The sequence below is a fragment of the Ferdinandcohnia sp. SAFN-114 genome, from assembly GCF_059415045.1.
Window position 1 is genome coordinate 110 of record NZ_JBPFDQ010000022.1, and the last position, 48,321, is coordinate 48,430.

Sequence of the window (48,321 nt, forward strand, 5' to 3'; positions counted from 1 at the left end):
CTCTGTCCGAAGTCGGGGTTACTTCAGACACGGTAAGGTAAAATCAGTACGGCTCTGTCCGAAGTTCGGGGATCTTCGGACAAGCAAAGGATAAATCGGCATGGCTCTGTCCGAAGTTCGGGGGACTTCGGACAAGCAAAGGCAAAACCAGCGTGGCTCTGTCCGAAGTTCGAGGATCTTCGGACAAGCAAAGCCAAAATCAGCGCAACTCTGTCCGAAGTCGGGGTTACTTCAGACACGGTAAGGTAAAATCAGTACGGCTCTGTCCGAAGTTCGGGGATCTTCAGACAAGCAAAGGCAAATTCAGCCCCGCTCTGTCCAAAGTCCAGGGATCTTCGGACAATCAAAGGCAAAACCAGCGCAACTCTGTCCGAAGTTTGAGTATCTTCTGACAAGCCAAGGCAAATTCAGCGTAACTCTGTCCGAAGTCGAGGGATCTCACTGATTTCCAGATAAATAAAATGAACCAATCATTAATAGCGGTTCTTCCCTTGGTTCCCTTCTCTTCCATAATTTATTTTTGTGAGATTAACTGTATTCATGTATAGTAAAAGTATTCGCAAACGAAGTTGAGAGGTGAGAATCCTTTGTTGGTTGATTTACTTTTACTAGATCCGGAATTATATACTCATATGGCATTTAACATTAGTATTGGTATAGGGCTAATGTTACTGCTGCTTACTACACAAAGGGTTAATATTGGTTTTGGTTCACCGTTTTCCAATTTTACAAATAAGCAGATTTGTGAAGAGAAGTGCTTTGATGGTAACAGGAGTCTATTAATTCAGTACTTTATTTCGAGGAGAATTACAAAATCAATCCGTAATAAAATGGCTACAAGTGATGATTCAGATTGTTTCGTTTCCTATTATCTTAACAGTTTTATTTAACTTTTAAGGAGGAAACATGAAAATGAATCGCACTTTCACTAAACTTATTGTCCTATTATCTGTCCTTACAGCATTCCTTTCTGGATGTGGAATTCAGTCAAGTGAGGATAATGAAGGTTTTTTCCACAATTTTTTAGTAGAACCTATAACAAAACTCATAAATTTTATTGCAAATACGTTTGATGGCAGTTACGGAGTGGCTATTATTATTGTCACTATTTTAATTCGCTTGATAATGATGCCATCCATGTTAAAACAGTATAAAAATCAATCAGTGATGAAAGAAAAGATGGGGTTACTTAAACCCGAAATGGAAAAGATTCAGGAAAAGATCACTGCTGAAACAGATCCGAAAAAGAAGCAAGAGTTGCAAAGAGAATTGATGGGGCTTTATCGAAAACATGGAATTAACCCGCTTAATATGGGTTGTCTGCCCCTTCTCATTCAAATGCCTATTTTGACGGGACTATATTATGCCATTCGTGGGTCAGCAGAAATCACTCACCACACTTTTTTATGGTTTAGTCTAGGACAACCTGATTTAGTGTTAACCATTATTGCAGGGGTTATTTATTACATTCAATTTAGAATTTCACAGTTAAATATGGCTCAAAGTCAACAACAACAAATGAAGTTTATGGGATTATTATCACCCATCATGATCGTTGTAATTTCATTTAATGCTCCGGCTGCACTACCGCTTTATTGGACAGTAGGAGGTATTTTTCTGACAATCCAATCATTTATTGGTTATCGGCTTTACCGAAACCAAAAGCTTAAGCCGGTCGTAGAAAATAAACAAATGTAATCAAATAAAAAATAGGGCCTGCCCCCAGCGTTAACACTACTTTCCGCCGAGGCCAGGCCCTATCATATTCTATTAGTAAGTTATTAAGGTCTTATGGTTGATTAACTGCTGCGACTTCTGCATTATTATTTACCACCAAACTATGAATTTTAACATTAGATGGTACCAAGGGATGATGACGAATAATTTCAACACTCTTGTTGATATCTTCCCTGACATTTCTGCTTCCATCTAACCAATCACTTATACTATCCTCAATGAAATCTGGTTTCACATTTTTAAAAAGATAATCAACTGTTTTTAGTTTATCATTCATATTGACTTTAAGTTGGCTTTGAGCATCCTCAAAAACGTTCCGCTTGTTCGTCGAACCAACTACAAATATCTCCTCAACCTTCTCCTGATAAATGGCAAGGATGATTGATCTCATTATTTCTCCAAAAGGGTGAGAAATGATTGGGCCATAGCTTTGTATCATTAACATATTTTCAGGTTGGACGTTCGTCTCTTGTTGCAGAATAGGCTCCAATCCAGATTCCATGTCCGTTATAAATAATGTTTTTTTTGTTGTTTTATCCATACAGCACACCCTTTCATCTAGATAAATTGGTTTAAAGACTTTTAATAGTTTTCCCATTCATAATGGGGGGTTACACACGCAAGCCTAACCCAGCCATTTTGTACCTTTTGTTTAAACACATCATCATTTTCTAATAATCTTTTCACGAACTCTCTTGGTGCCTGAATAACGATTTGCAGACGAAGAGGAGCATGATAAGCCTCTTCATCTGATTTCATCACAGACTGCCAGGGAAGGCCTGTCAATAAATCACTTGCAACACCTTGCATGACACCAAGTCCTGAGGTTATAGTTTGTGTTCCTTTATTCCCACTCCCATAGAAATGTGGTGCAACGGTGGATGCATAATACTGTAAGTTAATCCATTGGGCTACGGTTCCTGGCCCAGCAATAATGTTAGCTAGAATTTCTCCATTGTGGTCTTGCTCCCAATCGTAATTATGCAGAAAAACTCTTCCTTCTAGATCACAATGATGAGTCAGTTCTCTCTTCCCTATAATAAAAGCTGCATTACGAGCCAATCCCCATTCAGGTCGTATTTCACTCCAATCTTCTGCGATACGATGTGCCTCAGCCTTTGGATTTTTACAATAAGTGCCGATCGTGGGTAATTGTGATAAACATTCTGCATTTGCTTGATGACTTACGTTAGGTAAAACTTCCTCAATGTGATCAAACGATTCCTGTGCTAACCTTGATAATTTGGGGACATAAATCCACTTAAGTTCATTCACAGTTGTATTATGTTCAGCTGCAACGAATACTGTTTCAGCTGGAATTTCAATACCATCCATTAAAAGTGCGTTTCTTACCTCTGGTAAGTTGCACAAATTTGCAAGAACCCTAGCATTGAATGCTCCTGACGCACCACCGCAAGCACCGCAATCAAGCGAGGCTGCATATGGGTTGTTTGTACTTTGACTTCCGTGTCCACAAATCACAATTAATGGTGCAAAGTTTGTTGTCAGCCCCATCATCTTAAGTGTTTGACGGACATAATTGACTTGTTCTTCCTCAGAAAAACCTAATGAAATTTCAGATATATTGTTCCGAGCAGAATGAAGCGTGAGATTTGTTTCTGGTTTCCTTAACCATGAATCTCGAAAATTACGTATGAAATGGCCCGCTTTTCTGGGTAGAAAACTACGGCCTAGCGTTTGTATCATAAGCCAAGGTCCGCTTACCTCAGGTAAAAGCAAACTTGGAACTGTATTCTGTTTCATCTTTTTAAACGTATACGCTACAGATTCTAACGCTCGTTTACGTTGTTGGTATTGCTTTAGTTCATTTGTATCCACTCTTTCTTCTATTCTATGTCTTGCCTTTTGCATCACGGGCAATGAGGAATGAGTATGTTTACAATCAAGCTCCCGAATTTCAATTGGTAATCCGAAGAAACCAGCGACACCAATTGTTTCAAAAGGCCCCGCTTTCTCTAAATAACGTCTAAAGGTTTCAGAACGGACATCTATACAAAATGCAAATTGGGCTAATGCACGATTTGTTACATTGTTCACTTGTTGTTTAGCTAAGATTCTCTGTTTCAATTGATCTGTGTAAGTTTGTTCCCAAGCCTCAAGCCACAATTTTTTTTGAATCTTTTCATTAAACGTGTAGGCAAATGACAAGTATTCTTTTTGTTGTTCAGTAGACATCCCCAACCATTTCTCGATTGTGAGCCCTCCATACTGTACCCAGGCTTTTATAAGTGAATCAAATTGAACTTTTTTCTCAAAGCTATTGTGCAAAGGCAGGTAAGGATTCACCAAAACCCATTCCATAGAAACTCGAACAGCTAAATATTCCATTAAAAGTGATTGTTCTTGTTGAGATTGTTGAGAACGCCAAAGCATCATGCCTGCCCAGCCAGGCAAAGATAGCAAATGACTCTCAAGGTAATCTTGTATCTCTGAACGAGGAATTTTAAAAGCAGATAAAACGACTTCCAACGCCGTCTCTGCATCTTGTGGCCAGTTTCTAAACATTTTGCGTTGGTTTTTACGCAATGAAGGGTCATGCTGTATAAGGCTTTGCCAAGTTCGATAAAATCCATCTTCATGTTTCGGTATTGACCACCCCGCTTGGGAGTCATCCAGATATAACTTACACCATTTAATAACATGATGATCTAGCACTTCCGTTAAATTTCTACCATCCTTGGGCTCTATCTTCATGCTTAAGGGCTGTCTCGGAATACTCTCGTAAAGTTCTATATTTCGTTTTTTTGAATCCTCTATAAAGTTTTTTACCTCTAGTGATGATAAGGGATTTGCAGACATCGCATCCAAATTTAGAGAAAACCGGCAATAACGTTCAGCCTCTTCCCGAGGTATTTTAAGAGAATGTGAGTTTAGCCAGTGCTGCAAACCTATTTCTAAAAAACCTTCATCGATTTCCCCGCGATTTTTAGCCGATAGGATCATAGATGTACTAGGGTATATTTCTACATTTCGGATGTTCTTTAACCAGTTAGCAACATCTTCAAATTTTAAATCTTCCAGTCCCACCCATGGGTGACGAGCTGCAAACGTTGAAATAGGTCCAAGTGGTGCTATTACTCTACTTGCTGAAGAAACTAACGATTTAATATCAATCTCTGTATCAATTTCTTTTAGCTGTTGTATGTTTATTTCTTTTTGTAATGTAGAGGATAACATCACACCAACAACCTCCTTGTGAAAGTGATTATTTTAGATAGCTTGGATGGCTTTCGGTAGACTTCATCTCTCCTTCTCCAAATTTTATAAACCAAAGAAAAAGTACTGCGGAAAAGGAGGATGTAGGATAACGGGAAGCGATCGCGCCCATTACACTACCAAATATTAATAGACAAACGACAATGAACACAATCGGCATAGGCAGTTGAAGACTTTGAAAAACAGGTGTATATAACCATTCTTTAAAAAAACTATGTAAAAGTAAGTAGACAGTTGCTGATCCTCCCAAAAGGAAAAGACCAGCCACTCTATCAATTCTTCCTTTACAATAAACAATTAACTGCATCCAAGAAAATGATAAGGACCATCCTACTATCAAAGCAGTCACAATGTCATAATGTCCACTAGAGGACATCCTCCAATAAGCAATCCCAGTAAGTAAACCTAATCCATAACCAGCGAAAATCCACAAAATAGACGATCTTTTAGTATGATTAGAAGAGACTTCAATCCGGCGTATTGCCGAACCAGCCTGTAAAAAAAGAGTAGCCTTAAAAATACCATGTAATATGAGGTGGAGAATGGCTGCCGAATAAGCACCTAAAGCACATTGAATAAGCATAAAACCCATTTGCGCAATTGTAGAACCCACCAATTGACGTTTATAATCAACCTGTACCAAACTTATGCCACTACCGATTAAGACAGAAATACTTGAGAGAACAAGTAATAAAATCTGAGCTTTATCCCCATTAAACAACGGTGAGAAACGTGTTAGTATAATTCCGCCTGCATTTACAATCCCAGCATGCATAATTGCAGAAACGGGTGTAGGAGCCACAACAGACTCAATTAACCATTTATGGAATGGCCATTGGGCTGCTGGAATGATTACAGCCAAAACCAATAATAGATTTATTCCTGTTTTTTCCCATGTACCGATATGTGTCAGACTATCATTGGCCAAGATTAGAGTTAGCTTCCAGCTGCCCGTGATTTGAGACAACCAAATGATAGCAAATAGAAGAGCCAGCCAACTACCTGCAAATACCTGAGCAGAGAGTCTTGTTGCTACTCTCGTTACCTTCCACTCCCTCTTTATACTTATAAGAATCGTTAACCCAATAAGAGTAATCCCCCAACAACCGGCCAACAATCGAAGGTCATTACTTAACCAGGAAACAGAAGCCGTACCTGTTATAAGTGTGAAGAATGCAAAGTATTTTCGGTAAGAACGGTCTCCTAGTAAATACCTTACAGAAAAACGTTGGATGACAATCCCTATCGTCAGAACAAAACATGCCATAAGCCAAGCTAATGAATCCAAGTGCAAGGGGCCAACATTGTGATTCATATTGTTCATTAATAGAATCAATAATGACACCAAAGCAGGCAATGAAATGATCCCGATGTGGACCCGCACAAAACCTAGGGGCACCCGTTTAGATAGGAATACGAATCCACTTACCACAGATAAAAAAAGTGCGATAAAAAATAAGGTAAGTAGTATGGATATGCTATTCGAAATCATAAAACTTCCCTCCGTCAAAATGGACCGAACTTAAATAGTAATTAAATAAAAAAACCGAGAACTAGTACCAGTCGTAGTAACCACTGATACTTGTTCTCGGTCTATTTTTAACTGACTAATAAAGTCTTTTAAAAATCTCCCTAAACTAATTTTTTCTCTAAATCATTAAATAACTTAAACACGATAACTCGTTCTCCAGTACGAGTACTTAAATCAGTATGAAAACTTTTTACTTCTTCCCCAGTGATGGTTAAAATAATTTCTTTTAATCCATCCAAACCAGATTCAACTAACCCTGACCGAGTATGTTTGATTGATAGCATGCCATCCTTTGTTTGACAAACAGCATATTCCGCAGGAGTTAATATACCTTGTAAATAAACGATTATCATATCACGGAGAATATCTGTTTTAACGGAAACAGATCCACGCCCCAAAAAATCCTTTTCCCAATGAGTAATCGCTTTGCTAATTTCTGATTCGATGGACCCTTTTGTTTTCTTCAAGTAAATTCCCCCCAAACAAAAAAAACGGTATATTTCCAGACTATTCCCTCTAAGTCTAAAAATATACCGATTTGTCTTATTCTGTACTTCTAAATACAAAAAGATTGCTTCTTCATTCTACCAATTCTACATTAATAAAATGCTAAAGCTCTTTATTATTATTCAGAAGGTAAATAATATCACTCGGTTATTAATCTAAGTAATAATTTAATTGAAAATGATCAACTTGTCAATATTAAATTGACAGAGGATTGATTCTATTTATTTTTAGCTGCTTATACGATTGTACGTTTTAAGAATTCTCTAGTACGAGCTTGTGTCGGATTATTGAAGATGTGCTCTGGACTTCCTTCTTCAGCAATAACACCCTTATCCATAAATACAACTCGATCTGATACTTCTTTTGCAAATTCCATTTCGTGCGTTACGATTAACATCGTAAGACCAGACTCAGCGAGTTCCTTCATGACTTTTAGGACTTCTCCTACCATTTCTGGATCAAGTGCTGATGTTGGCTCATCAAATAACATCACATCTGGTTCCATCGAAAGTGCTCTTGCAATCGCTACACGTTGCTTTTGCCCACCGGATAACTGCTTTGGCTTAGCGTTAATGTATTTATCCATACCAACAACTTTTAAGTATTTCATCGCTACTCTTTCCGCTTCTTCCTTCGTGCGTTTCAATACTTTTATTTGCCCTACTACACAATTGCTTAGGACATTATGATTATTGAAAAGATTAAATTGTTGGAAGACCATTCCTAAATGTCTTCGGTAGGTAGCGACATCATGCTTGTTATCCAAAATATTTTCACCTTGATAGATAATTTGCCCACCGCTAGGTCTTTCTAATAGATTAATACAACGAAGAAGAGTTGATTTACCGGATCCGGAGGAACCGATGATGGAGACAACTTCTCCTTTATTCACCGAGAAATCAATATCCCTTAATACTTCATGAGTGCCAAAGGATTTGCTTAAATGTTGAATATCAATAACCTTTTCCATGTTCTCTCCTCCTTCTTCCTATTGTTGTTGATTAACTTGTATCGGTCGATCGTTCCCAATCATCGTATAATTATCAGAGCCATCTAATTTTCTTTCAAAGTATAATAGAATTCTTGTAACAATGAAGGTCATCACAAAATAAATCATACATGCTACGAAAAACGATTCAAAATATCTAAAGTTATTGCCTGATATCGATTTTGTCACGAAATATAATTCTGTCACTGAAATCACGTTCAGAACGGAGGTATCTTTAATATTAATCACAAATTGATTACCTGTTGCAGGTAGAATATTACGTATAACCTGTGGTAAGACAACGTTCCACATCGTTTGGAAATGATTCATTCCAATTGCATGTGCTGCTTCAAACTGTCCTTTATCAATCGAAACAATCCCACCACGAACATACTCAGCCATATATGCCCCTGTATTGATTGAGACAACAATGATCGCTGCAACAAAAACATTCATATCTATCCCAAATGCTAACGCAGAACCATAATAGATAACCATTGCTTGTACAATCATCGGTGTTCCACGGAAGAATTCAATATAGATGGAGAGGATGGCATTAATGACTTTTAAAAATATTTTGTTCACACCACGTTCGGGCATTGGAATTGTACGGATAACTCCTGCTAGCAATCCAATCATTGCCCCAAAGACCGTCCCGATAAGAGCGATCAAGAGTGTTAAACCCGCACCACGAAGGAACATTGGCCAGTTTTCGATAATTATTTTAATGACCCACTCAAAACTCATTTCTTCTCCTCCTTAGCCCTATATAACCGACTGTATGTTGATATACAGTCGGTTCCCTGTATTTATTATTCTGCTGCTGGTTGATTTTGAATAGCCGAATCCATAATGCTTGTACGTTCTTCTTCTGAGATACCTGATAAAATCTCATTGATTTTTTCTGTTAATTCGCTGCCCTTTTGAAGTCCGACAGCAATTGCTGTATCATCTTCTGAAGTTTCAAATCCATCTTCAAATTCCACCATTACAAAATTTTCATTAGCAGATGAAGCACTAATACCCTCTGGACGTTCTGACACGTAACCATCAATCATTCCTGATTCAAGTGCTACTCTCATTGCTGGGAAGTTGTCCATCGCCGTTTTCTTTTCGACACCTTCAATTTGGTCGATTACTGTATAGTGGAATGTATTTAATTGAGCAGTAATTTTTGCTCCTTTAAAATCTTGGATAGAAGTAGCACCTTCATAAGTGCTGCCTTTTTTCACAACCATAACTAAATTTGAAGTATAGTAATTATCCGAAAAATCGATTGTTTCTTTTCGTTCTGCTGTTGGTGACATACCAGCTATGATTGCATCAATTTTGCCTGATGTTAAAGCTGGTACAAGACCATCCCACTCTGTTTTTACAATCACTAATTCTTTACCTAAACCTTCAGCTACTTTTTTTGCAATTTCCACATCATATCCGCCTGCATACTCTGCAGAACCGTCTATTTTTACTGCACCATTGGAATCATCATTTTGAGTCCAGTTAAACGGTGCATATCCAGCTTCAAGACCTACCTTAAATGTATTATCTTCTGATGAACCAGAATCCGAACTATTACTTGTTCCACACCCTGCTAATAATAGAATGGTAGAAATGATTAAAACGAAAAATATTGTTAATTTGCTTCTCATGCTGTTTCTCCTCCGTATTCTTATAAATTTCGACAAAAAAACGACCTGAGATATACTCAGGTCGCAGTAAATTTGCCCTAAGGTCCTCTCTTTTATCTCAATTGAGATAGCACAACTCAATAAACTGGGGGTTTATTGAGACAGTCCTGCAGCTATTAACTGCAGACCCAGCATGTAATATTGAGGGTATTACAAACTTCGGCGACATTTCCTTCTCCCTAGCATCACTGTTTCCTCAAACTCCACTAAAGACTGTTAAATATCGCGCCTCTACCTCACTAGTAAAAGTGAGGCCTTATTTAATTGTGTTTTTATACTACAATAGTAACTACTAATCAGTCAACTACTAATTATTAGAAAATCCAGTAACTACTGTTTTAACATGGGATATATAAAAAAATAAGCCATCTATATCGTGTTCTTGTTATAAGAAATGGACAAAATATACATTGTAATCACATATAAAAGAGGTTACTATACCGAGAGTATGTACATAATGTTAAAAATACACCAGGAGGTTACATATGCAATATGCTCTTTCAGTTTTAGGTATTTTTGTTGTTTTGTTTTTGGCTTGGTTGGCAAGTTCCAACCGAAAAGAGGTAAAATATAAACCGATTCTCATCATGATTGTCATCCAAATTATTTTATCAATATTACTATTAAATACTAGATTTGGTTTCATTATCATCCAGGGGATTTCTGCTTTTTTTAATAAACTGCTTGAATATGCAGGCGAAGGGATTTCCTTTGTGTTTGGCGGAATGGCGAACGATGGAGAGGCTCCATTCTTTTTAACTGTATTGCTTCCAATCGTATTTATTTCAGTATTAATCGGAATTCTCCAGTATCTGAAAATTTTACCATTCATTATGAATGGGATTGGATGGTTATTAAGTAAAGTAAACGGGATGGGTAGACTTGAATCATATAATGCAGTTGCTTCATTGATGGTCGGGCAATCGGAAGTTTTCATCACACTAAAAAAGCAATTAGGTATGCTATCCAAACAACGGTTGTATACCCTATGTGCTTCCGCGATGTCAACAGTTTCAATGTCCATTGTCGGCGCTTATATGACAATGCTAAAGCCAGAATATGTTGTCACAGCTGTAATGTTAAATTTATTTGGCGGGTTTATTATCGCTTCTATCGTTAATCCGTACGAAGTAAATCCAGATGAGGATATGATCGAAATCCGCGATCAAAAAAAACAATCATTCTTTGAAATGATTGGAGAATATATCCTTGATGGATTCAAGGTTGCAGTTATTGTCGGTGCCATGTTAATTGGTTTTATTGCTTTAATGGCAGCAATCAATCATGTATTTGAACTAGTATTCACCATTTCATTCCAAACGCTATTAGGTTACCTTTTTTCTCCAATTGCTCTTATTATGGGGATTCCTTTATCAGAAGCAGTTAGTGCCGGAGGAATTATGGCGACAAAACTCGTGACAAATGAGTTTGTTGCGATGATGGATTTATCTGGAGGAAATCACCAATTTAGTGAACGGACACTTGGTATTCTGTCTGTATTCCTTGTTTCCTTTGCTAATTTCTCATCAATCGGGATTATTACCGGGGCGGTGAAAAGTCTCAATGAAGAGCAAGGGAATGTCGTTGCTGGTTTTGGTTTGAAACTTTTATATGGTGCCACACTAGTAAGCATACTTTCAGGTATTATTGTTAGTTTCGTTTTATAAATAACAACGTCTAAAAAAGAAAAAAAGGAACCTTCTCAGTTTCAAGTGGGTTCCTTTTTTGGTTTTTCCGATTTCGGTTTTGAAGGTTTCTACTTAGCAAATTTATTCAACTAATGGCTGATTCTGCCGGAAACGTTAACTTATTCTGATTGGCTGGAGACCCTGCTGAATAAGTTAAAAGGTCGGTCCTATTCTCCAAATTCCAAAGTCGTTTTGCTTCAAAATTTCTGATTTTGTCAGTTTTCCTGACGAGACAGATTTAATTTCATCAAAGATAGATTGTCCAACTGTTTGAACAGTCTCTTTACCTTCAATAATTGTTCCAGCATTCAAATCCATATTATCTCTCATACTATTAAACATTGGTGTGTTTGTTGAAATTTTAATAACAGGAGCAATCGGTGAACCCGTTGGCGTACCACGACCAGTTGTAAAGAGAACTACCTGTGCACCTCCCGCAACCATTCCTGTAAGCTGTTCGATGTCCTGCCCTGGAGTATCCATCCAGACAAGTCCCTTTTTAGTTGGAATCTCTGCATAGTCAACCAGTTCTTGAAGCGGACTGGTGCCAGACTTTGTAGCTGCACCAAGTGACTTTTCCTCAAGTGAACTTAACCCTCCAGCGATATTTCCTGGCGTAGGGTTACCAGTGCGGATATCAATCCCCATCATAAGCGCACGACCTTCTGCCTGCTTAATCTTTTCATATACTCGTCTGGAAGTATGGTCATCAACCGCTCGGTTCGCAAGTAAATGTTCGGCACCGATTAATTCTGTCGTTTCTGCAAGGATTGCTGTTCCGCCTGCTTTTACAATTAAATCACTCACATGGCCAACCGCAGGGTTCGCAGATAAGCCAGAACATGCATCCGAACCACCACATTCCGTTCCAATGATCAATTCACTAACATGACAAGGTTCCCTCATAATTGCAGAGGCATCCTGAACCATCTTTGCTGCAACTTTGGCTGCGTTAGCGATCGTTTGCAAGGTGCCTCCATTTTCCTGGATGGAAACAGTCTCAACTGGCTTTCCGCTTTTAGCAATCTCTTCTGCTACACTTCTTGCTTGATGTGTTTCACAGCCTAAACCTAGCACGACTACGCCATACACATTTGGATTAAGGCCAACACCAACATAGGTTCGGAAGGTTTGATCATAATCCACTCCAACCTGTGTACAGCCATGTTGATGAATAAAACTAACAGTCCCATGTACAAGCTGAGTAACTTGGTATGCAGCTTGGGTCGCACAGGTGATAGTTGGAAGAATCAATACATGATTACGAACCCCAACTTTTCCATCCGGACGTCTATACCCCATAAAATATTCTTGATTATTCATTTATATCCCCCCTACCTCGTGTTCCTTCAAGATTGTGTACATGGACATGCTCTCCTACCTCAATATCGCATGAAGCAACACCTATGATTTCACCGTATTTATAAATCTTTTCACCCTTTTTAATAGAATCAACGGCAAATTTGTGCCCAAAGGGAATGGAGTGTACGAGTTGTACATCAATTTTCCTATCACCATACGAAGCAGTAACAAAGATATTAGCCTCTAAATCTACTAAAACGGTCGCAACATTATCTCTCTCATTCATTAATACAGCCGAAAAACTTTGAGACATGACTTAGCCCTCCTATTAATCCTCAGAATCAACATACGGTATAGTTAATGGCCCTAACGGTAGTACCGCTACAGACATGTCTTTCCCATACTTTTCTTTAAGCTGTTCTAACGTTTGTTCAATATTGTGTGTTGGCTTCAGCATTGCCTGTGTCACTTGCTCATCTGTAAGTAGTGAATACACATAAACATCAGCCCACACTTGAATTACGGCCTGCTTTTGCACTTGCCACTGATCAAATGTTTTAAACTCTGGGTCATTGATCATGTCTAGGATTTCTTGTGGAGACTTGGCCATTTTTAAGATATCCCCGTAATTCCCATGGCTTGGAAGCCCATCAGAACATTCTGAAGCGATAATGATCGCTCCCCCTTTTTTCACAATTTTATGAGCAGCACTCATACCTTTTACAGCCTGGTACAGATTCTGATCGAGTGGATAGCCAGAATTTGAGGTTATGACGACATCAAAGCGCTGTTCACATTTCGTCATTGCGTGTTCTTTTGCATACGCACAACCTTTGTCATGGGCGGCAATTAATTCCCCAGCAAACACATTTGTAATCTGCTTATCACGATTCAAAGTGACATTCAGCATAAAATGAGGTTTACACATCATGTTAATTTCCCTTGTCATCTCCTGAAGAGGGTTATTCACCATATTTCCCCATGTTGCTAACGGATCACCAATCATCCGTGCATTATGGAAGGTCATAATCGTTTCAATTCCTGCGATCCCTGGCATGATTCCTTTTGGTCCACCTGAAAAGCCAGCAAAAAAGTGAGGCTCGATAAAACCGGTTACAATTCGAAAATCTGCTTCAACATATTCTTTGTTTAAATAAACGTCACAACCAAATTTACTATGCCCTACTTTGACAAGTGTTTCCTTATCATGACAACGATTATTAATAATCCGAACGTTATCAACAACCCATTGCCCTAGCATTTGAACGAACTCTTCTTCCGTTTGATCACGATGCGTTCCCGTTCCATTAATAATCACAAAGTTTTCAAGCGGAACATGGTTTAATTCCTTAATTAAAGCCGGAACAAGTTTTTCATTAGGCGTTGGCCGTGTAATGTCACTAATGACGATAGCTACTTTATCGGTTGCTTTCACCATTTCTGCTAAAGGAGGTGATCCAATAGGATTCTTGAGGGCCTCGTGTAATGCTCCCATTTCATCCTCAAGACCTGAGGGGTTTTGTGGTTCTAAAATAAGAGCATCATCCGGGACATTAATTGTTAAACTTTCTTTTCCATAAAGTAATGTTGTTTGCATTTTTTTCTCCCTTTCAACTCATGATGTTTTTAATAAATAACCACCCCTAGCCTCTTAAATGGCCAGGGGTGGAGCGTATTTGCTGCCCGATTTTTAGGCCCACAGGAAGTGGGTCATAAAGACGTTGCCACAGGACGTGGCGTTCTTAGTCTTTGAACTTACTGTCTCGAAAAACTACCTTTGAAAAATCGTGGCATCCGCCGGAGGCTATAACTTTATTCAGTTAGGGTCTGAACCCCAAATGATTGGTTCCTTTTATAACATTAATCGAAACACTCATAGGAGTGGGGACTTCTTCTGAATAAAGTTATACTGGTACTCCAGGGTCTTTTGGTGCTCCTGGGTTTTCCAGTTTTGCATCAATGCCTTTACTTCTTTGGTATTTATCCATTAGTATAACAGCAATTGGACAAAGAATGGCCGTCGTTAATACAGATATTGATATTTGCATCGTTGCTATGTTCGCAATATCCTGATAGGCTTGAGCTTCAGCAGCGCTCATCATACCAGAACCAGCTGCAACAGTCGCAGCCGCTGCAATTGCTGCCGGTGTACCTACAGCATTACCCGCTGTAGACGCTTCAGCCACCGGGGCAATTTGACTTTTCTCTCTAAACAGCTTAAACACGAGAATACCCGTTAATCCTGTTAATACGGTTGTCATAATTCCTAGAAGTAATCCAGCGCCAACAACGCTAGGGTTGAAGAATGTCATAAAGTTCATTCCTGCACCAAGTGCAAATGCAAAGAATGGAACCGGTAAGATTTCTCCTGGAGCCAAAAATTCACGAATTTCAGGGTCAAGATTCCCTAGGAGCATTCCTAGAGCAATCGGTAATAATACTGCGATAAAAGAAATAATTGGGAATTTGGAACCTAATAGGCCCAGTGACATTAAAGTAAAAAACGGTCCATCGTTTAATGATAGGACAGATACAGCACCTACATCCGACCTGTTTCCATATTGACCTGTTAAGGCAGCATACATCCCACCGTTACCATTTGTCATTGCAGCAATGATTGCCAATGTCGATAAACCAAGTAAACCATTCATAGGATCAAAAAAGTACCCAAACAAAAGTCCAATGGCAAGCCCAGTTAAATATTTTGATGTTGTCAGCAATACTCCTTTTTTCAAAGCAATCCCACCGACTCTAAGATTCATCTGGCTACCTGCGCAAAATAGGAATAATGCAATTAATGTTAATGCACCATTTTTAAATAATTGTTCAGAGAATCCACCAATCCGTAAAAACTCATAATGACCATCGGCAGTTGGAGCAACCCCCAAAGATTTTAAAGCCTCCATAACTGCTGGAATGTGCATTTGATCGACTGTATTAAATAACGCCCCTAACATTAAAGGTACAACCATCAATCCACCTGGTACTTTCTCAATTGTTTGCTTGATTTTCATTCCCATTTACCCCCTCTTTATTGAAAAAATAAGTGCGGCTTACTTGCTCAGCTGTTAGTTCTAACAATTTCTTTGATTCTTTCATCGCTTCGTCTAAGTTTATTGGACGATTTATTATGCTAAAAACCCCTATAATTCCATATTGGTATAATGTTTGAATTCTTTCACCAATGGAACCCGCGATAATGACCGTTGGAATATTAAGCTTCTTTGCTGTTTGGGCCACCCCCATGGGAGTTTTTCCATAAGCTGTTTGAAAATCCACCTGCCCTTCCCCAGTAATTACAAGGTCAGCCCCTTTTAGATTTTCTTCAAGCTTGGAGTATTCAATAACGACATCTACCCCTCTTTTCATTATGGATGGAAAAAATGCTTGAAAAGCTCCTCCAATTCCTCCTGCAGCCCCAGCTCCCGGTCTTTCATGCAACCGAATCCCCGTTACTTGTTCCACTACATTGCCCCAATGTGTAAGGTTTTTGTCGAGGACCCGAACCATTTCATCTGTAGCTCCTTTTTGCGGTCCAAACACATGAGAAGCTCCTTTTTCACCCACGAGTGGATTTTCCACATCAGAGGCAATTAAAAAATGACTTTCTTGGATTCGTGTATCAAAATGATCCATTCGTACTTCATGAATTTGATTTAACGCACCACCACCAAAGCCAATTTCCTGTCCTGACTTGTCCAGGATTTGCATACCAAGAGCCTGTAGCATCCCTACACCACCATCATTTGTGGCAGATCCACCAATGGCTAAGACAAAATTTCGATACCCTTCGTCAAGCGCTTTCTTAATTAATTCCCCAGTACCAAACGTCGTTGCAATTAGAGGATCCCGCTCAGAACGACTAATTAAATCCAAGCCCGATGCACTAGCCATTTCTATAATGCATGTCTCTTCATCACCTAGCACCCCGAAAGATGCTTCGATTGGTTTACCAAGGGGACCTGTAACAGTAGCTGAAACTTTATGTCCTTTTGTCGAAGAAACGAGATTTTCCATCGTTCCTTCTCCTCCATCCGCCACAGGTATTAACTTCGTTTCCGCATTCGGATATGCATTTTTTATTCCTTTTTCAATAGATAAGGCCGCTTCCATTGCAGTTACACTGCCCTTAAAGGAATCTGGCGCAATTATGATTTTAATTTTGTGTCCCTCCCTAACGCAAACGCTTACAATATTCTGTTTATTTAATTATAATGGACTTGCTTCAATTCTTCTTTATATGTAGAATACAAATAATTATATAAATTATAATGTCTTTTTGTACTCAATAACCAAAAGGAGAATTTGATGATTACTAGGGAAATTGCTGAGATGTTAGTAAATGAAACTTCGAAGGTCATGAACCTGAATATCAATATAATGGATGAAGAAGGAGTTATTATTGCAACAAGTGACCCCTCTCGTCAAGATTCGATCCATGAAGGTGCATTAGAAGTTATTAAAACTGGTAAGGTCCTTGAAATTACATCGGAAAATCAAGGCCAACTTCGTGGAACACAGCAAGGAATTAATTTACCGATACATTTTCATGGTGAGGTTGTCGGAGTCATCGGAATTACGGGGGAACCCTACATAATAAGAGACCGTGGTGGCCTTGTTAAAATGATGGCGGAATTAATGATTAAGCAAGCTTACATGGCATCCCAAACGGAATGGCGCCAAAAAACGAAAGAGACGATTATCGAAGAACTTTTGAAGGAGAAACCGAACACAATTAATATTGAACGCTGGCTTAGCCTACTTAATATGAAACTTACAGGACCTTTCGTCGTTAGCTTAATTGAGATTGTTGATTATGCTCTTTCAAGTCACTTGCTTATCAAAAATACAGAAGAAGTAGTTGGAAAAGGAGAAGTGTTGGCAGGATTTGTTCATGGCAATAAATTGCTGCTCCTATTAACTGGGGTAACCCACGAGAGTGCAAAAAAGAAGTTAACTTTCCTATGTAAAGAATTTGAAAAAATGAAGGTTCATGTTCGTTTAGCATTTTCTCCGCTAATCCAACACCTTCTACAGGTTAATCAAGGTTATCATGAATGTGAAATTGCGTTAGCCATCAGTAAACCTGAACAAAAGATCATTTCATATACCGACATTGAACCGAAAGCACTCGTTCACCAAATTAATCCAAAGCTAGCAACACAGTTTTCAGAAAGAATACTAAAAAGGAAGAGTGACCTTATTAATCATTTAGATACGCTTCAAGCGTTCTTTGACTCGAATTTAAATATAAAAGAAACGGCGAAAAAACTATATATCCATCGCAACACCCTTATTTACCGTCTTAACAAAATTAAAACAGAAAGCGGCTATGACCCTCAAAACTTTCATGATGCCTTTCTATTACAAATGGTCATTTGGGTACATAATAGAAATAGAACTAGCGCTCCCCATCAGTGAAAGGTGGATAGCTTTTTCATTTTCGACAAAAAAATTGGTAATTCGACAAAAACGATTGACCTTTTATTCATAAACATTTAGAATTTGTACATATTTTCAAAAAATGAGGGTTAGCATGAAAGATATATTATTCAGGAAAAAAAGTCTCGGAGAGTTACTCAAAAAAAAGGGAGATGTCCAGCTACCACAAACATTAGGTGCCTTTGATTTAATGCTACTTGGAGTGGGTGCCATTGTAGGAACTGGTATATTCATTCTTCCTGGGACAGTAGCTGCGGGGCACGCAGGACCAGGTATCGTTTTTTCATTTATTATAGCTGCGATAGTCTGCGCATTGGCAGCCTTGTGCTATTCAGAATTTTCTTCATCCGTACCAGTAACGGGTAGTGCATATACGTATGTTTACATTGTATTTGGAGAAGTAGTCGCTTGGTTAGTCGGATGGGCTTTACTATTAGAGTATGGCCTAGCAGTTTCAGCAGTTGCAACAGGTTGGTCTGCATATTTAAGTGCTTTATTAGAAGGTTTTAATATTTCCATTCCTAGAGCCATTTCTGGTTCTTTTAATCCGGCAGATGGAACATATATCAATATACCAGCTATAGCCATTATATTTGCCACTGCTTATTTATTAACACTCGGTATACGAGAATCTACGAAGATTAATATGATTATGGTATTTATTAAAGTAGGTGTTATTCTCTTATTTATTGGAGTGGGTATTTTTTATGTAGAGCCTGCTAATTGGCAACCATTTTTGCCCTTCGGAATGAACGGCGTTATAAGTGGAGCAGCCCTTGTTTTCTTTGCTTATCTTGGGTTTGATGCTGTTTCGTCAGCAGCTGAAGAAGTGAAGAACCCACAACGAAATATGCCAATAGGTATTATTGGTTCGTTATTAATTTGTACCATTCTTTATGGAGCTGTTTCCCTTGTTTTGACTGGGATGGTTTCATACACAAAGCTAAATGTAAGTGATCCAGTAAGCTACGTAATGCAAATCGTTAATCAAGATTGGGTGGCTGGTGTTATTTCACTTGGGGCTGTTGTAGGGATGATGACAGTTATACTCGTTATGTCATACGGAGGAACTAGACTTCTATACGCGTTTGGCCGTGATGGATTACTACCGAAAAGTATGTATGAACTTAGTAAAAAACATAAGACACCCGTTAAAAACACATGGGTATTTGCAGCAATTGTAGCTTTTTGTGCCGGCTTCGTTCCGTTGTCTAAGCTAGCTGAACTAGTAAACATGGGAACATTACTCGCATTTACAATTGTCTCAATTGGTATTCTTTATTTAAGAAAAGATAAGAATCTTCCATCTAATGGGTTTAAAGTACCGTTCTTTCCAATTTTACCGATTCTTTCATTCTTATTATGTTTATTTTTAATGTCCCAGCTCTCTGTCTTCACTTGGATAGCATGCGGTGTTTGGTTTGTATTTGGATTACTTTTCTATTTTGCCTATGGTAAAAAGCATAGCGTAATGAATAAAGAATGAGTTGATAAGAAGTGGGCATACGTTGTCATAATGTATGCTCATTTTTTTGTACCTAAAATTTGAGACACACTTCATATCGTCCCATAGAATTAACAGAAGTGACCAAATAAATGGTAAAAATATTATTTTGATATATTAATCATATTTGTGTAAAAGTTTCCCTCTCTCAAAACTTTTGCCTAACCTGTAATTTATTGTTTTCGCACAAAAACGTTGCCGTAGACTAACACGAAACCCCTTTGGTACAATAAATTTCAATGCTGAGTACCGGAGGAAGATAAATGGAACAAAGGTATCAAGATTTAAGGTTAGGAGAACGTGGTGCAATATTAAGTATTGCAGTTTACATACTTTTATCATGTATAAAACTAATCATCGGATATATTGCAGGTTCAGAAGCGCTGAAAGCTGATGGTTTAAATAATACAACTGACATTATTGCATCCATTGCAGTATTAATTGGGTTAAGACTTTCCCAAAAACCAGCAGATGACGATCACCCCTATGGTCATTGGAAGGCTGAATCTGTTGCCTCTTTAATCGCAGCCTTAATAATGATTGCTGTAGGTCTTCAGGTATTATACAGTGCAGCAATTTCTGTTTTTAATGGCAAAGCTGAATCACCTGATATAATAGCAGCTTGGACAGGATTCTTTTCAGCATTTATTATGATCTTGGTTTACCGCTATAATAAAAAATTAGCTACGAAAGTAAAAAGTCATGCAGTTATGGCTGCTGCTAAAGATAACCTCTCGGATGCTTGGGTTAGTATTGGGACTGCAATTGGAATTTTAGCTTCTCAATTCGGCATACCTTGGCTCGATCCAGTGGCGGCAATAGTTGTTGGATTATTAATATGTAAGACCGGGTGGGATATTTTTAGAGAATCCTCACATTACTTAACTGATGGCTTCGATATACATGCTTTAGAAGAGTATAAACAGACAATCTTAAATGTTAAGGGAGTTTTAGAAGTAAAGGATATTAAAGGAAGAACATATGGAAATAGCAATACTGTGGATGTTGTGATCTCTGTTCCAACTAATTTAGATATTACCGAGGCACATGAAATATCATCTAATGTGGAGGAAATGTTAAAGAACCAGTATAACATTTATGATGTTCATGTCCATGTGGAGCCAGTTGAAAATGAAAAATTAATTATGAATTGAACAGGATAATTTATTATAAAGAAGAAGTAAATTCACTTTGAATTTACTTCTTTTATTAGTGATGGGACAGTGAGTCAGGTTACGAGTTTAGCCCTTTTATTAGGTACTCTTCAAATGCTTGACTATTTAATGGTTTGCTAAAGTAAAAACCTTGTCCAAATAATAAACCATCTTTGTTTAGTTCGTTGACGTGTTCCTGTATTTCGATACCTTCTGCAATTACATTTAAGCCTAAAGTTGTTGCCAAAGTTAAAACGGATTTCACAATTGCTCTGCTTTCTTCATTCACATGAATATCTCTAATGAATGAAGCATCGACCTTTAATGTATCAATTGGAAGGTGTTTAAGGTAACTAAGCGAACTATATCCTGTTCCAAAATCATCAATTGAAATTTGAATCCCCAGCTGTCGGATTTGCTCAAGGATGGACGCAGCATCATTAACATCCATAAAAACACTTTCTGTTACTTCCATTTCGAGCCACTTTGGGTCTAAATCCGTTTCTTTTAGGATGTTCTTGACTGTATCGATAAATGTAGCGTCCTCAAGCTGTCGAATGGATACATTAACCGAAATAACCAATGATCGATATCCTTTTTCTTGCCATTTTTTCATTTGCTTACAGCTTTCCCGCAAGATCCATTCCCCTAACGGCACAATTAACCCTGTTTCTTCAGCCAATGATATAAATTTACCAGGTGAAATGGTACCTAACTCAGGATGTTTCCATCTAACTAAAGCCTCCATCCCAATTAGTTTTTGGGTAGAGAGATTTAGTTTAGGCTGGTATTCCAGATAAAATTGTTCATCTTTTATAGCCATTCGCAATGCATTTTCAAGCAGCCTGCGTTCTAATGATTCATTTTTAATTTTACTATTAAAGAATAAATAATGATTTTTCCCTTTATTTTTAACATTGTAAAGAGCATCATCTGCATTCTTAATCAGTTCCCTCGATGTATCACCGTCGTTGGGATAAGTAGCGACTCCAATACTGCATGTCATGATATACTCCTGTCCTGAAATGGAGATTGGAGTGTTAAACTTCGTTAGAATACGAGTAACATATTTTATTAAATCCTCTTCATCTTTTATATCCCTTAACAATACAATAAATTCATCCCCGCCAACACGACCTACTAGATCGCTTGGATTTATCGCGTCCTTTATATTTCTCGCAGCTTCAATTAATACTTGATCACCTACATCATGGCCCCACTGATCGTTAATCGATTTAAAATTATCAAGGTCAATAAATAGGACGGACATTTTCGTCGACGAGGCTCTATGTTTCCTGTCAAGAATTTCTCTATTTAACTCATTCATAAAAGAACGTCGATTTGGCAAATTTGTTAATGAGTCATGAAAAGCCAAATGATATATTTTTTGTTCGAATATCTTTCTGAATCGAATATCACGCATGACCACAAGAATTAAATCATTTTTTGAAAATGATGATTTATCAATGACACTAAAACTTGCCTCTATATCAATATACTCCCCTTCGTTATCACGGATTCGAATCTCAATATGTCTAACTGTTTTTTTCCTCTTGCAAAAGATTCTTATTTCCTTGTTAACTAGCTCTTGATCATCTGGATGAATCATTTCAAAAAGAGTAAGATGTCGGATGGAAGATAAGTCATACTTTAATATAGCTTCAAAAGAGGGAGATGCGTATTGAAAAGTCCCGTCTACTTCAATGAGACTAATTAAATCTGTCGTATTTTCAGCTATCAATCTATATTTTTCGTTTTGTTCCTCTTCTACTTGTTTTGCTAATTTAGAGCTTATGGATTTATCAGAGTAATCTAGAGTACGATGTAGGTTTTCCATTTTTTAAACCCCTTTAAGTTTACAATTACTATTTTTAAAACTTAGCAGAAGTAAATGCTAAATATGTAAGTGCGAACTTTCTTGAATGATTTTATATTAGCATCAACACAGGTTTTACGTCAATTTAAGATTCTTAACTTCGAGATATTTATCGTTCGAATAAATATAGAAAAAGAAATATCGTTAAAAAGAGTGAACCTTAAAGGCTCACCCCCCCCCCCTTCTCAATCGAAATTTCTAAATTTTTTCAGACGATAAAATAGTTTTCTAAATCTTCGACTTGGTTAATTTCTTTCAATACAAAAAATAGCGATTGCTCCTGCACCAACTACACCGATCTTCATAGTTGCCCCCCATTTTATGTGGTATGTGCGATCACTCCATCCTTTAACCATTTCGCTGTCAATGTTTCTGCATATAGCATCTCTTCTGGTGTGCCTTCAAAAAGTATATGTCCTCCTTTTTTTCCTCCCCCTGGACCTAATTCGATTACCCAGTCACTCGCCGCTATAAAGTTTAAGTTGTGTTCGATTATAATGACAGAATTACCTCTATTTACAAGACTTTGAAATACGTCTAAAAGTTTTTCATTATCCTCTGTGTGCAGTCCTAAGGATGGCTCGTCTAATAGGTAGATTTGTCCTTCTTTCTGTAGGTGGCTTGCAAGCTTTAGACGTTGGATTTCCCCTCCGCTAAGAGAACTTGTCGTCTGTCCTAAAGTCAAATACCCTAATCCTACTTCTTTAAGCGTACGCAATCTCTTTATGATTTTTGGTATTTTAAAATAATGGGTAGCCTCGTCCGCAGTAAAATTTAATATCTCTACTATATTTTTATTCATGTATTTGTAGGACAGTGCTTCATCTGAATATCTCGTACCGCCACAGGTTTCACATGGGATATTTACCGGATCTGCAAATGCTACGTCTGGAGTTATTACTCCTTTTCCATTGCAAATAGGACATGCGCCTAATGAGTTAAAACTGAACAAACCCGCTGGTTGTCCTGTTTCTTTTGAAAATGTTGCCCGAATATCGTCCATAATTCCCATATATGTTGCTAGGGTTGAACGATTGGAGATTCCTATGCTGCCTTGTTCTACCATTATTGTCTCAGGATATTTTTTAGCAAATGCTCCCAACATTAAGGAGCTTTTACCTGAACCTGACACTCCACAAAAAGAGACTAAGACATTTTTAGGAATATGAACGCTAATATTTTTCAGGTTATTAGTAGCTGCATTGTTGATTTTAAAATAACTATTTATATCCCTTGGATTTTTATTTATGTTTACCTTTTTTGTTAAGGCAGTTGCGGTGGGAGAATTTTTTAGGCCTTCCAGTTTTCCTTGATAGACAACTTCCCCTCCATTTACACCTGCTCCTGGTCCCATTTCAATTATTTCATCCGCTACTTTTATAACTGATAGATTGTGTTCAATTACAATGACCGTATTGTGTTGGTCTTTTATCCGTTTTAGCATATGGATTAACATATTCACTTCTTCTGGGTGGAGTCCTGCACTTGGTTCGTCGAAAATGTATGTAATATTGTTTAGACTGCTCCCTAATTGACGAGCAATTTTCACCCTTTGAGCTTCGCCACTAGACAGAGTGCCCATTTCTCTTGACAAACTTAAATATCCTAGTCCCATGTCGACTAGTTGTTTCACATGTGGAATGGCTTGTTGTGCGATTGATTCTCCCATAGGATTTTTTATGTTCTTAAGTTCTTCTACAATTTCTGGAAGCTCTAATTGATCGTACTCTGCGATGTTTAAGTTATTTATTCTACATTCTAATACCTTTGGATTCAGGCCTGAACCATGGCATGTTGGGCATAATGAGTGTGTAGAAACGGCTAAGACATCATCTTGAGAAACTTCTTTTAGCTTTGTGATATCTCTGTTTATATAAAGTCGCGTAAATCGAGGCAATAACCCATCCCACTCATGATCCTGAGGTCCATTTTTTGTATGAAACGGCGCATAGACTTTTTCTCCTTCTGGGGGACCGTATAATAGCAGCTGGAGTTCTTTTTCCGAGTAGTCTTTAATGGGTTTGTCTGGATCGAATAAACCACCGGTCATCATCCATCTGCCTTGCCAACCTGAAGGCGACAACGGTTTAAATTTCACTGCGTATTCTCGAAGTGATTGATTGAAATCGATAATCTTATGTAAGTCCGGCGTAATGACTTCTCCATATCCTCCACATTCTGGACATCTTCCAAAGGAACTTTGACTCGAAAAATCGGTGGCAGTACCTATGGATGGTTTTCCTATTCTCGAGAACAAAAGTCTAATCAATGGATCTATATCCATATAGCTACCTACTGTTGAACGTGAATTGCCCCCTACAGGTCTTTGCTCTACAACTATAACAGGGCTTAGGTTTTGCATAAGATCGGCGTGTGGTCTTTCATACCTTGGCATTTGATTTCTGACATAGAGAGGATAGTTCATTGTCATTTGTCTTCTACTTTCCGTGGCTAATGTATCAAAAACAACTGAACTCTTTCCAGAGCCAGAAAGGCCAGTAAAAACAATGATTTTTTCTTTTGGTAGCGTTAAATCTATATTTTTTAAATTATGTTCTTTTAGTCCTTTTAAAATGATTTCATCTTTCTTATCTGACATGTTACCATCCTTTCTATATGAATCTACTATGTTTTCTTCAGTACGTTACAAGTTTAGCCACCCTTAGTAAGAGGAATACCTTCCCTTATCGAAGATTGTTCTGATAAGTACAAGCGAGACACGTGTATAGTCCTTCGTCGGCGTCTTGAAGGTCCGAACAAGCATGTCAGTCTCTTGCAAAGTCCTTCATCGGCGGTATGAAGGCCCGATCGAGCATGTCAGTCTCTTGCAAAGTCCTTCATCGGCGGTATGAAGCCCCGAACGAATAAGTCCATTCCAAATCCCATCTTATCACGAATGATAAATATGTTATAATATTATGAAAAATCAAAAAGGAGATTTCATAATGCTTATTCCCTTTAAAGACAAAAAACCGAACGTACATGATACTGTCTTCTTGGCTCCAGGTTCTTATGTAATTGGTGATGTTCAGGTCGGTAAAGAGACCTCTATTTGGTTTAACGCTGTTCTGCGCGGTGATGAAGACGCTATTATTATTGGGGATCGATGTAGTATCCAGGATAATGCAACCATTCATTTATTTGAAGGCTCGCCAGTAGTAGTAGAAGAAGAAGTAACTGTTGGTCATAATGTGATTCTTCATGGTTGTACGATTAAAAAAAGATGTATCATCGGAATGGGCTCAACAATTTTAGACGGTGCCGTCATCGGTGAAGAGTGTATCATTGGTGCCAATACACTGATTCCGTCTAATAAAATCATTCCACCTCGTTCCCTCGTACTAGGCTCACCAGGAAAGGTGGTCCGGGACCTAACCAAAAAGGACTTTGAACTAATTCAACTATCAATTGATACGTACGTTGAAAAAAATTACATATACAACGATTTATTAAATAACTAGTTCTATAGAAATAAGAAAAAACTGTAGGGCGGCAAACACCTACAGATTTTTCTTATTTTATCTACTCCTCACTATTCCTTCCTCCGCACTGTGGTCTGTTGCTAACGGGGGAGTAATGGACAAGGAAGCTATTTCTTCCCACTGATTCTTATCTAAAGAGATTTTATTAGAATTAAGTGCCGGCTCCAACTGCTCTAGGTTTCTAGCACCTATGATTGGCGCTGTGATACTCGGGTTACTCTTTACCCAAGCAACCGCTAGAGAAACTGGATCATACCCATTTTCATTCGCATATTGTGTGAATCGACTAGCAATTTCATAATAACTCTCTTGACCGTATCTGAGTTGATAATTACGTTGTTCTATCAGCCTGCCTTGTTTAGGCTGCTTAGCTTCCCCATATTTACCAGATAGAAGCCCTCCACCTAACGGGCTGTAACTAATGACCCCAAGTTGTTCCGATTGAGCTAATGGTAATATCTCAACTTCCGCTTGTCTTTTCACTAGATTATACATCGGTTGAATGAGCTTAAATTTAGCCAAAGCTTTTCGTTCTGCAATACCAAGAGCTTTTGCAATTTGCCACGCAGCCCAATTACTGACCGCAGGATACAGTATCTTTCCTTGTCTTTGAAGATCGTCTAAAGCAATGAGCGTTTCTTCGATATCGGTTTTCTCATCAAACCGATGAAGGAAGTAAAATTCAATTCGATCTGTTCCCAACCGCTTCAGTGTTTTTTCAATAGAAAGGAAAATATGTCTCCTAGAAGTGCCTCCTTCATTGTTACCAACACCCGAAGGAAGACCGACCTTAGATGTTAATACAATATCATCTCGGCAATCAGCAATACACTTACCTAGTATTTCTTCTGAACTTCCACTGTTATAAATATTGGCTGTATCAAAAAAATTGATTCCAACTTCCCTACACCGGTTAAACATTGCCATAGACGTTTTTTCGTCTGCTATTCCACCAAATGACATCGTACCGAAACACAACTCTGATACGTAAATGCCAGTATCTCCGATTGTTTTATATTCCATAAATACTCCCTCTCCTTATAATAACATTTGGCTCTTTTCTAAAAGATTGTTCCTATTAACTTAAAGTTTATCAGTGGAATTAGGGGTGATTTCCGCTTCTGGCACTCGCTTTCCGCGGGCGATCCGCAAGCCTCCTCGCTCGTACCTCACTGCGGGGTCTCGCTTGGCTCGCTATTCCCGCTGGAGTCTCGTGCCATCCGCTCCAATCAATTGAATTAACACCCAATGTGTATTTAATAATACTTATTAATGGCTAAAATAAATGCAACAATGTTTACGAAAATTACTTCCCTTCTAATATAGCAGTTTTTCGATACTGACTTCCCGGATGATCGCTTGGTAATAAACTACTTCCGTTATTAAATAATTTTTCCCTAAAGGACCCTTGTTCATATTCTGTTTTGTAAATTCCGCGTTTCTGTAATTCAGGAATGACCAAATCAATGAATTCCTTCAGACTTTCTGGTGTGACAAGATGAGCCAGGTTAAAGCCATCTACGCCGCTCTCTTCGAATTGAAATTGAATGGCATCAGCCACTTCACTTGGATTTCCTACTAGCACATGATTCCGATCAATTGTTTCAAAACGGTTTAATACCTCTCTGACTGTTAATTTTTTGGGTGCATCTTTTGTAAGTGAGGCAGCTCTTGATTGCCCATGTTCGGTATGTTTATATTCAAAAGGACTATCTAAGTCTGTATATTGTGATAAATCATAACCACTAGAACCGCCATATTGGGCTTTTGCTGCTTCAGCACTCCAATACCTAGCTAATTCCTGATACTTTTCCTCTGCTTGTTCTGAAGTCTCACCAACAATTACATTTAAAAAAGTAAATGCCTTAATATTTTCAGGGTTTCGACCATATTTTTGCGCTCTTTGTCGGATATCTTGAATAGACGATTTTATTTTTTCTGCTGACCCGCCAACAAAGACACATTCTGCATGTTTGGCGGCAAACTCCTTACCACGTTCTGATGTACCTGCTTGGTAAATGACTGGAGTACGCTGTATGGAAGGCTCACTTAAATGAGGACCTTCTACCGAAAAATACTCACCCTTATGATTGATCTCATGTACCTTTGATGGATCTATTAGAACTTCTTTGGAGGCATCAGCAATGACAGCATTGTCCTCCCAACTCCCTTCCCATAGCTTATAAGAGACTTCCAAAAACTCGTCAGCCAAATCATAACGTGCATCATGCTTTAGCATTTCTGGTAGACCAAAGTTCCGTGCAGCATTCGGAAGATAAGAAGTAACGATATTCCAAGCAATTCTCCCTTTTGTAAGATGGTCTAAGGTTGAGAACCTCCTAGCATGGCCGAATGGATGCTCATATGTAGTACTAACTGTCACGGCGAAAGATAGATGTTCTGTTACACTTGCCATCGCTGGTACTACAAAAGCCGGATCATTTAATGGGACCTGAACCCCGTCACGAATAGATGGATGTTTACTTTGTTTATAAACATCATATATCCCAAGCACATCTGCAAAAAATACAGCATCAAACTTTCCTCGTTCCAATAATTTCGCTAATTCTATCCAATAATCTAAATCCTTGTATCGAGTATGTCTCTCACTATTTGGATGCTTCCAAAGCCCATGTGAATTATGCACGGCACTCGTCATATCGAATACATTTAATCGTATTTGTTTCGTCAATTTTCTCACCTTTTCATAGATTATTTAATTACGATAGCAGTGACCTATAAAACTTAACTCTCACACTCAACTATTTACTATTTTTTATGTTTTCTTCTAATTGTTTTAAAGTCTCCTCTAGATCTTCAGCAGGGATATCAACAACAATACTTCCACCTTTTGTATCTTCAATTACAGCTTCTTTAACGTCAGCTTCCTGATATAGCTTTGCAATCGTTTTGTATGTTTCATTGTCTTTATCCTCTTCACGAACGGCAAATACATTAATATATGGTCTTGCTTCTTCACTCTGTGGATCGTCATATAACAATGCATCCTTAAAATTCAACCCAGCTTGACCTGCAATCCCATTATTTATCAGTGATGCAGCAACATCCTTAAGTGCCTGTGCAGTTTGTTGAGAAACGACTGGAACGACTTCTAAATTTTTTGGGTTTTTAGCAATATCATCTATAGTTGCGTAAATGCCAACACCTTCTTTTAACTCAATTAAACCCGCGGCTTGCAATAAAAGTAATCCTCGACCAAGGTTTGCAGGATCATTTGATATTGCTATTTGAGAACCCTCAGGTATTTCTGATAAATCATCATATTTGTCAGAGTAAATCCCTGTAGGATTAATTGTTGTCGAAGCAATCGGAACAATAGTAAAACCATTTTCAACGTTAGCAGGACCTAGAAAAGCTAAATGTTGAAATGAATTCATATCAATCTCACCATTTGCAAGAGCATTATTTGGCTGAATGTAATCGGAAAACTCAACTAACTCAATTGTGATGCCTTTTGCCTTTGCTTTTTCTTCAATAAGCTTCCAATACGGTCCATCAGCACCTGTTACACCTATCTTTACGACCTCATTGGATTTTCCAGATGTACTATTCGTGCACGCTGTAAGTATTGATATTAAAAACACCATTGATAAGAAAATAATGAATCGCTTTTTCATTTTGAAATCTCTCCCTTTTTTTTGATTATCTACGTAAAAAGAATCTTGATAAAAAGTTCCCTGAAAACTGTGCTATTTGAACGAGTAGAATTAATATAACAACTGTTACAATCATGACCGATGTATCAAATCTCTGGTAACCATAGGTCATGGCAAGATCACCTAATCCACCGCCACCTACCGTTCCCGCCATGGCTGAGAAGTCGACGAGTCCAACAGTAACAAAAGTAAGACCGAGAATAAGAGGTCCTAATGCTTCAGGTATAAGTACGCCAAATATGATTCGTACTGGGCTTGCACCCATAGCCTGTGCGGCTTCAATAATGCCAGGATCAATCGAGACAAGATTACTCTCTACAATCCTAGCAACTGCAAAGCATGCAGCAATCGTCATAGGGAAAATAGCTGCTGCCGTTCCAATTGTAGTACCCATAATTGCCCGAGTTATGGGACTCAGTGCAACTAGCAAAATAATAAATGGAATTGGACGAACGATGTTCACTAACAAATTAAGTACGAGAAATATATATTTATTTTCTAATATGTTTCCTTTACGCGTGACAAAAAAGAGTACCCCCATCGCTATACCAATAATGCTTGAGAAAATTAATGTAAAGATAACCATCAAAATGGTTTCACCGGTAGCTTCAATAATACGAGGCCAAAAAGTAGTCCAATCAACTCTCATGACTAATCACCTCCCTTACCTCAACAATTTGTTTGAGTTCATTAATAACTTGCTGAATAAGAGGTTCAGGCCCCTGAAACTCAACAATTAAATTACCAAACAATTGATCTTGTAACTCATTAATGCTTCCGTATATAATATTGAAATCAATCCCATGCTTTCTCGTGACTCGAGACAGAATTGGCTGACTTGAAGCCCCTCCTGTAAAAATCACTCGATACAAGTTTCCAAAATGGTTATTGCGCAATTTCTCTAAGAGTTTGCTGGAAAGCTTATCGTTTAACACGGAACTAATAAAATTTTTTGTCGTTTTGGATTGTGGGTTTGAAAAAATATCATAAACACTTCCTTCTTCAATCACTGTTCCATTTTCCATCACTGCCACCCGATGACAAATGCTACGGATTACATGCATTTCATGAGTAATAAGTAAAATGGTAATATTGTACTCCTCATTAACCTTGCGTAATAGTTGAAGGATTTCTCCCGTTGTTTCAGGGTCTAACGCAGAGGTTGCTTCATCACAAATCAGAATGTCTGGTGAGGTAGCAAGTGCTCTTGCAATACCCACTCTTTGCTTTTGCCCGCCTGAAAGCTGTTCCGGATACTGCTCTGACTTATCTTGCAAACCAACAAATTGAAGTAATTCTTTAACACGATGATCAATCTGATCTTTTGGCAATTTTGCAAGTTTTAGAGGATAGGCAATATTTCCATACACAGTACGTGAGTTAAATAGATTAAAGGACTGGAAGATCATACCGATTTTCCTTCGTAACTTCCTTAGTTCAACTTGAGAGAGACTAGATATTTCTTGGTCGTTAACCACCACCTTCCCTGATGTTGGACGTTCAAGTAAATTAACAAGTCGGAGCAATGTACTTTTACCAGCCCCACTAAATCCAACCACCCCAAAGATTTCTCCTTTTGATATGGTTAAAGAAACATCCTTTAACGCTTGCACCTTCTTTCCTTCCAAACCAAATACTTTATTTACTTCCTCAAACTTAATCAATTTTGAATCCTCCTTTTGGAAATAAAACAAAAAAGGTACCTCTATCCAACACCATGTAAAGATGTATTGGATAAAGATACCTTTAGTTGTCTAATCGGCATACTTTTTCATTTTATATAAATTTAGTTTTTGAGAATTGATTATAGGTAGTAAAGACCTCTTTTTTATATCGAAAAAATAGGCTCTTTTCTAAAAGATTGTTGCTTTTAAATGCAGGGTGATTTTCGCTTCTGGTACTCGCTTTCCGCGGGCGATCCGCAAGCCTCCTTGCTTCACTGCGGGGTCTCGCTTGGCTCGCTATTCCCGCAGGACATTGAATTTGCTTCCTTGAAACTACACCGCACGAAGAAAATGCCAGCATTTTCGAGGATCTCGTACCATCCGCTCCAATCACTGAACGTAGTACTCATCGTGAATATATAATGGCTTTACCGATAGCAACAATGCTCAAGAAAACAGCCCAAAAATAAAACCCCCTTCATGACAGAAGAGGGTTTAAATAGTAAATTTAATCGTCTCTTCTCATCTTTCAAGCTCTTTGCTTGCTGGATTTGGCACAGTACCTAGTAGTCTGTTGCCGAGGCTTCAAAGGGCCAGTCCCTCCACCTCTCTTGATAAGAATTCATTGATTATTGAATTGTAATTTATAATTTACATGGAATGTGGTTAACTGTCAATAAGATTTTTGAAAAATCTTATTATTAATCTTTAAAGCTTGTAGTATTCTTATGCTACGGGTCACCCCTAGAATTCTACTTTTCTATTAATGTAATTCAGGCCAATAACCTTTGTTAGCTTCTATTAATTCATCCAAGATTTCTTTCGCTACTTTTGCACTTGGTACTGTTTTTGAAAGTGTTAGAGCCTGCCATAGCTTTTGATAGCTGCCTTCGATATAGGCTTGAACCACTAATTTTTCAACTGTTACTTGTTGGTACATTAATGCTCTTTGGAATTCAGGAATTTTTCCTTGGCTTAATGGCTCTGGACCTTCACTACCGACAATACAAGGAACCTCAACCATCGCCTCATCATCAAAGTTAGCAATTGCTCCATTGTTTTCAACAATTAATAACATTCTTTCATGTGTGTTAAAGGCAATCGCACGGGCTAAATCAACAACGAAAGTAGCATGTGCCCCCATTTCAAATTCGCAGCCTTCTGCTGTTCCTCTTTCAATGATTGTTCTAGCTGTAGAGAAGACAGTCTTTTCTCTACCTGCGATAACTTCATTTGCCCTTGTGTAATCCGGATTAGAGGTCTTTACCACATAATCAGGGTATAAGTAGTATTTTAAATACGTATTTGGCAAGAATCTAGGATCAACCGCTAGTAAATCTTTTGCTTTCTTGTGTGTTTCTTGCCAGCTGGCATCTGTGTGCTGGGTATCTACTTCTTTTTGAGTAAGATAACCGTTTTCTGCAACATAATCACGAATTTGAGGAAGATATTCATTTCCCTCTTTATCTTTAATACTTGTCCACCAGCCAAAGTGGTTTAATCCGAAATAACGTACTTCTAAATCCTGTGGCTCTTTGCCGATGATATGAGACATTCTACGCAGTGTACCTACAGGCATATCACAAATATTTAATACTTTTGAATTTGGGCGAAGAACTCGGCAAGCTTCAGCTACAATGGCTGCTGGATTAGAATAGTTTAACATCCATGCATCTGGCGAATATTTTTCCATTATGTCGATTAACTCAACCATATCACCGATGCTTCTCATTCCATAAGCAATTCCGCCAGGTCCGCATGTTTCTTGGCCGACCACACCATATTTCAATGGAATTTTTTCATCTTTTTCGCGCATTTCATATTTACCCGTACGAATATGAGCAAAGCAGAAATCGATATCTGTAAATGCCTCTTCTGGATCGGTTGTGAAGCAATATTCAATATCCGGCGCATTTTCTTTTAATACAATTTCAATTGCTTCTCCTAAAACAGCTTGTCTTTCACGATCATTATCATATAATTTTAATTTTCGAAGTGGGAAACGGTCCAGATTATCTAATAACATCATAACAATCCCTGGTGTATAGGTACTTCCTCCACCTGCAATAACGACTGAGAATTTTTTCATTTTCTCCATTCCCTTCTAGTAAACCTTTTTATTGTTTTATTCCGATTCTATTCGTTTGTCGTTAATCCTAAATAACTGTCAACAGCTTTTCTAATCGTTGTTACCTGTAAGCCGTAAACAACTTGAACGTTTTTATCTTTAATCACGACTCCACTAGCTCCTGTTTCTTTCTTCAACACTTCCTCGTTGACCATTTCAGGATTATCTAGTGTTAAACGAAGTCTTGTATAACAATTTGTTACGGTATGAATATTGCTTGCTCCACCTAATGCATCAACAATGACTGGGGCAATTCCGTCATTTCCTTGTGATTCGGAAGTTCCATTTTTTCCTTGTTTTTGCTTTTCTTTTAAGTCTTTCTTCGTATATAACTTTGTTTCTTGTCCACCTTCTTCTCTTCCGACTGTCTTGAAGTTAAACTTCACAATTAAGAAGCGGAATAGTAAGTAGTAGATAACAAAGTAGATTAAACCGATTAAAATGTACATTGGCCAGTGTGTTTTCTCAATACCAAGCGGTAAGTTGAACAATAGGAAGTCAATCATTCCATTTGGTCCAATTGCTCTGACATCTAATAGATTAAACGTCACCATTGCTAACCCACTTAAAGCTGCGTGAACCACAAATAGTAGTGGAGCAACAAACATGAATGAGAATTCAATAGGTTCCGTTACACCAGCAATAAAAGAAGTAACGGCTGCAGGAATCAAAATTGCTTTTACCTTAGCCTTGTTCTCAGGCTTTGCTGTATGATACATCGCTAAGCAAGCTCCGAGTAAACCAAACATTTTTGAAATACCTCGTGCATCCCAAACTACAGATGAAGAAAGTTCTTTTACAGTTGGATCTGCGATTTCAGCATAGTAAATATTTCTTGCACCTTCAAAAATTTGTCCGCCAACTTCTGCTACACCGCCCAATGATGTATATAAGAATGGTGTATAGATTAAGTGATGCAGCCCAGTAGGAATTAATAAGCGCTCTAACATTCCGTATAAGAATATTCCGAAGCTCCCACTGTGATTAATAAGAGTACCAAGATTGTTGATCCCATTTTGGAAAAACGGCCAAATATACGTAAGAGCAATTGATAAGAGTACAACTACTGGTATAAGTACGATAAAGACAAAACGTGATCCACCGTATATTTGAAAAGCTCCGTTAAATTCTATATCAACAAATTTGTTATGAACAAAAGCGGTTGCAATTCCAAGAATAATTCCGAGGAAAACACCCATATCAAGTATTTGAACACCTAAAACAAGCGTTTGTCCTGTACCTTGCAGGGAGTCTCCTTGAAACAGTACTCCGGTAAGGTCCATAAATTTATTCATCGCATTAACAAAAACCAAATAACCTAACAAAGCAGTAAAACCAGCAACGGCTTTCTCTTTATTAGCCAAGCCTACCGTGATACCGACACAGAAAATCAATCCTAAGTTCCCAAGAATCGAAACTAATGATCCTGTTAAAATGGATCCGAATCCTGTCGTAATCGGATTATCTAAAAATGGAATGACTTCCAATAGTCTAGCATTTGTAAATAAATTACCAAGGGCAATCAAAATACCGGCAATCGGTAAAATAAGTACTGGAATGAACATTGCTTTTGAAAAGCGTTGCATACCTTCCATCATTTTGGCTTTCATTTAGCCGCACCTCCAATATTCACTTAATTTCTTTCGACACGTTTAGAATACAATGCAAGCGTTTTATAGTCGATAGTTTCAACATGAATAAAAACGTGTTTCACAGATTGAAACACGTTTCATTCGACCCTATTCTTTTTCGACCCTAATTTCTCAACATACTGCTTAAGGATAAACTCAAACAACAAAAGCAATTTTGGAAAGAAACGATTTGGTAGCATATTTCGGTCATCTAGTTTATTGTAATCCATAATTTTAAAGTTTAAATCTGACAACTTAGCAATGCGATTCTCCGTTTCCTTTGTAAAAGAAACTGTAAACACATGATGCTCTTTTGCTGCATGCAGCTTATCAATCACAGTCTGTGTTTCCCCTGATTTTGATATTACAACTAATGCTCCAATATCTTCAAGATTATTTTCAAATATGCCAACGGAATCCGTTGCACTGGCAAATATCGTTTTCCTACCTAATACTAGTAGTTTTTTATGAAAGTACTCTGCAGCAATCGCTGAAAAGCCAGTCGCATAAATGAAAATATATTTTTGATCTAGATTTAACACTTTGCTAATAAACGTTTCAATATCTTCCATCGAATTAAGGGTTAAAAAATCCGTTTGGCTAACCTGCAAAAAGTCTTCTATATCACCACTTTGCGGTACTTCAACATTCCTTATCATCGGCAGTAGTTGATAATACATATCCACAAAACCGGTATAGCCTAACTTTTTGGATAAGCGAATAACAGTTGCGGGGGAAGTGAAATTGTCTTTAGCAATTTCACGTACTCCTTTTTGCAAAACGGTATCAATATTCGTAATAATATAACGTATGATTTGTACATCTAATTCCGTCAAATTTTTCCCTTGAATAATTTTGCTAATATCAATCAAAACTTAATCACTCTCATTCTTCTGTATGCCACTTTATATCATCTATATTATACCTCAACTCTAACAGTTCAACTAATAGTCGAAATATGTCATGCAATAGATGATAAAAAAACTGTAGGTTTCAAGCACCTACAGTTTTCCTTAATCTATCTACCCTTAATTATCCCTGCACTTGAGTCTATCGTAAGACAAGACCTGTAATAAATTGCAGCCACGCATAAGTTCCAACCTTAACTGTTTCAGAAACTGTCGAATCCTTACTTGGGTCCAGGCAGACATAATCAATATGTCTAACAGAAGGATGTTTGCCGATTTCTAGCAAACTATCAAACAGTTCAACGGCTGATAACCCTCCTGGTGTAGAAGCTGGTACTCCAGGGGCAACTGAAATATCCAATACATCCATATCAACTGTTACGTAAATACGATCAACCTTTGCTGTTAGTTGATCTAATGCACGTTGAATCGTGTTGATTAATCCCTGTTTTCGAGCTTGCTTTAATGTCACCATCTGAATTTTGTGCTGATTAGCGTAATCTACTAATGGTTTTGCATTGAAGTATCCATGAAGTCCAATATTAATCACGTTTTCTCCTTTAATGACCTTGCCATCGATTAATTGCCGGATTGGTGTTCCATTTGCTGGCCCTAGTTCTTTTGGATCCCTTACATCAAGATGTGTATCAAGTTGTAAAATTCCAATCGTTTCACTTGGGAATGCATCCTTAATCCCTCGTACAGCACAAGCCGTTGTCGAATGATCACCGCCAATCATACATGTCGGCGTGTTTGGATAGTGTGCAGCAAGATAGGCTGTAGACTTTTGGATTCGTTGATGTGATAACAGAATATCCGTCGTATGCATTGCCACATCGCCAGCATCCGCTACTCGAAAGGAACTTAAATCAACATTTTCGTCCAAATTATACGTGGCAAATCCCTTCCACATCCGCCGAAATTCAGTTGGATATAAAGAAGCTCCAGAAACACTAATCGAAGACCTTGAAATTGGCGCTCCGTACAGAATGAGATCAGGTGTATGTTCTTGCACATTCAATGGTGTAACCCATTGATGGACGTAAGTTGGTTCATCTATTGCCGTCTGATTCCATGACCATTCAGGTTTCTGAAGAAAATGTTCATTCATCTTTTTTCACGACCTTTATACCTTTTTTCCAGACATCTTTTACATGGTTAACCCCGAATAAATATTGCAATTCTTGATAATTTTTCACATTCCATAAAACAAAGTCCGCTTGTTTACCAACCTCAAGAGACCCAACTTGTTCATGCCGATTAATTGCATGGGCTGCATTATAGGTTGCTGCCGTTAATGCTTCTGCAGGTGTTAAACGCATTAAAATACAAGCTAAATTCATAACAAGTGGCATCGAGGTTGTTGGGGATGATCCTGGATTGCAATCCGTCGAAATCGCCACAGCCACACCTTCGTCGATCATTTTTCTGCCTGCGGCTGCTGCTTCACGTAAATACAGAGCTGTCGCTGGAAGTAAACAAGCGATTGTACCGGACTTCGCCATCGCTTTAATCCCTTCATCAGACGCTTTTAATAAATGCTCAGCTGAAATGGCTCCTACTTTAGCCGCTAATTCCGCCCCTCCATAAGGTACAATTTCATCGGCATGGATTTTCGGGATTAATCCCAATCGTTTTCCAGCTTCTAATATAAGCTCTGATTGCTCTGGTGTATATACCCCTTTTTCACAAAACACATCATTAAATTCAGCCAATTTTTCCTTAGCAACTGCCGGTAACATATCATTAATTAAATGATCAACAAACTCATCTTCACGACCTTTATACTCTGGTGGCACTGCATGTGCCCCCATAAACGTTGGAACTAGATCAATTGGATGTTGATTTTGAAGTTTTTTCATTACACGTAACTGCTTCAACTCGGTCTCCAAATCCATACCATAACCGCTTTTTCCTTCCACAGTTGTTACACCATGTGCCAAAAACGAATCTAGTCGATGTGTTGTTTGATTAATTAGCTCTTCTTCTGTAGCTTCTCTTGTCATTCGTGTGGTCGCATGAATTCCTCCACCCGCGTTCATTATGTCCATATATGTTGCACCCTCAAGGCGCATTTCAAATTCACGCTCGCGGCTTCCCCCGTACACAACATGTGTATGCGGATCCACCAGTCCTGGAGTAACTAGATGGTTCGTAGCATCAACAGTTTCAGCCTCATGGAGCCTATCAGCATACCGCACTTCAAGTTCTTTTGTTGTTCCTACTGCCTGGATTACACCATCTTCAATCCACAAACTGCCGTCTTCAATTAGCCCAAGCTCAGACATTGCTTCCTTTGAGCGTGGACCTTTTACATCAGACGCGAGTGTTGCTAATTGTGCCGCATGTATAATCCAGATTGGTTTTGTCATTATTGATCAACCCCTTTATCCAACATTGGCATCTTGATCCCTTTTTCACGCGCTGTTTTCTTAGCAAGTTCGTATCCTGCATCTGCATGACGTACAACCCCCATCCCTGGATCCGTTGTTAATACTCGTTCAATACGTGCTTCTGCTTCTTTCGTACCATCCGCAACAATCACAACCCCTGCATGTAAGGAGTAACCCATTCCGACTCCGCCACCGTGATGGACCGATACCCAAGTTGCGCCTCCAACAGCGTTTACCATCGCATTTAAAATCGGCCAATCTGCCACAACATCTGATCCATCTTTCATTGCTTCTGTTTCACGATTTGGTGATGCAACTGAACCTGAATCCAGATGGTCACGACCAATGACGATTGGTGCTTTCAGTTCTCCGCTTGCCACCATATCATTCAATATCTTTCCGAATCGGGCACGCTCTCCATAGCCTAACCAACATATACGAGATGGAAGGCCCTGGAATTGGATTTTATCCCTTGCCATACGAATCCAGTTACATAAGTGTTCATTGTCACTAAATTCACGTAAAATGGCTTCGTCTGTTTTGTAGATATCTTCTGGGTCTCCTGATAGTGCTACCCATCGGAATGGTCCTTTTCCTTCACAAAATTGTGGGCGAATATAAGCCGGAACAAAGCCAGGAAAATCAAATGCATTTTCTACACCTTCATCTTTGGCAACCTGGCGAATATTATTACCATAGTCAAATGTGATAGCTCCTTTTTCCATCATTTCAAGCATTGCTTCAACATGCTTAGCCATTGATGCTTTTGAAAGATTTACAAACTCTTTCGGATTGGACTCTCTTAATTTTGCTGCTGCTTCCAATGACATCCCAGAAGGTACATACCCATTTAGTGGATCATGTGCTGATGTTTGGTCGGTTAAGGCATCAGGGATAAAGTTTCTTGCAATCATCTCCGGAAGAAGATCAGATGCGTTGCCTAATAAACCAATCGATAATGCTTTTCCATCTCTTTTTGCTTCTTCAGCCAACTGGATCGCTTCATCTAATGTGTACGCTTTCACATCTGTATAACGAGTTTCAATTCGGCGGTCGATTCTAGACTCATCCACTTCAATCGCGATACATACGCCACCATTCATCGTTACTGCAAGTGGCTGTGCACCACCCATTCCTCCAAGGCCAGCTGTTACAGTAATCGTACCTCTTAATGTACCGTTAAAGTGCTGCTTCGCTAACTCAGCAAACGTTTCGTACGTACCTTGAACAATTCCTTGAGAACCAATATAAATCCAGCTACCTGCTGTCATTTGCCCATACATCATTAGGCCTTTTTTATCGAGTTCATGGAAGGTTTCCCAGTTTGCAAAAGCTGGAACAATATTCGAATTCGCAATCAAAACGCGTGGTGCATCCTTATGAGTTTTAAACACAACCACCGGTTTTCCTGATTGCACCAGCAATGTTTCATCACTCTCTAGTTCTTTAATTGAGTCAACAATCGCGTCAAATGATTCCCAGTTACGTGCTGCTTTCCCAATCCCCCCATATACAACAAGATCCTCTGGCCTCTCGGCTACATCTGCATCTAAATTATTCATTAACATACGAAGCACAGCCTCTTGCTGCCAACCTTTCGTATTTAATTGTGTCCCTACGTAACGGATAATTTTGTTGTTTTTTGTACTTTTCATTTTATTCCCTCCAAGTTGTATTACTTATATTTTATTAATAAAAAGAATGTATAGAATCCCAATCACATTACTTCGATCCTCTGTTAATTAATGGAGTTTTTTGTTGCCTTTTGATTAAATATCAAATGCGCCTTGGCGTATTTACGCCCGATTTTTTAAGCCCACACGATGTGGGTCACAAAGACGTTGCCACAGGACGTGGCGTTTTTAGTCTTTGATCCTATGCTCGTAAAATTTCCGCTGAAAATTCGAGGCATCCGCCGGAGGCTTTAACTTTATTCAGTAGAAGTAGGGGACTTCTGATGATTAAAATTAAAAGTTCCTGTCTTTAACCAGTGATTCATTGCTTCTATATCCTTAGAGAACACGCGGTCTTCGGAAATATACGGCACGACTTTTCTACCATTTTCTAAAAATGAACTTGTTGCGGATGCCAATTTTTCTTTTCCCCGAATTTCAGCTGCCTGCATACTACAAATGGCCTCGATTGCTAATACACGTCTCGTATTTGTGATGACTTGATATGCGTGTCTTGATCCAATTGTCCCCATGCTCACGTGATCCTCTTGGTTTGCTGATGAAGGAATCGAATCTACACTAGCTGGATGCGCCAAAGTTTTATTTTCTGATACAAGTGATGCTGCGACATACTGCATGATCATTGCACCTGATTGTAAACCAGGTTCAGGACTTAAAAATGGCGGTAGGTCATTCAGTTGCGGATTAACTAAACGCTCGATTCGACGTTCAGAAATATTGGCTAGTTCCGCTACTGCAATCGCCAAGAAATCCATGGCAAAAGCTATCGGTTGTCCGTGGAAGTTCCCCCCTGATAAAACCTTTTCACCATTATCAAAGATTAATGGATTATCAGTAGCAGCATTCATTTCTATTTCTAATTTTTCTCTAACATAGTTTAATGTTTGCCATGTTGCTCCGTGCACTTGTGGGATACAACGGATTGAATAGGCATCTTGAACGCGGATTTCACCTTGTCTTGTTGTTAAAGAGCTATCGGAAAGATGAGCACGAATACGTTCAGCTACATCTATTTGTTCTTGATAACCACGTGCAAGCTGAATATCTTCATCAAATGCATCAATAATTCCGCGCAACGCTTCAATAGTTAGAGCGGCAATCAATTCTGTTTGATAGGCTAATTTTTCCGCTTCCAGATACGCGACTGCCCCCATCGCTGTCATTGCCTGTGTTCCATTGATAAGCGCTAACCCTTCTTTGGCCGTTAATGTGATCGGAAAAATAGATTCCTTTGTTAACGCATGAATCGCAGATGTTTTCTCTCCTTTATAAAAGACCTCACCCTCCCCGATTAAAACAAGCGCCAAATGTGAGAGTGGTGCTAAGTCCCCGCTTGCACCAAGTGATCCTTGTTGTGGAATGACCGGATGAATGCCAGCATTCAATAAATCAAGCAATCTATCAATCACGACCGGACGTACACCCGAAAACCCTTTCAGCAATGCGTTTGCTCGAAGAAGGAGCATCGCACGTGATACAACCTCTGGAAAGGGTTCGCCAATTCCACAAGCATGAGAACGAATTAAATTTAGTTGCAACGCCTCTACATCGTCTTTATCGATAAACACATCACTAAACTTCCCAAACCCTGTTGTAATGCCATAAATAATTCGTTCCTCAGCCACAATTTTTTCAACTGCTTTTCGACTTTCTTGGACTTTTCTCATACTTTCTTCAGAATAATTAACTTTTTCACCTTCATATAAAACTCTTTGTACCTCTTTAAAAGTTAGTGTTTGACCAGTTAATGTAACCATCTGTTTGTCTCCCCTCAATTCGCTTTAGTCCGGTAAAGAGCCAATAAAAAAGGGAGCTACATGATGAAAGCCACTAAAAAAATGACTTCATCATATAGCCCCCTATTAACTAAAATACTATGGGCGAATGATATGTGATTGATTTTAACTATACAAAATAACAATTCACTTGTTTAAGTATCTATAAAGCTCTAGATTCTAATAACTAATTTCAGTATATGCACTTTTATTTCCAGCGTCAACCAGCACTTTTAAGAATTGATAAAAAATTTTGATTAATATTAGAAATTTTTATTTTCCTGTTTATCAATAAGAAAAGTGATTGGCACAAACAGTAAAAAAGCAAGTAAAAGGAAGGTTCCCCCCACAATAAAGAACACCATTACAAAGGTCTCATTAAGATTAAATGGATTAATATTGTACATCCACATACCTACCGTTAACCCTAGGGCACCTAACATTCCTAGGATACTGTGAATTGACACAAGTTTTTTGTATTTAATCGTATATACCTTATAAAAAATTCCCCAAGCAAACACTGAGAGCCAGCCTACTAATAGAATATGAGCATGAATAGGTCTCAACGAATAATCCATATTTCCAGACATATGAGAGCCTAGAAAAGTACCGATTATACCGAATATCGCTGAAAATCGAATGAGCCGTATACTCCAAGTTTGTTCCATTATTTATTCCTCCATTTCCCCAATCATGTTAGGAAGTATAATTGTGAAGGTTGTTCCCTCGGCAACCTTACTGTCAACCTTGATTTCTCCTCCATGCAGGTCAATTATTTGTTTAACGATTGATAAACCAAGTCCTGTGCCGTCCCTTTTTCTAGATGAATCTACTCGGTAAAAACGTTCAAAAATTTGAGAGACGGCGTCCTTCGACATACCAATTCCTGTATCTTTCACAATGACCTTAATGAAAAATTCGCTTCTTGATAAGTTAATCCAGATATTTCCTCCTTGTGTATTATACTTAATCGCATTTGTTAGTAAGTTGTCCCAAACATTGCTCATAAGTTCTGCATCAACTTTTGTCCGAATAAAAGGCAATTTGTACGAGACTTCAATTTCCTTTTCTTGTAGTCGCCACTGATACCTACGGATGGTTTGTTTAATTTGTTCATCCAATTGGACCTCTGTAATCTTCATCGGGTATGCTTTTTGATCAAGAGATGTTAACAACAAGAGTTGTTTTGTTAGATTTGAAAGCCGCTTTGATTCGTGATCAATAATCTGTAAGTATTCTTTAGAATCTCGTTCATTTACGTTTTGTGACAGTAAAAGCTCTGCATATCCCTGAATATTCATAAGTGGGGACTGAAAGTCATGTGACACATTATTGATAAAGGATTTCCTCGCTTCATCATTATGCTGTAACTGCCTCTGCATCGTATTAAAGCTTTCTACTAATTGTCCAATCTCATCATTACGATCAATCGGTAGTGGATAATTAAAATTCTCCCGTGTAATCTCTTTGGTCGCTTCCGTTAACTTAGTAATCGGCTGGATCAGATGCTTTGCAAACAGAATTACCCCACTAATACTAACAATCGTTACCGCTACAAAAAACCACGCTAATATCATATGAATATCTGAAAAAAGTAATTTATTGTTAGGACGGATAAATAAACCGTATTGTTTCCCATTCATTGTGAAAGGAACACCTACCGTATTCTCTACAGTATTTGAGAAGTGTCCCATCATTAAAAACTTATGGGAAAATGCATTCATACCATGGTAAACTTCCTTCTTAGAAAGAACCTTCTTGGCTTCTTGTGGAAGATCCGTTTTTGTAAAAGGCTTACCAAAATAAGCTTCTTTACCTGATTCGTTTACCACATATATCTGATACCCCAGGTTTCCAATCGATTCCAAGAATGGCTCGAAGGAGGAGCTATCCGAATGCATACTCTCAAGGGTTAATGTAATTCTTTGTGCAATCTCTACATTCTGCTGATCAATCTTCTGTTTTGTCGATGTCATGTAAATAAAATTTGCGATGATCATACCTACAATGACACTTATCATTAAAATCAATAGCGTAGCCACAATGAATTTCCGATATAAAGTCTTCATTTCGTTTCCTCTAGCTTATAGCCAATTCCGCGAACCGTTTGAATTTCCACTGATGCATCGTATTTTTTTAAACGCTCCCGGATACGATTTATATGAGTATTTAGAGTTTGTTCTCCACCTTCATAATCAACACCCCATACTTGTTCCACCAGAATGGATCTAGGCGTAACCTTATTTGCCCGTGATGCTAATAAGCTTAATACTTCAAATTCCTTTAAAGGCGGAAGGACTGTCTCATGATTTATATTTAATTCGAAATTTTTTCGATCTATCATGAGATTTCCTACTTTTATTACAGTTTCCATGGCACGTTCGACACGCCTTAACACAACGGCAACACGGAATAGAAGTTCCTTCACCTCAAAAGGCTTAACAATATAGTCTTCAGAACCAGATAAGAAGCCTTGTTCTTTATCATCGATTTGACCTTTAGCCGTAAGCAATATGACAGGAATACCATAGTCGTTCGCCAAAATCTTGGTCAATTCAAATCCATCCATTCCAGGCATCATCACATCGACAATCGCCAAATCAACTGTTTTCTCCTCTAACAAATCTAATGCTTCTTCGGCATGATTAGCTCGATATACTTGATAGCCTTCTCGGCTCAAATGGATCGATACTAGCTGTTGAATATAGACATCATCATCTACAACAAGAATCTTCATAATGCGAACCTCCTAAAAAGTAAAATACGAAGGAAGCCCTTTGTATTTTATTTTACTGTCTATTATGCGATGCTTGCTTGTCTTTTTCAAATAACAATACCAAAGCTGGTAATAGCATTCCACGAACTAGGAAAGTATCAATCAAGATTCCAATCGAAACGATGAATCCAAATACGAATAGATCGGCAATTGGCATCGTTGTTAGCGCTGCAAAGGTTGCAGCTAGAATGATACCAGCAGATGAGATTACTCCACCCGTATTACGAATCGCAACTTCAAGAGCATCTTTAACGCGATGAGTTTTCCTTTCCTCTATAAAACGTGAGGCAAGGATAATGTTATAATCGATACCTAATGCCACAAGGAAGATAAAAGCATATACCGGAACCCGAGTGCTTAATGCATCATATCCAAACAAGATATCGACAAGGAAACTACCAAGCCCCAAAGCAGATACATAGGACAGTAAAATGGTTGCCATCATATAAATTGGCATTTTCATTGAACGAGTTAGGGCAAATAAGAGTATGAGTATTAGTAATGTTTCAAGTATCGCAATTGTAAAGATATCTCTCGTATTCACATCCAGTTCATCTACTAGCTTTGCAGTCACTCCGCTATAGTATGCTTCTCCTGGTATGGAAAGGTCCTTCAATAGATTTGGTGTATCTTCACGCAAATCTTTAATGATTGTCATAGATTCTGTAGAATATGGATTCGTTGCTAAGACAACACTTAATTTTAATGCCTTAGAGTCTTCAGATTGTGCAGTCATTCGAACAGTTGCAATTTCATCGTATTCTTGTAGTTTTTCTGTAAAAGTTGTTACTTGCTCTGGGGCTATTGCTTTATCACTTTCAACTAACAATGTTGTAGGTGCTAGTTCCCCTTTATCATATCTTGTCTCTACAACTTCATAACCTACTCGAGAAGGTAAATCCTCAGGGAACTTTTTGACAGTATCAAATTCAAAATCAAGATTAAATATATTTAATGCAGTAATGAGAAGGAAAACACCAACAATGCCTCCAGATAAACCTGGTTTATTTACCACAAACTTAGCAATTGGTCCCCAAATTCCATGTTTTATTTCTTTTTCTTGGCCATACTTTGGAACTTTTGGCCAAAACGCTTTACGACCGAAAAGTGTAAATAAAGCTGGAACCAATGTGATCGATGCTAACATAATAAAGAACATTGCAAGCCCAAATATAGGAGCAAAGTTTTGATAGTCACGGAAATCGGCAAAGAATAAGATTAGCATAGCTGCTAATACTGTTCCTCCAGCAAAAAATACCGGTTCCCCAGTTGCACGCATTGCAAGTTTCATAGCTTCATATTTACTTTCAACTTTGTTTAGTTCCTCGCGGTAACGAGAGAATACAAATAGTGAATAGTCAATCACTGCAGCAAAAAGTAAAATACTCATAATTGAGGTTGTGGAGTTATTAATTTCTAACCCACCCGCTCCTAGTAATGCAACACTTTGATTCACAACCTGATAAACAATCGCTGTTGCTAAAAGAGGAATGAATGCAAGTAATGGCGAACGGTAAATGGCAATAAGTAATATTAAAATAATACCTATCGTTGCTAGTAATAACACCACATCCGCTTGCTCAAATAACTTAAGTGTGTCCCCAGCTATCCCAGCTGGACCGGTGATATAAAAGGACATATTATCAAACTGCTCTGCCATCTTATTGCCTATCTCAGAAGCCTTGTCATTTATTTCGGCAAATTCACTATTGCCAAGGCCCTTTTCTAATTCCATCGGCACAATCATGGTTGTACCATCTTCAGAGATAAAGCCCGATAACGCTTGAGGTGGAAGCGCGCTTATATCAAGGATTGTCTCAATTCCTTTAATATCTTCTGCTGCGATTCCATTTAGTATTTGTGTGACCTCATCGGTATTAATGTCCCCATTTTCATTATGGAATACAAGGATTCCCGGTGTCCCTTGCTCATTTGGGAATAGCTCTTCTGTCTTTTTCTCAGCTATGATCGATTGTGCTTCATCAGGAAGCGATTGAAAATTACTTACTTTATAATCGGCAAGCCTTGGTCCCGCACTTAATCCGACCATCAAGACGAGCCAAGCTATAATCGTAATCCACATCCCACGTTTACTTGAAACCCAATCTGTAATTGGATATAACAGTTTCCTCAAAATGTAAAACCTCCTTTAATACCTTTCGAATATGATCTTACTAATCGAACATAAATTTAATATCAACTTTTGTTTACATTTGTCGAGAAACTGGGGGGTGCCGCGTGAGGGGGAGTGTGTATCTTTGGACAAGATGATGGCAAATCTGGGCATGGGTGTCTGGAGGTTGGTGATCTTCGGACTCGGGGTGGCACTTTCGGTGCGGGCGTGTCTGAAGGTGAGCCGGCTTCGGACAAGGGTTAGCACAATCAGTGCGGGCGTGTCTGAAGTTTACCCGTCTTCGGACTCGAGGTGGTACTATCCGCGCGGACGAGTCCGAAGTTTACCCATCTTCGGACTCGGGGTGGTACTATCCGCGCGGGCGTGTCCGAAGTTGAGCTAGCTTCGGACTCGGTACGGCACTATCCGTGCGGGCGTGTCCGAAGTTTAGCTATCTTAGGACAAGCGAAGGCAAAATCAATGCAGCGGTGTCCGAAGTTTACCTGTCTTCGGACAAGCGAAGGCAATATCTGCGCTTTGGTGTCTGAAGTTCATCTAGCTTCGGACTCGGGGTGGCACTTTACGCGTGGGCGTGTCCGAAGTTTACCCATCTTCGGACTCGGGGTGGTACTATCCGCGCGGGCGTGTCCGAAGGTTACCCATCTTCAGACACGCGAAGGCACTTTCAACGAGGGCGTGTCCGAAGTTTAGCTATCTTCGGACAAGCGAAGGTAAAATCAACGCCAGCGTGTCCGAAGTTTACCCATCTTCGGACTCGGGGTGGCACTTTACGCGCGGGCGTGTCCGAAGTTTAACTAGCTTCGGACTCGGAGAGGTACTATCCGCGCGGGCGTGTCCGAAGTTTAACCAGCTTCGGACTCGGAGAGGTACTATCCGCGCGGGCGTGTCCGAAGTTTAACCACCTTCGGACTCGGAGAGGTACTATCCACGCGGGCGTGTCCGAAGTTGAAGTAACTTCGGACAGTCGATGAAGGGGATTCAGCTACTTTTCTTCGGCTCTTTTCCTCTTCATTCGCTCGATGAAGGGGATTCAGCTACTTTTCATTTGCTTTTTTCCTCTTCATACAGTCGATGAAGGGGATTCAGCTACTTTTCTTCGGCTCTTTTCCTCTTCATAAGCTCGATGAAGGGGATTCAGCTACTTTTCTTCGGCTCTTTTCCTCTTCATTCGCTCGTTGAAGGGGATTCAGCTACTTTTCTTCGGCTCTTTTCCTCTTCATTCGCTCAATGAAGGGGATTCAGCTACTTTTCTTCGGCTCTTTTCCTCTTCATACGCTCAATGAAGGGGATTCGGCAACTTTTCTTCGGCTTTTTTCCTCTTCATACGCTCGATGAAGGGGATTCAGCTACTTTTCTTCGGCTCTTTTCCTCTTCATTCGCTCGATGAAGGGGATTCAGCTACTTT

The 48,321-nt window shown here is 38.7% G+C and carries 37 protein-coding genes and 2 riboswitches; of the genes, 7 read left to right on the forward strand and 30 right to left on the reverse strand.

Going from position 1 to position 48,321, the window contains the following annotated elements:
* The first annotated feature begins 587 nt into the window (after positions 1 to 587).
* Both ACR65M_RS09130 and yidC read left to right on the forward strand, forming a co-directional pair.
* Positions 588 to 890 (forward strand): hypothetical protein, encoded by a 303-nt coding sequence (locus tag ACR65M_RS09130; RefSeq protein ID WP_341330062.1) that lies wholly within the window; start codon positions 588 to 590, stop codon positions 888 to 890.
* A gap of 16 nt (positions 891 to 906) precedes the next feature.
* A complete protein-coding gene (yidC, locus tag ACR65M_RS09135) occupies positions 907 to 1,698 on the forward strand; it encodes a membrane protein insertase YidC (protein ID WP_341330061.1) in 792 nt (263 codons plus the stop codon).
* A gap of 91 nt (positions 1,699 to 1,789) precedes the next feature.
* On the opposite strand, the gene ACR65M_RS09140 is transcribed toward yidC, so the two are convergent.
* The 7 genes from ACR65M_RS09140 to ACR65M_RS09170 all read right to left on the reverse strand — a co-directional run bounded on the left by ACR65M_RS09140 (position 1,790) and on the right by ACR65M_RS09170 (position 9,649).
* Positions 1,790 to 2,278, reverse strand: coding sequence for a carbonic anhydrase (locus ACR65M_RS09140; RefSeq protein ID WP_440273143.1), 489 nt, complete (start codon positions 2,276 to 2,278; stop codon positions 1,790 to 1,792).
* Between the two features lie 41 nt (positions 2,279 to 2,319).
* Positions 2,320 to 4,938, reverse strand: coding sequence for a DUF2309 domain-containing protein (locus tag ACR65M_RS09145; protein WP_440273144.1), 2,619 nt, complete (start codon positions 4,936 to 4,938; stop codon positions 2,320 to 2,322).
* A gap of 25 nt (positions 4,939 to 4,963) precedes the next feature.
* Positions 4,964 to 6,466: an NADH dehydrogenase subunit 5 gene (locus tag ACR65M_RS09150; RefSeq protein ID WP_440273145.1), complete on the reverse strand. Its 1,503-nt coding sequence runs from the start codon at positions 6,464 to 6,466 to the stop codon at positions 4,964 to 4,966.
* Positions 6,467 to 6,606: 140 nt separating this feature from the next.
* The gene (locus ACR65M_RS09155; protein WP_121446930.1) at positions 6,607 to 6,972 is read right to left on the reverse strand and encodes a Na-translocating system protein MpsC family protein; all 366 of its coding nucleotides are present in this window, start codon (positions 6,970 to 6,972) and stop codon (positions 6,607 to 6,609) included.
* Between the two features lie 275 nt (positions 6,973 to 7,247).
* Positions 7,248 to 7,982, reverse strand: coding sequence for an amino acid ABC transporter ATP-binding protein (locus tag ACR65M_RS09160; RefSeq protein WP_341330058.1), 735 nt, complete (start codon positions 7,980 to 7,982; stop codon positions 7,248 to 7,250).
* Between the two features lie 18 nt (positions 7,983 to 8,000).
* Positions 8,001 to 8,747, reverse strand: a complete 747-nt coding sequence (locus ACR65M_RS09165) for an amino acid ABC transporter permease (RefSeq protein WP_341330057.1) — start codon at positions 8,745 to 8,747, stop codon at positions 8,001 to 8,003.
* 65 nt (positions 8,748 to 8,812) lie between these two features.
* Positions 8,813 to 9,649 carry a transporter substrate-binding domain-containing protein gene (locus ACR65M_RS09170; protein WP_341330056.1) on the reverse strand — a complete coding sequence of 279 codons (837 nt, stop codon included), beginning with the start codon at positions 9,647 to 9,649 and terminating at the stop codon, positions 8,813 to 8,815.
* A 99-nt stretch (positions 9,650 to 9,748) separates the two neighbouring features.
* Positions 9,749 to 9,930, reverse strand: a riboswitch (Lysine riboswitch).
* Between the two features lie 243 nt (positions 9,931 to 10,173).
* Between ACR65M_RS09170 and ACR65M_RS09175 the strand changes: the two genes are divergently transcribed.
* Positions 10,174 to 11,355 carry a NupC/NupG family nucleoside CNT transporter gene (locus tag ACR65M_RS09175; RefSeq protein ID WP_341330055.1) on the forward strand — a complete coding sequence of 394 codons (1,182 nt, stop codon included), beginning with the start codon at positions 10,174 to 10,176 and terminating at the stop codon, positions 11,353 to 11,355.
* 174 nt (positions 11,356 to 11,529) lie between these two features.
* On the opposite strand, the gene ACR65M_RS09180 is transcribed toward ACR65M_RS09175, so the two are convergent.
* From ACR65M_RS09180 to ACR65M_RS09200, 5 genes are all read right to left on the reverse strand, one after another.
* On the reverse strand, positions 11,530 to 12,699 hold the full coding sequence (locus ACR65M_RS09180) for a UxaA family hydrolase (RefSeq protein WP_341330054.1): 1,170 nt from the start codon (positions 12,697 to 12,699) through the stop codon (positions 11,530 to 11,532).
* Entirely contained in the window at positions 12,692 to 12,991 is a 300-nt protein-coding gene (locus tag ACR65M_RS09185; protein WP_341330053.1) for a UxaA family hydrolase, read from the reverse strand. Before ACR65M_RS09185 ends, ACR65M_RS09180 begins: the two co-directional genes overlap by 8 nt.
* Before the next feature lie 15 nt (positions 12,992 to 13,006).
* Complete coding sequence (larA, locus tag ACR65M_RS09190) at positions 13,007 to 14,275, reverse strand: nickel-dependent lactate racemase (protein WP_440273146.1); 1,269 nt, start codon at positions 14,273 to 14,275, stop codon at positions 13,007 to 13,009.
* Positions 14,276 to 14,582: 307 nt separating this feature from the next.
* Positions 14,583 to 15,692 (reverse strand): 2-keto-3-deoxygluconate permease, encoded by a 1,110-nt coding sequence (locus tag ACR65M_RS09195; RefSeq protein ID WP_341330051.1) that lies wholly within the window; start codon positions 15,690 to 15,692, stop codon positions 14,583 to 14,585.
* Complete coding sequence (locus tag ACR65M_RS09200; RefSeq protein ID WP_341333478.1) at positions 15,670 to 16,839, reverse strand: glycerate kinase; 1,170 nt, start codon at positions 16,837 to 16,839, stop codon at positions 15,670 to 15,672. Before ACR65M_RS09200 ends, ACR65M_RS09195 begins: the two co-directional genes overlap by 23 nt.
* Before the next feature lie 147 nt (positions 16,840 to 16,986).
* Here ACR65M_RS09200 and ACR65M_RS09205 point away from each other — a divergent pair, with 147 nt between their 5' ends.
* From ACR65M_RS09205 to ACR65M_RS09215, 3 genes are all read left to right on the forward strand, one after another.
* Positions 16,987 to 18,099, forward strand: coding sequence for a CdaR family transcriptional regulator (locus tag ACR65M_RS09205; RefSeq protein ID WP_341330050.1), 1,113 nt, complete (start codon positions 16,987 to 16,989; stop codon positions 18,097 to 18,099).
* 115 nt (positions 18,100 to 18,214) lie between these two features.
* Positions 18,215 to 19,606 carry a branched-chain amino acid transporter BcaP gene (gene bcaP, locus ACR65M_RS09210; protein WP_341330049.1) on the forward strand — a complete coding sequence of 464 codons (1,392 nt, stop codon included), beginning with the start codon at positions 18,215 to 18,217 and terminating at the stop codon, positions 19,604 to 19,606.
* A gap of 281 nt (positions 19,607 to 19,887) precedes the next feature.
* Entirely contained in the window at positions 19,888 to 20,778 is an 891-nt protein-coding gene (locus ACR65M_RS09215; RefSeq protein ID WP_341330048.1) for a cation diffusion facilitator family transporter, read from the forward strand.
* 79 nt (positions 20,779 to 20,857) lie between these two features.
* Here the strand turns inward: ACR65M_RS09215 and ACR65M_RS09220 are convergent, their stop codons facing one another.
* Positions 20,858 to 22,615, reverse strand: a complete 1,758-nt coding sequence (locus tag ACR65M_RS09220; protein WP_440273147.1) for a putative bifunctional diguanylate cyclase/phosphodiesterase — start codon at positions 22,613 to 22,615, stop codon at positions 20,858 to 20,860.
* Between the two features lie 358 nt (positions 22,616 to 22,973).
* Complete coding sequence (locus ACR65M_RS09225) at positions 22,974 to 25,253, reverse strand: ATP-binding cassette domain-containing protein (protein WP_440273148.1); 2,280 nt, start codon at positions 25,251 to 25,253, stop codon at positions 22,974 to 22,976.
* Positions 25,254 to 25,599: 346 nt separating this feature from the next.
* Between ACR65M_RS09225 and ACR65M_RS09230 the strand changes: the two genes are divergently transcribed.
* Positions 25,600 to 26,115, forward strand: coding sequence for a gamma carbonic anhydrase family protein (locus ACR65M_RS09230; RefSeq protein ID WP_440273149.1), 516 nt, complete (start codon positions 25,600 to 25,602; stop codon positions 26,113 to 26,115).
* Positions 26,116 to 26,172: 57 nt separating this feature from the next.
* Here the strand turns inward: ACR65M_RS09230 and ACR65M_RS09235 are convergent, their stop codons facing one another.
* The 16 genes from ACR65M_RS09235 to ACR65M_RS09310 all read right to left on the reverse strand — a co-directional run bounded on the left by ACR65M_RS09235 (position 26,173) and on the right by ACR65M_RS09310 (position 46,916).
* Positions 26,173 to 27,159 carry an aldo/keto reductase gene (locus tag ACR65M_RS09235; protein ID WP_341330045.1) on the reverse strand — a complete coding sequence of 329 codons (987 nt, stop codon included), beginning with the start codon at positions 27,157 to 27,159 and terminating at the stop codon, positions 26,173 to 26,175.
* A gap of 283 nt (positions 27,160 to 27,442) precedes the next feature.
* A complete protein-coding gene (locus ACR65M_RS09240) occupies positions 27,443 to 28,828 on the reverse strand; it encodes an LLM class flavin-dependent oxidoreductase (RefSeq protein WP_440273150.1) in 1,386 nt (461 codons plus the stop codon).
* A gap of 70 nt (positions 28,829 to 28,898) precedes the next feature.
* Positions 28,899 to 29,774, reverse strand: a complete 876-nt coding sequence (locus tag ACR65M_RS09245) for a MetQ/NlpA family ABC transporter substrate-binding protein (protein WP_341330043.1) — start codon at positions 29,772 to 29,774, stop codon at positions 28,899 to 28,901.
* 25 nt (positions 29,775 to 29,799) lie between these two features.
* Positions 29,800 to 30,462, reverse strand: coding sequence for a methionine ABC transporter permease (locus ACR65M_RS09250; RefSeq protein ID WP_341330042.1), 663 nt, complete (start codon positions 30,460 to 30,462; stop codon positions 29,800 to 29,802).
* Positions 30,452 to 31,477, reverse strand: a complete 1,026-nt coding sequence (locus ACR65M_RS09255; protein ID WP_341330041.1) for a methionine ABC transporter ATP-binding protein — start codon at positions 31,475 to 31,477, stop codon at positions 30,452 to 30,454. The genes ACR65M_RS09250 and ACR65M_RS09255 overlap by 11 nt, the downstream gene beginning before the upstream one ends.
* 519 nt (positions 31,478 to 31,996) lie before the next feature.
* Positions 31,997 to 32,098, reverse strand: a riboswitch (SAM riboswitch).
* Between the two features lie 142 nt (positions 32,099 to 32,240).
* Positions 32,241 to 33,566, reverse strand: coding sequence for a 6-phospho-alpha-glucosidase (locus ACR65M_RS09260; RefSeq protein WP_440273151.1), 1,326 nt, complete (start codon positions 33,564 to 33,566; stop codon positions 32,241 to 32,243).
* Positions 33,567 to 33,613: 47 nt separating this feature from the next.
* Positions 33,614 to 35,215, reverse strand: coding sequence for a PTS transporter subunit EIIC (locus ACR65M_RS09265; RefSeq protein WP_341330039.1), 1,602 nt, complete (start codon positions 35,213 to 35,215; stop codon positions 33,614 to 33,616).
* Positions 35,216 to 35,334: 119 nt separating this feature from the next.
* Positions 35,335 to 36,108, reverse strand: a complete 774-nt coding sequence (locus ACR65M_RS09270) for a MurR/RpiR family transcriptional regulator (RefSeq protein ID WP_341330038.1) — start codon at positions 36,106 to 36,108, stop codon at positions 35,335 to 35,337.
* A 178-nt stretch (positions 36,109 to 36,286) separates the two neighbouring features.
* Positions 36,287 to 37,255, reverse strand: a complete 969-nt coding sequence (locus ACR65M_RS09275; RefSeq protein ID WP_341330037.1) for an agmatinase family protein — start codon at positions 37,253 to 37,255, stop codon at positions 36,287 to 36,289.
* The gene (gene hutI, locus ACR65M_RS09280; protein ID WP_341330036.1) at positions 37,248 to 38,516 is read right to left on the reverse strand and encodes an imidazolonepropionase; all 1,269 of its coding nucleotides are present in this window, start codon (positions 38,514 to 38,516) and stop codon (positions 37,248 to 37,250) included. The genes ACR65M_RS09275 and hutI overlap by 8 nt, the downstream gene beginning before the upstream one ends.
* The gene (gene hutU, locus ACR65M_RS09285) at positions 38,516 to 40,192 is read right to left on the reverse strand and encodes a urocanate hydratase (RefSeq protein ID WP_341330035.1); all 1,677 of its coding nucleotides are present in this window, start codon (positions 40,190 to 40,192) and stop codon (positions 38,516 to 38,518) included. The genes hutI and hutU overlap by 1 nt, the downstream gene beginning before the upstream one ends.
* A gap of 275 nt (positions 40,193 to 40,467) precedes the next feature.
* Positions 40,468 to 41,988 carry a histidine ammonia-lyase gene (gene hutH, locus ACR65M_RS09290; RefSeq protein ID WP_440273152.1) on the reverse strand — a complete coding sequence of 507 codons (1,521 nt, stop codon included), beginning with the start codon at positions 41,986 to 41,988 and terminating at the stop codon, positions 40,468 to 40,470.
* Positions 41,989 to 42,269: 281 nt separating this feature from the next.
* Entirely contained in the window at positions 42,270 to 42,674 is a 405-nt protein-coding gene (locus ACR65M_RS09295; RefSeq protein ID WP_341330033.1) for a hypothetical protein, read from the reverse strand.
* 3 nt (positions 42,675 to 42,677) lie between these two features.
* Positions 42,678 to 44,075 carry a sensor histidine kinase gene (locus ACR65M_RS09300; protein ID WP_341330032.1) on the reverse strand — a complete coding sequence of 466 codons (1,398 nt, stop codon included), beginning with the start codon at positions 44,073 to 44,075 and terminating at the stop codon, positions 42,678 to 42,680.
* Positions 44,072 to 44,743: a response regulator transcription factor gene (locus ACR65M_RS09305; protein WP_440273153.1), complete on the reverse strand. Its 672-nt coding sequence runs from the start codon at positions 44,741 to 44,743 to the stop codon at positions 44,072 to 44,074. The genes ACR65M_RS09300 and ACR65M_RS09305 overlap by 4 nt, the downstream gene beginning before the upstream one ends.
* 52 nt (positions 44,744 to 44,795) lie before the next feature.
* Positions 44,796 to 46,916 carry an MMPL family transporter gene (locus ACR65M_RS09310; RefSeq protein ID WP_440273154.1) on the reverse strand — a complete coding sequence of 707 codons (2,121 nt, stop codon included), beginning with the start codon at positions 46,914 to 46,916 and terminating at the stop codon, positions 44,796 to 44,798.
* Positions 46,917 to 48,321 lie beyond the last annotated feature (1,405 nt).

Coding starts and splice junctions, on each gene's coding strand:
- ACR65M_RS09245 (WP_341330043.1), bottom strand. CDS start 29,774: ATGAAAAAGCGATTCATTATTTTCTTATCAATGGTGTTTTTAATATCA.
- ACR65M_RS09150 (WP_440273145.1), bottom strand. CDS start 6,466: ATGATTTCGAATAGCATATCCATACTACTTACCTTATTTTTTATCGCA.
- ACR65M_RS09220 (WP_440273147.1), bottom strand. CDS start 22,615: ATGGAAAACCTACATCGTACTCTAGATTACTCTGATAAATCCATAAGC.
- larA (WP_440273146.1), bottom strand. CDS start 14,275: ATGCAAACAACATTACTTTATGGAAAAGAAAGTTTAACAATTAATGTC.
- ACR65M_RS09180 (WP_341330054.1), bottom strand. CDS start 12,699: ATGAATAATCAAGAATATTTTATGGGGTATAGACGTCCGGATGGAAAA.
- ACR65M_RS09195 (WP_341330051.1), bottom strand. CDS start 15,692: ATGAAAATCAAGCAAACAATTGAGAAAGTACCAGGTGGATTGATGGTT.
- ACR65M_RS09140 (WP_440273143.1), bottom strand. CDS start 2,278: ATGGATAAAACAACAAAAAAAACATTATTTATAACGGACATGGAATCT.
- ACR65M_RS09265 (WP_341330039.1), bottom strand. CDS start 35,215: ATGAAAGCCAAAATGATGGAAGGTATGCAACGCTTTTCAAAAGCAATG.
- ACR65M_RS09225 (WP_440273148.1), bottom strand. CDS start 25,253: ATGTCAGATAAGAAAGATGAAATCATTTTAAAAGGACTAAAAGAACAT.
- ACR65M_RS09205 (WP_341330050.1), top strand. CDS start 16,987: ATGATTACTAGGGAAATTGCTGAGATGTTAGTAAATGAAACTTCGAAG.
- hutH (WP_440273152.1), bottom strand. CDS start 41,988: ATGGTTACATTAACTGGTCAAACACTAACTTTTAAAGAGGTACAAAGA.
- ACR65M_RS09250 (WP_341330042.1), bottom strand. CDS start 30,462: ATGAGAGTTGATTGGACTACTTTTTGGCCTCGTATTATTGAAGCTACC.
- hutU (WP_341330035.1), bottom strand. CDS start 40,192: ATGAAAAGTACAAAAAACAACAAAATTATCCGTTACGTAGGGACACAA.
- ACR65M_RS09300 (WP_341330032.1), bottom strand. CDS start 44,075: ATGAAGACTTTATATCGGAAATTCATTGTGGCTACGCTATTGATTTTA.
- ACR65M_RS09165 (WP_341330057.1), bottom strand. CDS start 8,747: ATGAGTTTTGAGTGGGTCATTAAAATAATTATCGAAAACTGGCCAATG.
- yidC (WP_341330061.1), top strand. CDS start 907: ATGAAAATGAATCGCACTTTCACTAAACTTATTGTCCTATTATCTGTC.
- ACR65M_RS09260 (WP_440273151.1), bottom strand. CDS start 33,566: ATGAAAAAATTCTCAGTCGTTATTGCAGGTGGAGGAAGTACCTATACA.
- ACR65M_RS09295 (WP_341330033.1), bottom strand. CDS start 42,674: ATGGAACAAACTTGGAGTATACGGCTCATTCGATTTTCAGCGATATTC.
- ACR65M_RS09230 (WP_440273149.1), top strand. CDS start 25,600: ATGCTTATTCCCTTTAAAGACAAAAAACCGAACGTACATGATACTGTC.
- ACR65M_RS09170 (WP_341330056.1), bottom strand. CDS start 9,649: ATGAGAAGCAAATTAACAATATTTTTCGTTTTAATCATTTCTACCATT.
- ACR65M_RS09215 (WP_341330048.1), top strand. CDS start 19,888: ATGGAACAAAGGTATCAAGATTTAAGGTTAGGAGAACGTGGTGCAATA.
- ACR65M_RS09160 (WP_341330058.1), bottom strand. CDS start 7,982: ATGGAAAAGGTTATTGATATTCAACATTTAAGCAAATCCTTTGGCACT.
- ACR65M_RS09175 (WP_341330055.1), top strand. CDS start 10,174: ATGCAATATGCTCTTTCAGTTTTAGGTATTTTTGTTGTTTTGTTTTTG.
- bcaP (WP_341330049.1), top strand. CDS start 18,215: ATGAAAGATATATTATTCAGGAAAAAAAGTCTCGGAGAGTTACTCAAA.
- hutI (WP_341330036.1), bottom strand. CDS start 38,516: ATGACAAAACCAATCTGGATTATACATGCGGCACAATTAGCAACACTC.
- ACR65M_RS09275 (WP_341330037.1), bottom strand. CDS start 37,255: ATGAATGAACATTTTCTTCAGAAACCTGAATGGTCATGGAATCAGACG.
- ACR65M_RS09185 (WP_341330053.1), bottom strand. CDS start 12,991: ATGTCTCAAAGTTTTTCGGCTGTATTAATGAATGAGAGAGATAATGTT.
- ACR65M_RS09235 (WP_341330045.1), bottom strand. CDS start 27,159: ATGGAATATAAAACAATCGGAGATACTGGCATTTACGTATCAGAGTTG.
- ACR65M_RS09305 (WP_440273153.1), bottom strand. CDS start 44,743: ATGAAGATTCTTGTTGTAGATGATGATGTCTATATTCAACAGCTAGTA.